Here is a 57231-nt window from a genome sequence, read left to right as displayed (position 1 = left end):
TTCGTTAGCTTTATTTACATAAGTCTGGTGATGCAAAGTGTGATGTATTTCCATGGTTTTTGCGTCAATGTGCGGCTCTAATGCATCATATGCATATTCGAGGTTCGGTAGTATAAATGCCATATTTATTTCCTTTATAATTTAGCGTTGTCCGCTAGTGAATCGTGTTGTTTTGAGCACTGATTGTGTTCATGATGGTATTTAACTTGCTGACGATATTCGTATCGTCGCCATATTGCTTTAGTAAAACGAAGCAATGGTGTTTTAGTTGTGAGAGATGCTTTAATACGAGGAGCTGATGCGAAGACTGGGTTGATGTAAAAATATGCGCGGCGCATTTGCATACGCTTTTGTAGCCTTCAACTAACAGATCGCAGGCGTTGTTGATATTTTGCTGTGCGATATTGGAATCTACTAAGTTTAAATACGACACCACCACAGCGGGAATATACTGATCCACAATCCAAGCTTCTGGCGGAGGTGAATCAGATTCGATTTCCGCCTCTATTTGTTCTAACGCAGTTAAACAATCGGCATAAAGAAGGTTAGCGTAAGAAAACTGGCAGCTATCGAAAGCTTGGTTACCTTTTGATACATGCTGTTGCCAAATTTGCATCACGTTATGAATACAGGTTTTAGTATCGGGCATCTCAAATAGTTAATTCAAATAAAAACTATTATCATTAATATTTAAATTATTTCAAGCGGTAATTTGATTTTAGCTAGGGGATATAATGGCTAAATTGGCAGTAGAAGGTGGTAATTGTCGGACTTTCACGTGTTTTGAATGCATAGTAGCGTGAGATTTGGTGGTTTGAACAGTCTCTCACGTAACGTTAGCACTTGCTCCATATTGGTATTTGCTTATGCGTATTTGTGCTGGCAATTATGGAGCAGCGCGCTTTAAAAATTGTATTGCAAGGTTTGCTTTGCATTTCGCTACAAGCGAATGGCTTTTGTCATCATCTCTTTACCTTCAGTTTCCACGTAATCTAAAAATACCTTGGCAATGGGCGAAAGCTGCTGCGATTTGGCCCAAGAGAAAGACCATTTGGATTGAATAGGTAAGGAGGATACGTTAATCACTTTCACATTATAGCTGTCGCCAAATGCTAGTGTATGAGCTGATAAAATGGCTACGCCCATGCCTGAGAGCACTGAGTGAATAATGGCTTCGTTACTGGCAATCGTCATACGAACATTAGGTTTTATTTGGTGCTTTTTAAAAAACTGCTCGGTGACGTAGCGTGTACCTGAGCCTTCTTCACGAATAATAAAGTTTTCCGCTGAAAACTCTTCTAATGAAACTTGCTTACGTTTTGCAAATGGGTGATCCGCATTGGCTATTGCCACAAGGTCGTTCGACATAAACTCAATAACTTCAAGATCCAGCTCTTGCGGCACGTAACTAAATACATAGAAATCATCTACCCCTTGCTCAAATCGCTCAATGACTTGTTGTCTGTTAGCAACGGTAAATTGAATGTCGATTCCTGGATAACGTTTACAAAACGGGCCTAATAAGTGAGGAATAAAGTATTTTGCTGTTGTGGCACAGGCGATGCGAAGTGTACCCGATTTAAGCCCTCGCAAGTTAGATAAGTGCATATCAAGCGCTTCGCATTGCTGCATTATTTGCCTACTTGTTGCCACGGTTGCCAATCCCGCATCGGTGAATTTAAGTTGCCGTCCTACTTGTTGATAAAGCGGTAAGCCAATAGCTTCACTTAATTTTTTAAGTTGCATAGAAACCGTAGGCTGAGTCAAAAATAATGATTCTGCTGCCGCTTTAATGCTGCCACCTTCATATACGGCTAATAAAATTTCAAGTTGACGAAAGGTGCCAATGTGCGCGTGTAATCGTGATGCCATACTCATTCCAAAACACTAAATTAGATAAAAATCTAATTTAAATATAGTTAATATCTATTTTTATCTAATCAAAACGGTGTGTAAACTTTTTTTGTCGCTTAATTTAATGGATGGGAAAGTAAAATGAAGAACCGAAGTTTTATATTGTCTCTCGTTACCTGTGCAATGCTGCTGGCGTTCTATGCGCTGAGCAGTCAAATTGGTCAGCCTCAGTTGGCATTTGTTATTGTTGCAGCGTTATTGTTTAGCTTTTCACTTTATTCACAGTTAGTCGCACGCAACAAGCTAGGCTTGTCTCGACCTGCCGCGGCCCACTATATGCAACGCGTGGAAGAAAAATAAACCATGATTATTGATGCCGTTGTCGCTTTTTTTATTTTGGGTATCGTTAGTCAGTTATTAGGTGCCAAAATAGCATTTCCTGACGGGCTGTATAAGTCACTGAGTATGTTTTTGATGATTGCGATTGGCTTAAAAGGGGGTCTTGCACTGCAAAAACACATCGATCCCGCGTTACTTTCAATGTCACTGGCAGTCGTTGCTTTTGGCCTTGTTTTACCGTTAATCGCATACCCTCTTTTACGCTATTTCGGACAGCTTGATAAAATTAACGCTGGGGCAATTGCCGCACATTATGGCTCGGTGAGTGTGGCCACGTATGCTGTTGCAATTGCTATTCTTGAGGCGAACAATATTTCGTATGAAGCGTACTTCCCGCTGTTTGTTGTTCTATTAGAAATGCCAGCAATTATTGTAGGCTTAGTATTAGCAAAAGGCAGCTTGAAAATCATCAACGGTGAATTTGTTAAAAAAGAGCTTGTGGCGAACCAAAGCATTCTGCTGATGCTCGGGAGCTTAATTATTGGTTATTTGGGTGGTGAAAGTGTTGCTAAATTATCGCCTTTCTTTATTGATCTTTTTTCGGGCATTCTTGCGTTGTTTTTATTCAAAATGGGGCTAATCGCAGGCAAACAGCTTGTATCGGTTAAAAAGAACAGTGTGTTCTTAATTAGTTTTGCTGTACTGATGCCAATGATTGGTGGCCTTGCGGGCATAGGGCTTGGGTTAATGCTTGGGCTAAGTAGCGGTGGTATTGCATTAATGGCAGTATTAGGCGCAAGTGCCTCTTACATTGCGGTGCCTGCTGCAATGAAACAAAGCTTGCCAGAAGCTAATGCTGGTATGTCGATTACCGCGTCGTTAGGTATTACGTTTCCATTTAACGTACTGATTGGTGTGCCATTTTTTATCACGTTTGCAGAATATCTTGCGGCAAAATAATCGTAAAATAAAAACGGCGAACCTAAGTTCGCCGTTTTTTAATTTTTACTAGTATTAACGCGTAACTTTTACACGCTTTTCAACCATCAATTTCGCTTCAATGCGACGGTTTTCACTGTGTGCTTCAGCTGTGTTTGCGTCGTTTAATAAACGCGTTTCACCGTAACCTACAGCGCTAATACGTGACTCATCAATGCCGTATGTATCAATTAACACTTGTTTAATTGCTTTGGCACGCTTTTCTGACAGTTTTAGGTTATAAACCGCGTTACCTGGGGCTGAGCTGTGGCCTTCAATTTGCACATTTTGCTCTGGGTATTTTTTCATAAAATCAGCAAAACGACGTAAGTCAGAGCTGTTTGGATCAAGTACTTCACTTGAGTTGTTATCAAACTGTACCGCTAATTTAATGCTGTCTTGCATGTTTTTAAACAGTGTACACCCTTGTGCGTCTGTTTTATCTGTCGTTGGTGTATTTGGACATCTGTCTTCGTTGTCGTTAACACCGTCGTTATCGCTATCAAGTACAATAGCGCAGCCAGTGCTGTCTACACGTACACCTTGTTTTGTATTCGGGCATTGATCGTTTGCGTTAATAACACCGTCGTTGTCGCTGTCAATTACCGGCGCTGCTTTAGGAGCTTCGGTTGCAGGCGCACTGTTACCGCCAAACTGATAAAGTAGACCAAGTTTACCGCTGTAATCTTTGTGATTTTCGCCAAAGTCATGGTAAGCCGCCACTTCTGTAATTACCTTCCATTTGTCGGCTACTGGCCAATGCATACCGACACCTAAATTACCTAGGTTATAACCTGTATCAAGTGATTCGTGTTTTAAACCTGCAAATACGTATGAATTGCCTTGGAATGGGAAGAACATCGCATCTAAACCGTAGCGATGACCGTCAATACTTTCTTGACCTGGATATGCTTCTAAGTCGATGCGTGCATATTCAAAACGACCACCCCATGAAGGCGTGAAACGTTCCCCAAGCTCTAAGCCCCAACCCCAATCAATGCGGTCTTTTGGCATTGCTTGGAATTTATCTTTGTCTGCATAGTAATATTCGGCAAAGCCACCAAGCCAGATTTCCTTATCTTCAGCAAGTGATGGCATGCTTGTTACAGCTGCCAAAATAGATAGCGCAAGAGTGTGTTTTTTCATTTAATGATCTCCGTTTTCTCATGTAAACGTCATTTAGTTTAGTAGATTGCTGCAGTGGCGAAGTAAATATGTTCGTTCTGCTTTTTTATGAACTTGCATACAAATTTTATGCCTATTATTTTTCATTTATATTTCAATGGATTAATAAGGATTCTTAGCTTTTTAATAATAACTGTGTAAAGAGTTACTCGGTAAAAAAGTCGCAATTTGTAAGTTTTACATTGCTCAGTGGTGCACAAGGCATATTGTAAATCGGTACAAGCTGGGTTTGAAAGCAAAAAACGGCACTATGTTGTGGTTTTATGATTAGATGATGGTATTACACACAATGTGTTTATAATCCGAACTACAATGGGGAGTGAGGGTTCAATAGACCCTCAATTTATAATATGGTACAGCAACATAAGAAAGCGAAAGTGTTAAATATCAGCTAATCGCTGTAGCAACTCATCGGTTTTGATTAATCCCGAAATGGCTTCACCATTTTGTAGCAAGATAGTAGGCGTTGCACTAAAGCCAAATCGCTGTGCCAGCTGTTGCTGTGTAACTAAGTTATTCTCACAGACGTTTGTAACATTACCTTGGTAGTGGCCAACTTGCATTGCTTGGTTCATGGCTTCTTGTGGATTGCGTGCACACAGAGCGGCGGCGGTTTTTTCAAATGCGCTGCTGCCGACTTTGCCTCGTGGGATCATTACATAGTCAACCGTAACGCCTTGACGATTGAGTTCCTCAATTTTTCCATGCAATTTGCGGCAAAATGGGCAATCGATATCGGTAAAAATCGTGATGACATGCTGTTCGTTACTTGCTTGATAGCTTAGTAGTGCATCTCTAGGCAAGGTTTTGATAAGTGTTACACGTTGCTGCTGCTTTACTAATTCAGTTAGATCTATTTTGCTTTCGGTGTCGATAACTTGTCCTAAATATAAATATTTACCATCGGGGCTTGCGAAAAACGTATGGTTTTGTGTTGTGACTAAGCGGAGCTCATTGTTATAGGGCTCGACGGAAAACTGTGTATTTTCACCGAGTAAATCAAACAACTTTTGTTTTACCGCTGCAAGAGTCGAGTGATTATTTTCGAGTGGTTGCACTGTTTGTGAGTGCACAAACGCAGCGCAAAAAAAGAGTGAAAGTGTGAATAATAACGCGATAATTCGATTAACTGATTGCATATAATTAGCCTATTAAAATTGGATTAGGCCAACTTACAAGGTCACCGCGTTCGACGCATTTAAAACTATCTATAATCATCTATAAATAGCTATAATTTTTTTAATATTAATGGCTTATAATTTTAAGGGTAAGGCAGATTTAAGTGCGCATAGTGCGTTGTCGTAAGCCAAAAATATCACTATGCAAGGTGCTATTTGTGAAATTAAAACTGGTTGGCTGATTTAGTTGGTGGCAAAGCGCCAAGTGTTCAGCACTTTGCTCTGTGTTGGCTTGCTGCTTGTTATTTGTCACTATTGTTGCAATAAGAGATTCTCTGTTAACTGGGTTATGCTGAGTCGTGCTTGCAGTTGCTGGTTTGTTGGTGATAATCGTCGCAATACGCTGATTGACTACTTCACTGCTGCACACGGCTAAACTTGAATTAAGCAGTGCTTTACTTTCAATTGCATAGTTGAGTGCATCATTTATTTCACTGTTTTCTAATGATATACGGCTTAATAGGTCGAGTGCTTGCGTACGATAATAATCTGAAGTTGGCGTTTGATTAATAATCTTAAACGCAAGCTGATTTGCTTGCGTGAGCTCTTTTTTGTGTAATTTCACTTCAGCGAGCAATAGTTGCGCCTCGATGGAGTCGGGGTTTTCTTGCAAACTAAAGTTAAGCCACTTTTCGGCATTCTCCAAATCACTTTTTTGAAAAGCGATTAGCGCATTTGAGTAGCTGCTCATTGCCGGCAATAAATTTGTTGTAGGCGGCGTATCGCTATGTGATACCCACATAGCACAGGTAATTGTTGATACCATTAAGGTTAGGCTAGCAGCAATGGCGCGCAAAGGCAGCTGTGCTCTTTGAACCGGCGTTACCTGTGTTACCGTAGCTTGCCAAATATAACCTTGATTAGGTTGGGTGCGAATAAGCTGTTGCTCTGGTGCCAGTTTACGCAATTCACTGATCACTTGGAAAAGGCGGTAGTCTTGCACGTCTTCACTTTGCCACAGTGCCTTAAACAATGCGTGTTTTGATATTAACTGCTCTGGCTGTGTTAAAAAAAACAGCAGTGCCTGTGCTGTTTTAGGGCGAATCGGCTTTTCTTTACCTGATTGCGTTAAGGCAAATGTTGTTGCGCAAAACGTGAAATCGAGAAATTGATAAATAGCCATAAATAGTCCTTAACAGCATCTGTTTGTTTTTTCTTTAGTGTTATAAAGATAAAGCAAGGTTAAGGCAACCGCTGCTCTATTTTTACCCGTTATTTATTTCATTAGGTACAGGGTTATTGGTAACGCCAGCACCTACTGAAACTGGGTGGCCATATTTATTTTCCGAATCGGTTCCTTTGGCGAAACCTAGGTATAACATACAACCGATAGGACCAATCACAGGGATCAGACTCAAAAACATCATCCAACCCGACTGATTACAATCGTGCCAACGCTTTATGTGAATCATTAAGGTCATCCAGGAAATCACACACAGGGTGAAAAAGAATACTAAGAAAAAAATCGCTTCAGCGTAAACGGGCAGGCTAGAATTGGATTTAAAGAAATTATTTAATGCGTTAAATAACCCTAAGCATAATACTACGTAAAGCAGCGATATACCCCAAAACATGCTTCGAGTAGCACGTCCTCGCCACGAAAAGAACAAGGTATGAATTGGTATGTTTAGATTTTTCAGAGTCCATAAATTAAGTAAAAAGCAGGGAAATAAAATATTAAATTTTAATAAATTTAATACGCTCATCGTATCGTTATAATGTTTGTATAAATAAAGTAAATCGCCCCATAATGTATATTGCGCAATTTGAATAGCAGAATAAAACACGCTCGAAAATAACGACAGCGCAGCAAAACTAATTAGCCAAGGGCGACCTGGAATATTGCGAAGCATAAAAGCAAGAATTACGATGCCACTAGCAAAGATAGGATTTGAAAGTAAGTAAGCAATTTGAAGGAAGTCTTCCACACAATAAAGCGCATGAGAGCAGTTCATTACAGTCCTTGTAGTGATTTTAAATAAAATGTGGCGTTAGGCTACGCTTTAAATAAATTTTGTCAATTAAATCAATTGTTAAATTAGTCTTGGTAATTAGATTGCAAGGTGTCTAACTGGCCTGACGAAAGCAGTGTTTGAAGCGCTGAATTCAGTTTGTCGAGCAGTACTTTGTTGCCTTTTCTGACCGCAATGGCAACGGGGGTACCGCGATAATTTGATTGCACAATTTTAACTTTAACACCGTACTGTTTAGCGAGGTACAGCCCCACTGAACGCGGCATAATAGCAGCGGTAGTTTCACCGTTGGCAAGCATTAACATCGCTTGCTCTTTTGACTCAGTTTGGATTAAACGAAAGTTATCTTTTATATGCTTTTCTTGCCATATGGTTTCGGTGAGCGAGTGTTTGTCGCCGCTAATTTTTTTTCCGTAGAGGTCACGTACAATTTCAATGTCTTTACTGTCTTCTTTTACAAACACTGTGGTGTAGCGAAAATAATAGGGTATGGTGAAATCAAAGTACTTTTCTCGCAGCGGATTGATTTCCATTCCAGTGACGCAATCAAGCTCGGCAAAACGTAAGTGGTTTACTACCTCATCCCATGTATCTGCAACTAAATACAGTTCTTGATTAACTTGCTGTAACACACGCGTCAGCACATCGTAATCAAAGCCAGTGGGTTGGTTATTCTCGATAAACTGAAAAGGCGGATAGCCTGTCGCCATACCACATTTAATATTATTCCCCGTTTGTGCAGTCGCGGTGTAGGTAAAAACTGTTAGCAAAAAAACCATAGCAAAGCGGAAAAGAAACGTAGTCATTATTTACAAGCCGGTAGTCAAAAAGGTGCAGCGCAAAGAGAACGCGAGTAAAAGGTAATTAGCGACACAAATTATAGTTTAATGCGCGCTAAAAATTAACCGCGTTTGCGTTTAAGAATTAGCGCTACATCAAAGAAATTGCATTTAATAGCGATATTGTTCAGCTTTCACACAGCTAATTGCCTTTGCCTTACGTTAACAAGGTTATTTTAGCAATAAGCTGCAGCAAACCGTTTCTTAAGCTTTTCTTAAGTATTGCCGTTTAAGGTCTAACAAATAGAACGCTCTAGGTAGTCACAGCTGAGATTAATAATGCTGACAGATCTTAAAAAACATCTAATGCCGTATTTGGTATTAACTTTGTGTGTGCTAGGTGTACTTAGCACTTTTCGTTTGGGCTTTAGCCTTTGGCAGTATCAACACTTTTCAAACCCCAACGCGTTGTTAAATTTATTAATTGGTGGATTACGCATTGATTTAAGTACGTTGGGTTATTTACTGCTTATCCCTGCACTTATCTCACCGCTTGCATTAAGTATTAAAGCGCTAAAACCAATATGGCTAGCATGTCTTAAAAGCTACTTAGTGCTAATTCTAACAATCTTGGTGTTTTTAGAAATGGCAACACCCATGTTCATAGAAGAGTATGGCTTGCGACCAAATCGTTTGTTTGTGGAATATTTGGTGTATCCAAAAGAAGTGTTTTCAATGTTGATGAGCGGGCATTCTGCCGCTGTTTTTGTAACACTTATTTTATTGGTCGCTGCAATTAAGTTAATTGTGCTGCCGCTAGCCAATTATTTTGTGTTTAAAACTACTGGGCAAACTCACGCTACAGCAAAGGTTAAACTCGTCGCTATTTTACTGTTACTTGCTGCACTTATACTGTTTGCACGTGGCACGTTGGGACACCGACCTATCAATCCCGCGTATGTGTTTTTTTCAAATGATGCGCTAGTGAATTCGCTAACGCTTAATTCCACCTATAGTGTATTCCATGCAGTTAAAGCGCTGCTAAATGAAAAAAATGCGAGCAAACTATATGGCGCGATGCCTGAGCGCGAGGTTATAAACATTGTTCGTCAAGAAACAGGCTTACCAACATCGGCTTTTACTTTACCGAATAATCCATTGTTTAAAATACAGCAACCTAGCTACCTAGGTGCGAAAAAGAATTTGGTGATCATTTTAGAAGAAAGCCTCGGCGCCCAGTATGTTAAACGTTTAAACGGCTTGCCACTGACACCTAATATCGACAGTTTGTATCAACAGGGATGGGGGTTTGACAAGCTTTATGCAACGGGCACGCGATCTGTACGTGGCATTGAGGCCGTTGTTACTGGCTTTACGCCGACGCCTGCAAGGGCGGTGGTTAAGTTAGACAAGTCACAGAAAGGTTTTTTTACACTTGCAAGTTTGTTGCAATCTGAAGGTTACAACACGCAGTTTATTTATGGCGGTGAAAGCCACTTTGACAATATGAAAAGCTTTTTTCTCGGCAATGGCTTTCAAACAATTGTGGATTTTGATGATATTGATAAGCTAAATTTTGTCGGCTCTTGGGGTGCAAGTGACCAAGATGTGTTCACACAAGCGAATACAGAGCTTAATAAGCTGGCGTTACAAGAAAAACCGTTTTTTAGCCTGATTTTCACTTCAAGCAATCATGATCCATTTGAAATTCCGAACGAGGCGATAAAACCGTTTGATTACACACCATCTCAGCTTGCTCAGTATGATGATAAAGAGCGCGCAAGACATAAAGCAATTCAATATGCAGACTTGGCCTTAGGTGAGTTTATTAATACAGCAAAAACCCAATCGTATTGGCAAAATACGCTGTTTTTGATTGTTGCTGACCACGATGCTCGCGCGTTAGGTCAGGCTCTAGTGCCGGTAAACAATTTTCATATTCCAGCGATTATTTTAAACAGTGAGTTTGATAATCAGAGCTATAAAGCCATTGCTAGCCAAATTGATTTAGCGCCAACCTTGCTGTCATTAATGGGGGTAACTAATCAATCGCCTATGATTGGGCGCGATTTAACACAAAGTACCACAACTGGCAGGGCATTAATGCAGTATGCGGATAATTTTGCCTACTACAGTAATAAAGGTATCACCATTTTGCAGCCAGGGAAAAAACCGAAAATGTTCGATTTTAATAGCGCAGATAATTATATGAGTGAAAAACCACTCGATCATAATGAGGCGAAAGTGGCGTTGGCACATGCGCTTTGGGGCAGTTTAGCATATCAAAATGGCTGGCATGCCAATTAGTTAGCGTCAAGGTAAGCTAATTGGCACACGAATCACATGCGGTGTTTTGTTTTAAAACGTAATTGCGTATTTTTCTTTGATAAGAGGAATAAGCCTTTTTGATATTGCTAAGACCTCTGGCTTGTCTTTGCGTAAATAAATTTCACCATTTTGATATGCCTGCCACTGAGCATTTTCAAATATTGCTTTGCCGTAGGTGTTGCTAAGTGATTGCGCCACACGTGTTTGTTCAGCGCTTGCAGTTAAAATCCAAGCGAGTTCTAGGTGGTTATCACCGAATACGGCTTCAATTTTGCGCGGAAAACCAAATGCCGAAAAATTAAAACAGTTAACTTGTTTTTGCGCATTAGGCTTGGTTAACAACCAGGGTTTAGTGTCTTGAATCACCAGCGGATGGCAGTGCTTTTCAAATATGGGCATAAGCGCATCAATTGACGCACCAAATTTAAGTAAGGTATTTAACGTAACTTCACTTTGCTGGTTATTGTTGATATGTGGGTTAGACCATACAAACAAATTTGGGTGAAGCGCATCCTGCCCGATTAAGGTAGCACTGTTGGTGTCTGTATTTAACCACAATAGATGATTGCTGTGTGCTCGATACGCTATGTACTCAGCATATTTGTCGCTTAAGCCGGTAATGGCATTTTCACTGATATTATTTGTGTTAATGTGCGCAACCTTACCGTCGGCGATTACAATAGCAGCCTTTCCGCCGTGTTTTACAGTGTCACATACTAAATGTTGCTCTGTGTGTTTTGCGAGTGGAAAGCGCACTGGTAAGTTAGACAAAACGCGCACGTTTGTTTGGCAATTTTCTTGCAATTTAGTTAGAGATGAATCAAATGATTCACTTATCGAAATATCAAAAATGCTGGCTGGTACGGCGCTAGCGTTCGTTGAAAAGGTAATAGCGAGTGTACAAAGTGCGAGTAAAAATTTGTTCATAGTTGTTTGTTTAGCTGTTGTTTTTAACTAAGTCGCAAATTGTTTTTAAAAGGTTGCAATATTTTTTTGACGAAACAAAAGCTTAAAAAACAAAAAGGCCAGCAAATGCTGGCCTTTTTTCGTCTGTATCATGTGTGTTAGCGTTTAACGCTTAATCTGCTTTAATAAAGCTTTTGATTGCTTGTAATGAATCAAACCCTTTGTAACCAAGAGATTTTAATTCATCGTTTACGCAAAATAGCACGGCGCTGTCTTTATTCTCTTCTTCTTCAGCCATATCTAGGCAGAATTCATAAGAATCTTTCACTGTTTCTACGCTCGCTTGTTCTTCGCTTGCCCAAACTACAGTGCTTGCTAATGCCAATACCATTAAAAAAATCTTCATATTTACCCTTTTTCAATTAACTGGATTGATATTTTAACACCGACAAATTAGGGCTATTTTTGTTTTAAGTAAAACGATAAATAATTGTCGTAAAGGTAAAATTTATTTTGCATTTATGTAGAACGTACAGAGCAACACGCGCTAGTTGAGATAGCCAAGCAACATTGTTATTAAGGCAAGAAAAAAGGTTAGCTGCGAATACTAACCTTTCTATTTTTTAAGGAGTTATCGCGTTATCACTACATTGCAGCGCGGAATATCTCTGCAATTTCTTCAGATGTAGCTTGTATTGGGTTAGTAAATCCGCAGGCATCTTTTAGCGCATTTTCAGTAAGTGTAGGAATATCGTCAGCTTTTGCGCCTAATTGCTCAATACCTGATGGAATACCAACATCACTGGCTAAGCTAACAATTGCGTCAATTGCTGCATCTGCACCTTGTTGTTCGCTTAAATTGCTCACATTAACGCCCATTGCTTTTGCAACATCGCGTAAGCGACCTGGAACCGCTTTAGCGTTAAAACGTTGTACGTGTGGTAATAAGATTGCGTTGCATACACCGTGAGGCAGATCGTAAAAACCGCCTAGTTGGTGCGCCATCGCGTGTACATAACCAAGCGATGCATTGTTAAACGCCATGCCTGCCATAAATTGCGCATAGGCCATTTGTTCACGTGCTTCAATGTTCTCGCCATTATTCACCGCTTCGCGCAAATGTGTTTGAATTAGTTCAATCGCTTTAATTGCGACAGCATCAGTGATTGGTGTTGCTGCAATTGATACATACGCTTCAATTGCATGGGTAAGCGCATCCATACCGGTTGCGGCAGTAAGCGATGCAGGTTTTGCCAGCATTAGCTCAGGATCGTTAACCGATACTAACGGCGTGGTGTGTTTATCAACAATGGCCATTTTAATGTGGCGCTCTTCATCGGTAATAATACAAAAACGCGTCATTTCTGAAGCTGTACCGGCTGTTGTATTAATTGCGATAAGCGGTAGCATTGGTTTTGCTGATTGGTCGACCCCTTCATAGTCGCCAATTTTGCCGCCATTTGCAGCAACAAGCGCAATACCTTTTGCGCAATCATGTGGCGAACCACCACCAAGTGAAATTACAAAGTCGCAATCATTGTCTTTTAAAATACTTAGGCCATCGTTTACATTGCTAACGGTAGGGTTTGGCTGGGTACCGTCAAATACCGCCGTTGCGACATCGCGCTCGTTAAGCAGCGATTGAACTTTTTTTACAACACCAATTTGGTTCAGAATTTTATCGGTTACTATCAGCCCTTTTTTAAATCCTTTTGCTTGAATATTATCAGCGGCATCTTTTAAACAACCTGCACCCATTAAGTTAACGGTAGGAATATAAAATGCAGTAGTCATAATGATTTGTCCTTTATTTAGTGAGAGTTACTTTATTGCTACGGTGATTGTCACATGCGAAACCTTTCGCCTTTTTGATTTAAAACAAATACCGCGCTTAGAACACTTAGACTTTAATCTAATGCGCTTGTCTCGGTGTTTATTTGGGACATTTAGAGTGGCTGAAAAAATAAAAAGTGCTAGAAAAAATAATCAAACCTTCATACGTTGTGACACGTTTTATTACATTTAACGATTCCATCTCGTTTACGTTTTGTTTTATCGTATTTGGCTTGTTTATTGAAATTGGGTGGCGTTTAAATAGTACACAATAATAAAAAGGGAAAACATAATAATGACAGACCATATTCAGCAAGGAACGTCACGACGCCAGTTTATAAAAAGCGCTGCGTTTGGCACGCTTGGCGCATCTTTTGCGTTAACCTCAAAAGTAAATGCAAAAGAAAGTAGCGGCCTAGTATCGAACAGTTTTGACGAAGCGCCTTTTTTACCTGTACCTAAGCATGCACCCGCGAAAGAAGGTGTATTTCAGGTGTCAAATGAACAAGGAATTTACTATTGGGATACCGGTGGCAACGGACCCGTAGTTGTTTTGGTGCATCCAGGGCGGGGCAGTGCTTATTCATGGCCGTATCAACAAGATGCATTTGCGCAAGCTGGGTTTAGAACCATCGCATATTCAAGGCGTGGCCATCAAGGCTCGCCAATTAAATCGGCCGAGCAGCCTAGTACCGATGCCGATGATTTACTTGCGCTGATTAACCATTTAAACATTGGTAAATTTCATATTGTTGGCTTAGCAGCTGGTGGTTTTACCGTTACTGATTTTGCCGTTTCATTTGCAGACAGGTTGTTAAGTATCACCATAGCATGCAGTTTGTTTGGTATGTGGGATAAGGATCTTGATACCCGTTCAGATTTTATCTTGTCGAAAGGGTTTGCCGATTTGCCGCCTGAATTTAAAGAGCTGGGTCCCTCGTATCGCTTTGCTCATCCTGAGGGCGTAAAAGCGTGGATAGCGATGGAAAAACAGGCGAAAGAGCCCGGTCTTAGAAATCGTCAGAAAGATAAGAATACCGTCACATGGCAAAAGTTACGGGATCTTAATTTACCTATATTCTTTCTAACAGGCGGTGCAGATCTGTATCAACCGCCTGCTCTGATGCGCGCTGCAGCAAGGCAATTACCGGGTTGTGAAACCTTAGTGGTGGCAGAAGCTGGACATGCATTGCAATGGGAACAGCCAGATGTCTTCAATCACGCTGTCATTTCGTTTCTAAACAAAGTAACTGTGTAACAGACAATTAATGACGAATTAAAGCGTATTGACCTTTGTGGTTTAAATTTTGTTCAAGTCAAAAAGTAACAACAAAGAACAAAACGCTTTGAGGTCAGCAGACGCAAATGATAGATGCAAATTTAACGGTTAAGGCTTTATTTTTCCGATTGATTTTTATACTATCAAAGCGCACATGCAAGTTATCAAGGAGTGATAATGAAAATTAAGCTACTAATTGTTACCCTACTTATTATGTTTGTTACTAAGGTGCATTCGTCACAGACGACCCTTGTGCAAAAGTCAGCTGAGTTTGCTAAAGCAAGCGAAGGTTTTCAGTTACATTTACGCGAAAAATTTTTCAAATCTGAGTCTATTCCGTTTCAATCTAACCAAATACACCTAGAATTTGGCAGCCAAGCCCCCTTTAAAGATTATGTGCTTGAAATAAAAAAAGGTAATAAAACTTGGTCCAGTGATCTGGTTTTATTTAACCAACAAGACAATGTGATTGATTTTAATGCGTTGTTATTTGGCTTACTCATTGATCATAGAGATATTCTTCATTTAACTGGGCAAGCCGGTTATGATTTTTACTTAGATTTGGAAAATAACCTAGGGGAAGATTTTAAACAATTTCACAACCAATACCAAAAAAGCCTAGAAAGCTATTTGAATTTTGTTGCTTACTCACGTGATTTTACGGTGTATCAAAATCGCATTATGCCGCCGTCGGATAAGTTAAAAGCGTTAGCAACAAAGGTTAAAGTTGTACCGCCTGTTGAGCATCAGCAGTTAATTAGCCAATTTATTGATGCGATTAATAACCAAAATACTGCATTTTTAATGGCGCAACACAATCCCAATGCAAGCCAACGAGAAATAGACATTTATTCGCGAGGCTTAAATGTGCTTTATGAATATTTTGATAAGATAGGTAATCCGAGCGATTTCAAAATAGTGCAATCGAGCGATCTTAAAACCTATTCAGGCCCCAAAAAAACCTTTTATGTAATCGAGCTACTCAACCATCAAGGCAGGCACAAAGTCGAGATGGAGTTTTTCTTTGCTGATATGTACGGTGAGCGATACATTGGCGAATATGACATCACCGGAGTGCATTTTAGCTAACAGCTGCAATAATACCAATTCACTTAAATAGCTGATCATCCTAGCGGGCTAAATATCATGCTAACTGCGTTAGAATTTATCAATGTAGAACAACTACATAAGAAAAATTCCGCATTGTTACCATTTCATTTATCCAGCGCTATCTGTGATCACATACTTAACAGAATTGGTATAAAATAAGCAAAATGGCCACACTATTTTGCTTATTTTTGGTTACTAAAACGCTGTTTCTAGCTCAAATTTGATTGTTCTAGGGTGACCTTGTGCCAGTAGTCTAGACCCCGTTGCCGCCCAATAAGCTTTGTCTGCAATATTTTGAACGTAAAGACTAATCGCAACATCATGATTGCGAAGATTCAATTGGTAGTTTATCCCAGCATCAAATAGTGTGTATGCGTTGGCACTTGCTGAATTAAGCGCATCAACATAGCGGCTACCCGTGTAATAGGCACCTAATGATAGACTTAAACCCTGCACACTATTTAATTGATATGTGGTAAATATTGATGCTGTTGTCTTTGGTGTGTTTTCAATTGCGTTGCCGTTTAGTTGCGCGCTGGAAGACTTTTGCTGCTCTGCATCAATATAACTTGCGGTGGAGTAAACTGACCAGCCCTCAGTTATGCCGCCTGAGGCACTTAATTCAACGCCAGCATAGTTTGCGCGGCCATCTTGCACAAAAAACTCAGTTTCGGGGTGAATAAATGCAGATGCGCGGTCAATATCAAAATAAGCGAGCGTTAGCAGTAGTTGGTCTGATGTTTCAAATTTGACACCGTATTCCCATTGTTCACTTAATGCTGCGGGCAATACTTCCCCTGCATTTTTCGCAATTCCTTGGGCGATACCGCCTTCTTCAAGCCCCTCAATGTAACTTGTATAAAACGCAAAGTTTGGCTGAGGTTTGTATATCACACTGCCTGAAAGTGTGTCTTCGGTGTCATCGTAATGAGCAAAGTCGCTGGTATTTTTATAATCGGCATAGCGATAACCTAAGGTGGTTTGCCATTGCTCATTAAAGTGCGTTTTCAGATTTAAAAAGTAACCGATATCGGTTTTTTCAATGGTGTTCTTGATACTTCTGGGCGGTGTTGGCAGCTTTGCTATATTGATAGGATGATACAAATTTTGCGCCCACTTACCTTGGCGCACACGATCAGCAATAATCGACTCATTTTCACGACGGCTTGCACCCATAACCCATTGATTATAAGTGCCCAATAACGTAAAGCTGCTGGTAAGTTTTACATCGGCGATGTTGTTTTCGTACTCAGTATTAGGAAATGTAGATAAACTGACTAACCCATCACTACCTGTTTCAATATCATAACCAAAAAAAGCAGAATAACGACGCGTTGTGTCTGCATAAGCACGCCCAAGTGACATATTAATGTGTAAATTCGGTGTGATTGCGTAGCTTAATTTTCCGAGTAGGTTATGCGCCGTTGTTTCTGCTTTAAACCATTCAGCACCGTGATTGATATCTGTATCGAGTAAAGGAGGGAGCGAGAGAGAACCATCTTGATTTGCAAGTAAATAATATTGGGTCGGCTCGGTAATGTCGCGGGCAATATACTCACCATCAAATTCAAAACGTAGTTTGTCATTAATATCAAAATGATAACCAACTGATGCGAATTGGTGCTCGCCTGATGTTCTTTCAATGCCGATTTCTTCGTCTGCCGCAACTAAGTTTACGCGCACACCGGCATCGTCAAACATCTTACTAATATCGAGTGATGCGCCATAGGTACCGTGTTGATTTGCAAACAACGACCCTGCAATTTGGTCTTGATATGCACGTTCAGTTACTAAATTTACAATTCCGGCGGGAGAGCCGAAACCGTAATACAAGCCAGCCGCTCCTTTAAGTACTTCAACGCGGTATTTGTTCTCCATTGGCGTTTGCACGTAGTTGGCAATGGGTAATATGCCATTAAGACGATAATTGGTGGTGGGATCAAGGCGAATACCACGGATGTTAAGGTTACTGTATATGGTGGTGTTGATTTGCGCGGCGCTGACGCCTGCAGTGTTTCTAATGGTGTCTGCTAAAGAGCTGGCGAGTTGTGCGTCCAATAACTCTTTTGTGATTATGTTCGTTGTTAATGCGGTATCAAGTACATTAGCGTTAAAAAAGGTGCCTGCTTGCACGTACTTAGCACTATAACTGTTAGGGCGATCTGCTGTAATTTCAATAACTTCTATTGTTCTCTTGTCATCGGATTCAGACGCATTGAGCGTGTTGAGCAGAGCACTTAATGCAAAGACTGGAAACAATAATAAATCCCATTTCATAATAGTTATCATTTAGATTTAAAGTGACGGCATGGTATCGTGTGGCGATAAAAGGTGCAAGTGTGTTTTGATATAGTGTTGCATAAATGCCAAAAGGCTTAAGCAAAACCCAATCTGAAATTAGTTTTTAGGGTCTGTTGACCTTTCAAGTTCGTTTTTGCAGCAGTTAGATTGCTAGGCCACACATCGAGCGCCGCGATAAAAGCACGCTCAAAGAGAACAAAAATAGAACAGCAAAGGTGGGCAGACCCTAGGTATTCGCGATTATAAACTTGAACCGTAAATATAGGCCTTTTATGTCAAACTCTTAGCCGCTTCTACATTGCAGTGACACAGGTGTAATTAACGTGTTATAAATCGAGGTAAGAATTTCAAGGAGGTAGCGTGCAAAGTTCACGTAAATTTAAGGATTATCTGACCGCTCGACCTAAACCCACAGGCATTGATGTGTTATGCGGCTTAAAGCATTTTGCCATCATAACGTATGCGGTGCCGGCAGAGCGATTTGCAGGCTTGTTTCCAAAGCGCTTTTTACTCGACACCATTGAATTAAAAGGCGAGCAGATGGCACTCATCTCAGTAGTGCCTTTTATTGATGTTGACTTTACCTCAGCAGTGTTTCCGTTTCCCAAATTCACTATGGGACAAACTAATTACCGTATCTATATTATCGATAGTAAAACGGGCGAGCGTTGTGTGTGGTTTTTAGGCACTATGCTTGATTCATGGACCTTAGCGGTACCGCGTTATCTGTGGAATTTGCCATGGCATGCGGGCAATATTCGGTTTGATTGTATTTTTGATGAGTCGACAGGTTTGTACCAGCAATATCGTATGGAAACACGTTCCCAATGGGCTGCGGCATCGGTTGAGTTAAGCCAATCTGATAGCGATAGTTTAAATTTCCCCGGCTTTCCCGATACAGAATCAGCGCTGGTTTATTTAACTCATCCGCTCGCGGGTTTTTATTATCGTCGTGATAAAAAGCTTGGCACGTATCGGGTATGGCATGACGAATTGCGTGTAAAACCCGGTCAGCTTAAATCTGCAAACTTTAAGCTGTTATCGGATTTAAACTTGGTAAATATCCAAGAGCAACAGTCGCCGTACAGTGTTTTAATCGAACCTATCAACGAATTTACGATTTATCTGCCGCCAACGGTGATAAACGAACTGAACTCGGGTTAATAACCTTCTAGAGCTGATATTTTTTTATAATTTTTTTTGATGTTTACAAGGAGTTGTAATGGCATTTTCAAGCCAAGAAAAGGCAGCGTTGCTTGCCGTTAAAGGGGTTGGGCCAACCGTAATAAAGCGCTTTGAAGAAATAGGCATTCACTCATTTGCTGAATTAACCCAATACAGTGTTGATGATATTGCTCAAATGGTCGCCTCAATGTTAAGAACGAGCTGTTGGAAGAATAGCCCGCAGGCTAAAATGGCCATTGCAGCAGCAATTGAACGCGCAAAGTTAACGCTTTAATCGTACGCTTTTTACAGGACGTTTTATGAATAATCTTGGTAATTTAACCTTTTTTTGCGGCAAGATGGGAGCGGGCAAGTCAACTCAAGCAAAGCTTATAGCGAAGCAAACGCACGGAGTGTTGATTTCTGAAGATGAATGGTTAAGTGCGCACTTCCCTGAGCAAATTAAGTCGTTTGATGACTATATTCATTATGCAAATCTGATAAAACCGTTTGTGAAAACGCATGTGCAGCGTATTTTAGCAACGGGTAGTCATGTGGTAATGGATTTTCCTGCAAATACCGTAAAGCAACGCGCTTGGTTACGTTCATTGAGTGATGAAATTAATGGCCAACATAAAGTTATCTATCTAGATGTGAGTAATGCAACGTGCCTTGCACAAATCGCCAAGCGCCGTATCTCAGAACCTGAGCGGTCGCACTTTGATACAGAAGCAATGTTTCATCATGTGACACAATATTTTGAGCCCCCGAAAGAGAATGAAGGACTTAACATAGTCCTAAATAAAAATGCGCAATAACATACTAAATTTAAAAGATAGTTTTACGTTAAGCTTGAAGAAAAAGAGTGTTAATTTAAGCCCTCGAGCATAGATTAACCTGACATAACACCGCTTAAGAAACACGAATAGGAAAATATATGGATTTAAACGCATTACTTATATTCGTTATTGCTTGCCTGGCAATAAATTTAATTCCCGGACCCGATGTGATTTACATCGTATCAAACACAATGAAAGGTAAAATGACAACGGGATTAAAAGCGTCAATGGGACTGGGCGTTGGTTATTTTGCACATACCTTAGCCGCATGCCTTGGTTTGTCGGCGATAATTTTAAGCTCTGCACTGGCATTTACCCTAGTTAAGGTGTTAGGAGCAGCGTATTTATGTTATCTCGGTATTAAGTCAGTTTACGCGATGTGGCGTGGTGAAAGTCAGGTCGTGCTAAACGATAAATCACGCGCTTCAGACAATGTATTTTTGCAAGGAATAATTGTAAGTGTTTTAAATCCTAAAGTAGCGCTATTTTTTCTCTCGTTCTTACCGCAATTTATCGACACATCGTCTGCTGATGTTGCGCTTCAGCTGCTGTTATTAGGGTGTGTTTTCAGTCTATTAGCAACGGCATGTAATTTACTTTACGCGGTATTGGGCAGTTGGCTGTTTAAAAGAGCAAATTCAGCGCGTTTTACCCGTGTTTTAGATGGTATTTCCGGCGTGCTACTGGTGGGCTTAGCCAGTAAAGTGCTGGTCAGTGACGCTACCAAGTAATCGTTTTAATACGTTTTACGTGCCAGCCATGCTCTATGCTGTCACGTATTCTACTCGTCACTTTAGGTTGAGATAACCCATTTTCGGTAAACGAGAGCAAGAGCGAGCAAAATTACGACTACGCCTAAACCTATGGGTAAAAAGGCACTGCGAATCGCGCGTTCGAAGGTTAAAAAGTCGGGTATACCTGCTTGCCAAAAGGTCCATTCAGATGCGATAGCGGTTGCAAGGTTTTCTCCGCCAGAGGTTAACACAATGATTGCATCGTGATTAGTTGGATTGAGGCGAAGTGCGCTGTTAATTGCAGGCTCATTTGCGCCATCATGACCGAGAATAAATTTACCATCCGGTAGCGGGGCATATAGCATTGCACCCATGCCCCAAATTGGCGCTCCTAGTTTATGACCGAGAGGTTTACTTAATGTGTTGATGGCATTTTTAGTGTGTTTATCCGTTTGCTGTAAGGCCAATACAAACTGAGTAAGATCATTAGTGCTAGCCAGTAACCCTGTTGCGGCAGGGCTTACATATTGATAAAAAGGCGCTTTGTTGCCAGCCGAATCATAAGGGTGGGCCACATTACTGTGCGTTTCGATAAATGCATAGTTGGCGCGATACATCGATAGCGGGCTGAAAACGGTTTTTGCCATAAAATCTTCAAATGACATCTTAGTCACATTCTCGATGATATGTTCTGTAATTAGGTAACCGCCGCCCGAATATTGCCACTGAGTTGCTGGTTCGAATCCGATTTCAAGTTTAACGTCACCGCGTGCGCCTTTTGGGTGGTTTAATGACTCAATTAAACTAGGCATTGGCTGGCTTTTACTAATGTCGGCAAAGCCTAAGCCATCGGTTAACCCCGAGGTATGGGACAGTAAACTGCGCAAGGTGATTTTATTATGATTGAAACTGGATGCGGGTAATTGCCATGCTGCTGTTAGGTAATTAGAAATAGGTGCATCTAAATCAATGTCGCCTTGTTGTGCCAATTGATACACACCATATGCGGTAAATAACTTGCTCATTGACGCCACAGGGAAGAGGGTATCGCCATTTACCGAATTTATTGATGGTGTGAATTGCTTTGACACAACCCGCCCATCTTCAATGATAACCATGGCAAAATTTCCTTTTGCCTCGTTTAAAAAGCGCTGTTGAACCCTGGCAATAAATGCGGCCGAATCACCTTGTTTGGCAAGCGGTGTTAACCACCAACCATTTAATGCGCCATAAAGGCAAACGCAACTCCAACTCAAAGTGAGTACAATAAAGCTTATAAGTACTTTAACTAAACGCATAACATATCCTTGTTTTGTTTCATTACCTTGTACGGCTTAAATTACTTCCAGTTCTTCTTTGTCTTTAACAAAGTAAATAGACAGTACCAGTAGTGCAGCAGGGAATAGGAATACGTTGGTGAAAGACAAAACAAGGGTCATTTGTAGAATGCTCATTAATAACATTAACACCGAGAACACTTTCAACAGTGGCGGCAAATGTTTGTTAATTAAACATACAATTGAAAATACAGCCGCGAATAATGTGTACAGCCCCAAAGAACCAAACGCTACAACCATCGCTACGATGCCTGTACTTTCTGAAAGCGTATCTTGGTTGGTTAAGGCTAAATAAATATCAAATAGCACAGTTGAGTGAAATATGGCGACGACTGCGGCCATAGCACACAGCAAAATACGAGCGGAGCGGGCATTAAAGTGAGATTTCAGGTGATTGCTTAAGCTCAAATAAACACACACTTCTAATGCGCCAATCAATACAAACAGTAAATCACGCCAATTGAATGTGAGTAGATCTTGTTTAAGAGCGGCCTCAAAGCCATCAAAGGTTTGGCCCAAAAACGTGATCCAGTAAAATGGAAATAACACTGCTAGCAAAGCAGCCGCCCCAGCGGATATAAAATTATCGCGAGAAGTCATAATACGTCCTTTTGTTATGTATCCAGATCAGTGTCTGAATGAACGTGTTCATATTGCAAAATATCGCCCGGCTGACAATTAAGCACCGAACAAATTGCCTCTAAAGTTGAGAACCGAATGGCTTTCACTTTGCCATTTTTAAGCAGCGATAAATTGGTCATTGAAATGCCGATATCTTGCGATAATTGTTTCAATGACATTTTATTTTTTGCCAGTTCTATATCTAGGTTGATTCGTATACTCATGCTTATAAATTAATCATGTAATTTATGTTTGTCAAATAAAGTTTTATGGTAAACGTAAAATTTTTAATGTTTAACGTTTGTTTGAGAGTAATATGAAAAGCACATTTTTTGCTTTGATTTGAGTTTTAAAAATGTGAAACTATTGCGATAATTTGATCAATTAACAAACAGTTGTTAGGCTGGATGAAGCATTGAGCAGTAGGGATGCATTTGTTTTTAAGTGGTACTTAATAAACTAAATAACCTCAGTTTTGGATGAGAGCGTTTTTATTGCTTTTGCGTTAATTACTCACTAACTTGTTTAAGTTGGTGTCACCTTTCTCGCAACAGTAAGTGATTTAAAAGCGCGTGTTCAGTTGCGACAAATCTCAACTGCCTACCAACGTCTAATCTAACTCTGAGGACAACAACTCAGATTTAGGAAAAGCAATGATTAAACAGTTAGTTATGGCGGCGTTACTGAGCGCCGCCGCAATCTCACCAGCGAGTTGGGCGGGCTCACAGTCGGTTGAAATCGACAGTGTGTCGGTTAACAACAAGCAAACTTGGCTCAAGGTTAAAGGTGAACTAAAAGGCTTTGGTAAAAATACGTCGTTAACCTTACGAGATGCCGACAACCTAGAGGTTGTTTTTCATTCAGAAACCGTGAAAAACAAACGCTTTAATGCGAAAGTGCAAATTGAAGATCTGATTTACGTACCGTGTAAAATTGCTGCTGTTGCAAATAACAATACCACTTTAATTGATAGCGCAGATGTGACCGATGTTTGTAGTTGCGGCGGTTACAGTGCGACATTATCGGGTTTAGTGACTGATGAACCCATTCCATATGCCAGCGTTAGTGTTACCGTAAATGGTAATAGCTTTACGACTACAGCCGATGAAAACGGCGTGTATTCGCTGACGATTTTAACCACTACACTCGAAACACTTGTGAAAATAGAATCGTCGGCCTTTGATGCGCAAACTGGCGATGAAATTAACTTCGTTAATTTGTTAGGGTCGTTTGAAAAAGTACTAGAAGATGACTCTCATAATGTTACGAACGTAACAACTGCGAGTTACGTATTAACTCTTGCGGCAAATGGCTTTCAAGAACCGACTAATATTACTGAATTACAGCAAGCTGAAACCGCAGTCGATGCATCACAGTTAATTGAATTAGCCGCGGTAATTAAATTGATTGTTGATGATGCGAATTATCAATTGCCCGATGGTTACACCAGTATAATTGAATTTGTTTCATCGCAAAGTGCGGTTGAGAGTTTTATTGAGAACACACCCGAGGTTGACCTAATCGCAGCGCAAAACGCGATTTTAGCCGACAGTGACTTAGTGGCAGGATTCGATGAAAGTGATATTCCAAGTTTTTATTACGCCATTGATACCGCCGAACCTGGATATTTATCACGCAGTGGCTCAGCACTTAAATTTAACGCGACAGGTACTGGAAGCAAGCTCAGTTTTACCTCATGGAATGGGCAAGCAATTAACGCGGGCTATTCGTGGCATGTTGCCAATGGCCGAATCGAAACAACCTATACCACCCCTATCGAGCAAGAATTACTAACTTACAATATTGAATCGCTTACTGACGATCAGGCTGAAATTGATGCATTTTATGCGGGCGGTGGCGTAGATGACCAAATTGTGTTCTATCAATCAACGCTGTCGCAAAATTACACTCGTGTTGTTGATGGTGCGTTAGTTGATGTAATTAATGTTGAAACGCGCGTTGAAAAGCGAACGCCACCGATTCAATTAACGAATGGCGATACCTTAACGCTGCAAAATAATAAAATTGAAATTAGCAGTGGTCAGCAAACTTTCCGTTCTGCGCTTGATATTGAGCCGATTGCGTTTCAAGCAGACTGTAGCAATGGCGTTGCATGTGTGCTTGGTCAGTGGGGCGGGCAATATAATTACTCGGAAGGTAAACGCGCTTATGATGATTATATTTATCCTACCACCTCGTATGCTGATGTAATTATGTTTGATTCAAATGGCGTAGCAAACGGCAAAATATCTAATATTAGCGCAAACTGGCAGGTAAATAATGCAGGTCAGTTAGTGATCCAATATCCAAATGGCGCTGTGCAAACGAGCGAAATCATTGATCAACTTGGATTAGAATACGGTGTATTTTCTCAGTTTAGTACGCCAGAAGGGGAGTTTGCTACCTATGATATTTGGGTAAAAGGGCAAACTAGCTTTGTACTCGATAGTGCTTATTTGCAGCCAACAAGTAGCGATCATTACTGGAATGGTGAAATTAATTCGTGGATCCCGGGTTCGTTTGATAGTAATGGTTTGCTTATTCCTGAACGCTTATGGGGCTGGTTGTTTACCAGTCACACAGTGCAAAATATCGATGGTGTTGCATGGCAGGGACCAGACCAAAACGGATTAAGCAGCATCAATTTTGTGCTAAGTGATGCGGTGAGTTATCAGGTGGGGGCACAGAATATTGAAATTAACCGTCTACCTTTTGCCAAACGTTATTGGTACCCCATCGCAAGTACCCTTATTAACGGCGATAGAGTGTTTTACATTGTTGAACGTGAAGAGCGTGATGCGCAATTGTGGTTTGGCGGGCAGCCGGGTTACAACACTTTTATCCCATCGCGCATTAATATTGAGCGAGAAGTAGACAGAGCAAATTACACCAATGTAGCGCGCTAAAACGTTAAGGGCGTATGCCCTTAACGCTTAATAAATTGACGTGTTAATTTACCAGTTATAGCGATAAGTGAGTTTCACCATCGCACCTTTCGCAGGAATATGGCTGGTATTAGCGTTAGAGCGTAATAATTGACTATAAAGCGGGTAATACTCGCGGTTAGTGGCGTTTTCTATACCAATATTTACAACGCTTTGGTCTAGTTCAATGCTGGCGAATAAGTCGAGTGTGGTATACGAATCTGTTTGGTGGCGGCCAAAACCGGTGTTGCCATTTAAACGATAATCGTGACCGTCTACATAGTTTAGTTGCGCTTGCAGATTGATGTTATCGAACTGATATTGGGTTGCGAATGTTGCTTTTAACGGTGCGATTCTAAAACCATTCATTTCGCGCCACTTGTCGGCGCCTTCAGGTTTTTCATCACCGTTTATTTTACTCACTAACGCCATCATGCTTAGGGCATCCGTTAGGTAATAGTTTACGTCCAGCTCGATACCTGAAATTCGTTCTTTATCGCGGCGCAAATCTAAACCAAAGCCACTACTTTTAACGCGTCCACGGTCTGACGTTGAATTAAAGAGCGCACCATTAACGGTAACGTTATCCGATTGATAGTTTAAACCAATTTCAAAGTTATCTGAGGTTACGGGTTCAAGTTCACTGCTTGCGATGTCAAAATCACTTGATGCGTAGCGAAGTAGCAGACCAATATCAGGTAATTCGTACCCTTGGTCAAATGCGATATAGGTTTTTACATTGTCGGTTAGGCTATAGTTTACGCTAGCGTTTAGCATAGTGCCGTCGTAGCTTTTGCTGCCACCATCAACAGAGTTACCTTGGCCAAGGGTTGTAAAATCATCGAACGAAACACGAATATGTTCAAAACGTGCACCGGCATCTACATCAAGACCCCAATCTGTGTGGTACTTGTATTGCGCAAATGCGGCAATGTTATTGGTATCGGTTTCTGGCATAAAGGTTTTATCTTCGAGTTTGACGAACTCTAAGCCGTTACTGTTATCAAATACTTCTGGGTCGTATGCTGTGATCGGCATTTTAGTTGACTCAAAATTACCATCTAGGCCATAAATAACGGTGTGATTGCTAATTGGCAGGCTAAATGCGCTTCTAAAACCAAGCACTTGCGCATTAAGGTAAACTTGCCCTAAATGATTCCAAGAGGCGAATGGGCGACCGTCAAACGGATAAAAGCGGGTTTCGTAGTCGCGATAATAAAGCTGGCCAGAAAACTGCTGCGACCATAAATCGTTGTCAACATAATGAAGGTTAAACATTAAGTTGTCGGCACTATTTTGTTCAGCTAATACCAGGCCTTTGCGCGGTTTTGCACTTACGCTATGTAATGGCAGCGAGTTAACACTTGGATCTGACGCGAACTCAGTGTCTTGGCTTGAATCAAACCACATTACACTGGCAAACAGCTCTGCATTTTTATCAAACTGATAACCGACCTTGCCGTGAAGGCTAAATTGAGTGCTGTCAAACAGATCACCTTGGCTTGGCTCTGGTGCAATTCTGTCACCATTTGCATCAAAATAGCCACCGGTCGATGCGATATCAAAGTCCACTGCAAACGACAGCTTATCACGTTGATCAGCAATACTTTGACCAAGTTTATAGGTGGCGGCATCGCTTGAAATTTCAGTTAAGCTAGTGCTTAATTCTGCACGTGTTTGGGTGCTTGATTGCTTAGCCGTTTTAGTGGTGATGTACATCACACCGCCGCTTGCGCCTGAACCGTAAATGGCGTTACCACCACGTACAATCTCAATTGAATAGATCAGTGATGGATCAAGATTAAATAGGTCGCGCGACACATTACGGTTAGTGCTCATTGGCACGCCATCAATCAGCACCAGTAAATTGCGCCCACGTAATGTTAAACCAAAATTCGTCATGGTTTGACTGGCAGGCGATACACCGGGCACTAGTTTGCCAATTACCTGAGCTAAGTTTGCATTCGCGGCCATTGCATTGGAAATATCGGCTGCTGAAAAATAGCTGGTTTGACGTGCAACACTGGTCAGCCCTTGTTGCATACGAGAGCCATTTACTTGCACTACTTCAATGTTATCTAATGACGCAGTTGTTGATGGTTTGCTCGTCGTTTGCGAACGTTGATTTTGCGGTGCTTTTGCTTTTAGCACCACACCTTGCGGTGATTTCCACTCAGCGTATAAATTTGATTGGTTGAGCAAATATGTAAGGCCTTGAGCCGCTGTAAATTGGCCTTTAAGCGGTGCATTTTGTTGTTCGTTTAATAGCGCATCGTTTACAAATAATTGAATGCCAGTAACGCGTGTAAATTCAGCTAAACCTTGGCGTAGCGAGGATGCATTAATATCAAATTGAACAAGCTGATTGACACTTTGCGTATTGCCAAGCACAACAGGTGAATAAATCGTAGAAAGAGAGGCTGTTGAAATAGCTAATGCAAGTGGGAGGATTTTCATTTTTAACCTTAATAGAAATAATTCTTACTATCTATAACGCGTTAAAAATGAAAAACCGTAAATTATTTTTAATAAATTATGAGATCGTTACTGGCATTGCGCATTTGCTTTAAATTTAAGCTTTCCAATAACAAAGAAAGCGCAAACTCAGGCGATTGTGTATTTACATTACCGGTTACTTTTAAATTTAGGTGTTGCTGATTAACGACGCTGATTTTGTAATCCACAAAAGGTTGTAACTGCTTAATTGCATCACCGAGCGGAGTTGCATTAAAGATCAGTTTGCCATCACGCCATGCCAGTGCCGCATTAATTTCGCTTGCGTGCATTTTCAGCCAATGTTTATTTGATAAAATTAACCCTTCACCTTGTGCAAGTTGCTGCATTTGCTTGGTTTGGGTGTTGGTAACACTAACTTTATGCTCGGTTACAACCACTTTTGCAACGCCTAACGTATTGATCAAAAAAGACGTACCTAGCGCGGTGACTTGCTTATTATTAAACTCAACGCGAAATGGTCGATTAGCGTCACTTGCGACATCAAACCAGGCATCTCCTTCAAGCAATTTGATTATGCGTTCGTTTTGGCTGTAAGCAACGGCAATTTTAGTGGCTTTTTTTAACTCAATTACCGAACCATCGCTTAAGGTTACAGGGCTTTGCTCGGCACTAAAGTACATCAATGATGGCGCTATTTTGCTGGTGTTGGGCGTTTTGACAAGCCAAATTGTCAGCGCAAATGCCACTAACGATAAAAACGCCAATGAATGACCTAAACGAGGCGCTTCATTGCTGTTGCTGTTTAGTAATATGTCGCGCTCAGCAAAATAGGTATCTTGATGTTGTTTAGACTTTTTGCACCAAGCGGCAAAAGCGCGCTGTTGCTCGTAAGTTACATTCTCAGCGCGCATTTTTGTTAACCAGCGCTTGGCTTGTACTCGAATTAACCAGCGTTTAATCATTATGCTGCGACCCTAAAATAAGCTGACGGCATTTACTTTGCAAATTAGCCAATGACTTTTCAACCCAACTTAGTGAGCGCCCTTTATCACACGCGATATTACGACAGCTATCGCCATTGATTTTAGCGCGCCAAATTAAATCTTTTATTTCGGGCTTTTGTTTATCGAGCAGTTGTTGAATTTTTTCAATGGCCAGGTGCTGGCCAACATATTGTTCTGGACAAGTATCGGCTTTAAGTGAATCCAGATCGACATCATCAACTAACTCTTTACTACTTTTGCGATAAAAATCAATAATTAAGTTGTTCAACATGGTTGTGACATAGGCATTAATATTGCCAATGCTATGCCAGTTTTCAACGAGCATAAGCTTGAGGTAAAGCTCTTGCGAAAGATCTTTTCTGGTTTCGCTACATGCTACTTTTTTGGCGAGGTGTTGCTGCATTAACGGCATGCAATGTTGATAAATTCGCTCGGCAGTATAGGGAGGCTGCATTGAAATCATTAAAACAGTCAATTTGTCGCTAATGCTAATGATAGCTATTATCAAAATCAAGCTTTATGTGGTCGGTGCACTGTGTTTATTCAATCCATTCTTTTCAATTTCATACAAAAACGTGTCGAACTTGCCTGATTAATCATCAACACAGTGAGATTAGGTATTAATTTAAATGTATGAGATTGATAATGATTATCGTTAGTGTTAATTTGTTTTCACTCTTTCATTTTGGTTTTATGTTATGAAAAATAAGCGGCCAGTTAATTTGGCAATTCATACCATGGCGTTACCGATTACGGCCTACGCATCAATTTTGCATCGAATTTGTGCAGTGATCATTTGGTTTTATTCAGTGGCTTTAATCCCTGTTATTTATTATGCGAGTCGAACGCAACAACAGTTTGACGAAGTGAAATCCTATTTTAATGATGTATTTTTTATCCAATTTTTAGTTTGGGGTGGGTTAACCGCATTGACGTATTATTGCGTTGCAAGTGTTAAACACTTTATTCAGGAATTTGGTTATTTTGAAGAGTTATCAGGTGGCATTGCGATTTCTCGCGTTACGATTGGTTTGGCGTTGGTGTTAAGCATTATTGCAGGAGGCTGGGTTTGGTTAGTTTAAACATTAATCGTCACGGTACAAAACAGTGGGTTTTTCAGCGGGTTGCTAATTTATTTATTGTGCTACTTAGTCTGTGTTTTGTTTTTGTGTTCGCTACTTTTCCTGTCGACGATTATGCATCGTTAATCGGCTTGTTAAACGCACATTGGTTTAAAGTAATCGCAAGTATAAGCCTTATTGTGTTATCGCTTAATAGCATGTTGGCAGGTTGGCAAATCGCAGGCGATTACGTAAAGGGAAGTTTCGTTAACTATTTATTCAATACATTGTGTATTGTGGTAAGTGTAATGATTGCAGCACTCGGTAACTATATTATTTGGTTTTAACCCGTGTTAAACATTACCAGTGCACAAAAGTGCATGTGAAAAATAAAGCCTGTTTAAAAACAGGCTTTATTGTATTTAAAAGTGATATTCGAAGTTTGCGCCTATGGTTCTTGGCGTAATCGTTAGCGGCGATTCGGGTGCAAACTCAGAGCTTATCAAGGTGATATCATCTGCATCAAATAAATTATCTACATATAAAGCAATGCGGCCATTATTAAACTTGTAAGCTAGTTTCACATTAGCGCGCCAATAGGCATCTACTTTTAATGCTTCAATATTATTTCGGTCTGAATAGTAACTGCTAGAGTAATTGGCATTAGCCGAAAACTGGAAGCTATTTAAGAAACGATACACAAGGTTAAGGTTAGCGGAAGCGCTGGGGGCTCTTGGTAGTTCCTTTTCAACTTTTGTATTAGTGTTGTTTTTTTTGTATTCAGATTCAAGTAAACCAACGCCACCAGATAACTCTAAGTTATCAAGGGCAAGCCAACGAAGGTTTACCTCTGCACCATAAGTATTTGCGCTATCGAGGTTTTGCACCGATACATAACCGTCGGAATGAGTTTGTAGGATCTGCATACCATCGTAATCGTTATAAAATAGATTTGAGGTTAGCTCGAGCGTGTTTTGGAAAAATCGCTGTCTGCTATACAGTTCGTAATTCCAGACGTACTCGGTGTCAAAGCTGTAAGGTTTCATTGGTGCACGAGCAGTAAACGTATTAAAGCTTAACCCTGCACCACCTGAGTTAAACCCTTTTCCTGATTTAAAACCAAATGCCTGATTTTCTTTTGGTGCAAAATTAATATCTATTTTTGGCAAAAATACATCGGTGGTTTCATCATAATCAAGTGCGAATAGGGGAACCACTCGGGTTACGGTTTCACTTTCATAACGACCGCCAAGTGTCGCTGTAAATTGCGCATTAACTTTATACACCACTTCGGCAAAAGCTGAACGAGTTGTCGTTTCTCCCGTCATGTCATTTTTACCGCGGTTGTGGGTATACACGTCATCATGTGCGGAATCAAAGTAGCGCAGCCCCGTAATTGCAGACAATGACGCATTGCTAGGGTTGTAACGTATTATCGGTTCTATAAATATTTCTTCACCATCAGTGATAAAATCAGCGCGGCGGCCTTTAGGGTCTGTAATTCGCTCATAACCAAAATCAGTGTAGTTAACACTGTTTTCAAAGATCACAGCATCGGAAATTTGATAAACGATTTGCCAATCAGCACTGGTCGAATCGGTGTCATAAACAGGACGTTCTTTTGGAAAAAAGCTGCCAACTTCGTTTTCAGATTGTGGCGCACGTGTATCCATATAATTAAACGTTAAAGTAGAGGTGAGTTCTTCGAGAGCGCTCGGTTCATAGCGTAATTTAGTGCGAATATTTGTTGTGCTTATTTCGCGAGAATCTCCAGCAGGCTGGTAACTGACGATATCGAGATGACTGTTTTTAGTTTGGCGATCGGCACTAAAACGTAATGCTAATTCATCATCAACAAGTGGTGCGTTTACCATTACTGCGGTTTGTCGGTAATCGTGGTTCGCAATTCCCACTTTGATAGCGCTGTCAAAATAATACACAGGATCATTTGATTTCATTACAATTGAACCCGCAGATGCGCTGCGCCCTTGAATATAACTCTGCGGCCCTAAATAGACTTCAATTTGTTGCATATCCCATAAGGAACGTGGGCCAAACGCGATTTCTGAATAAGTGAGAGAGCGACCATCTATGGACATGTTTAAACGAGGAGCTGTGCCTGCAAAACTCGCCAATCCACCCACTGACGGGCCAGAACCATCGATTCCGCGAACTGTTGGCAGATTGTTATCCATGCCAGAACTGACTAGGTTTGGAATGATTTCAAGTAAGTCATCGATTTCACTTACATTGGTTAGTGAATTTAATGCATTTGCATCAAATGCGTGTACGCTGGAACCCGTCTCAAAGATGGTTTGCTCTTTCTTTTCACCGAAGATAGTAATGGTTTCAATTTCGTTTGAATCGGCGCTTTGCTGTGCCTCTGCATGGAAAATAGAAGCGATAAAAATGGCTGTGAAAACGGTATTTAGCCGAAAAGGTAAAGCCTTCATGTTAATCCTTATAATGAGAAAATTTAAAACGTTACTGTAGAAACTTTTAATCAAATAAAAGTGGTAATAATTATCATTTAATGTTTTTGTTAATGTCAATTAGAACACGTTCAATCTACATTTTTAGGGCTTATTTATTGATATTAAATAAAAATTAACGATGTTCTCTGTTTTATCCAAAGGAAAAAGCGGCAGCTGTGTGTTGGCTAATGCTTTCAAAATAATATGTTATAATGTATCTTTTTGTTTTTTAAACGGACCTTAAAACCATGAAGTTAAATAATGGCGTGTGCGCCTTACCTCTTTCTCTATTGACGCTCTCCCTTTATGCCAATACTGAAAAGTCACTCGAACATATTGAAGTATTGGGCACACGTGCTCCAATGTATGATGCCCGCGATGTGAACGCCGCTGCCCTGGGCATTAAAGATCCTTTGCAGCTGCCAATTTCCATTCAGTCGTTTTCAGAACAATTTATCGATAATCAGCTTGCGCGTACGTTAAGTGAGGTACTAAGTAATGATGCGTCGGTACAAAATACCTCAATAGGTACTGTGTTTGATTTTGTCAGTTTGCGGGGCTTTCAACTGGATTGGAATAATGGCCTGCGACGTGATGGTTTATCGCTAGCGCCATACCAAGATGTAGCACTTGAAAATGTTCAACGCATTGATGTGCTAAAAGGGCCGTCGGGTGTGATTGCAGGGATTAACAATCCCGGTGGCACGGTTAATTACGTAACCAAACGACCTACCTCTGAGCAATTTATTGAGCTTGGTGCAGAACTTAACAGCAGCGATGGTCGTTATTTGTCGCTTGATATGGGCGGCCCGCTATCAGCACAAAGTGATGTGGGTTATCGTGTGAACGCAGCGATAGAAGATAATGGTGATTTTACCGGCGGTGATGACACCGAACGCTACTTTTTAAGCAGTGCATTTGATTGGCAGTTAAATGATCAGGTGCTTGTCAGACTAGATTTTGATTTTCACGACAAGTCGATTGTCTCGCAACCCCTAATTGGCTTAGTGTATGGTGAAAATGGGCAAACCTTTTTACCACCTTATGTCGACACCCAAGAGGTACTGCTAGGCCAACCGTGGGCGTTGTACGAGACAGAAACTTATAATATTGGCGCGCGTGTGGATTACTGGTTAAATGATAATTGGCAATGGGTTAATCAGGTGGCGCTAAGCAACAATGATCGCTTTACCATTTTCCCTGATATTTATGCCACATCACCTGAAGGGGAGGTACTGAGTGCCGCTATTTTAGTCACGCCAAATGAGTCGTTTAAAGCACGCTCTGGGCACAGTTTTTTAAGTGGCGAAGTAGAAACCGGTTTTATAAATTATGAGCTGGTGGTTGGCGTAAGTTACCGTGATTTAGAGTCTATTTCGGGTCGTTGGTTCGAACTTGAAAATCCAGTTGCAAGCCTGTTTGAGCCTGTTTATACAGCGCGCCCTGAGTTTCCAGAGATCCCAGATGCGAATCTAGAAAAATCGCGCGAACGTGCGGTATTTATCACAGATATTGTGCACTTTAGCGATCATGTGTATGCAACCTTAGGAGTGAGGCATTTAACCTATCAGCGTGATAAAACAGCCCCAGGCGAGCAACGAGTACGCACACACGATGATAGTTATACCACACCAACGCTGGGTATTAATTATAGCCCAAATGATGCGCTGGCATTTTACGGTATGTATACCGAAGGCGCAGGCGCAGGCGAAGGCGGCATTGCGGTGATTGGCAGTGGCGCTGAAAACGAAGGCCAGTACCTCGGTGCGCAAGAAAGTGAGCAAATGGAAGTGGGCGTAAAGTATCGCTTCAACAAGGCCACATTTAGCGCTGCGATTTATCAAATCGAAAAGTCATTGGAGTATCATAATCGCGCTACCAATTACTTTGTGCAAGATGGTGTGCAACGTCACCGCGGTATTGAGTTAAACGCCAATGGTGAAATTATCGAGAACCTATCGTTAGTATTCTCAACCAGCTTTATGGATGCAGAAATTAGAGAGCTAGCGGGGCAAGCATAGATCAATGGTAATCAGCCACATAATGTGCCAAAAACGCAAGGCAACCTATTTGTTGATTATAACTTTGCTTCGCTAAAAGGCTTGTCTGGGTTAAGCGCCAATATTGGTGTTTTTTACGTGGGTGAGCGCCAACAAAACTTACAAAACAGCTTATCACTGCCAAGCTATACGCGCGTTGATACGGGCGTTGATACGGGCGTGCGTTATGACTTTAGCGACCTTAATTTAATGCTACGCTTTAAAGTTGAAAACCTATTTGATAAAGAATATTGGGTATCGGCTGGGGCAAAGGGCATGGATTGGGGCGTAGCGCCGGGTAACGGACGCCTTGTGTCGTTATCTGCTAATTATACGTTTTAAGCTTTTTAAGGTGCTGGCGTTGCTAGCACCTTTTTTTAGGGTTTTGCCTCAGTATATTTGGTGTGTAGGTAGTATTTTTGAAGCGCCCAACATTCGGTGGTTTATCAAAGGTTGGATATAATTTGTAATGCGTTACTGCATTATTAGTTGTTTGCGAATAGTATAGTGGTCAAAACAAGTTGGATAGGTATCGCAAATGGATATGCCACTTTCCGTATTTTTAGAATCCAAAGGCATTAGTGCAGCAAAAGCGGCTTTACTTGCTAAAGAATTAAAGCCCGTAATCTTTAAATCAAACACGCCGTTATTATCCCAAGGTGAGCATTGGCAAGATTTTTATGTTATCTCACACGGACTTGTGCGCCTGTACTACCTCGACTCCGAGGGTAAAGAATCAAATAAAGGTTTTTTTGGCGAAGGTGACATATTGGCACCAATTGCGCCGTCGGCAATAACAGGCCCATCGAGTTTTTATGTTGAAACTCTGACTGAGGTACATGGTTACCATATAGCTTACGCAAAAGTGGTTGAACTATTAAAAGATTGCAATATTAGTCAGTACTTATTTCATCACTTAACAGCGCAATTGCTAGAAGACAAAATAGAGCGCGAATTAATGTTTTTGCAGCAAGACGCGAAAAAACGCTACGCTTATTTTTCCAAAAAATACCCAACACTTTGTCAACAAATACCGCTTAAACACATCGCTTCGTATCTTGGTATGACAGACGTTACCTTATCTCGTGTAAAAAACAAAAATTAATGCCTTATCAAATGTTAAGGCAAACGCAGGTTAATCAAATCACACTATTGCTACATTTACTTTATAGGAATAGTCATGAAAAATTTACTCAACTGCCAAATAGTCATCTGCTGCTTGTATTTTAGTTGCCATGTATTAGCAAAAGAACAGGTAAACACAAGCGCGTTAGTACTGATTGAATACCAAAATGAATGGGTATCGCCAAAAGGCACACTAAGAAACTTATTGGTTAAAGATAAAAAGGCATTTGCACAGGCTATTAGCCAATCTCAGCAATTATTAGCAAAAGCACGTCAGCATCAAATGCATATTGTACACGTTACATTAAAACCAGATGCTAACTATCAAATTTTTGGCAACGCGCAATTTGGGTTACGTGCCGCCATTAAAAAAGCCAAAACATGGCAAGGTGATATGGCAAATATTCACCCTAATTTTCAGCCAAAAGCAGGTGAGTTTGTTATTTCAGAACGCTCAGGTGCATCGGCGTTCGCTGGTAGCAATTTAGATAGTTACCTAAGAAATAATAACATTACATCACTGTACCTTGCTGGCTTTGCTACGCATGTGTGTGTTGAATCTACCCTCAGAGAAGCGCACGACAAAGGTTATACAACGTATGTTGTAACCGACGCAACAGGGGCATTTACTCAGCAACAGCAAAATTATTTTGAAGACGAGATTTTGCATCACTTTGGGAAAGGAATTTTAGTTGAGGCATTCGACGCACTTTAGCACTAAATAGTGCGGCATTACACGCAACCTAGTGTTGTGTGTAATGCCTCTTATGTTATCAGCTTCATGATTATATTAAGGCCGTTAATGTACGTTAGTCGCTTGTGGTAAATGGAATCACTTTTCCGCTAAAAATAGTTTCATCATAAATCTCGAATGTTCCTTGCCAGTTTGGGGTTTCTAACACCGCTTGTTGCCATTCTATTTTTGCACCAAGCTCAGATAATGCAGCAACAGATTGCCCATGTTTTATATTATTAAATGTCCAAGGTTTTAAGTGGCTTATCAATTTAGTGATGATTTGGATATTTGCCCTTCCTTTTGATATCTCATCTAACAGCGCAATTTCTTTTAAGTTACCATTTGCCAATAGCACAAACTTTTGTAAACAGCCTGTGAGCAAGGCAGACTTATTATCTACATCTACAAAAGATACCATTACATCTTTGTTTTTTATCAGAAACTGATCGTAATTAGCATCGTTTTCAAAGCAGGGAAGATTATTGAGGTTTTTGATTTCAATTGGTTCACCTATGTTAAAACTATTTAACCTACTAAAAGTTGTTTCACCATCATGATGAATAGAACTAAAAGTTACGTCAGAAAATATGTTTTGTAATTCGCTTTTTTGTTTATCTGAAAGGTTATCTTTAATATTGATGCTGGATGAAGCTAGGTTAATTTTAAAGTCCATCGCTTCTAGTTCTAGTTGATTTGCTAAAGACATTGGTAATAAATTGCTATGATATTGATAATTAACCAGCTGATTGTCTTCAAATAAGAATAGGTGATTCCTCCCAATTAATGTCATTTTTACTGAATTATTAATTGGCCATACTAAGGTAAACCTTCCTAATTTAGTGATGGTATCATCGTAACTATCACCAACAGCTATACCAAAAATAGCGCTTTTTGATATTTGACCATCAAACTTTATGCGTTCAATCTGTTTTGGTATTTGCGCCTCAAATGTATGCTCAGTAGTGAATTTTATTGCAGGAAATGTATTTTCAGACAAAAGTGTACTCAGTAAGCGAAGGTTATCTTCGTTAATTTCATAGGTTTTATCTGAGCAATTTGCAATCGGTTTGACAACGACGGTACCGATTAATTTCCTTGTTTCAATGTCACTTTTAAAAATTACACTTTGTTCAATCAAGCCATTTGGGTATTTGTTTAATTGTTTTTTTATAAGAGTAAAAAGTTTTTTTCTTACTGCATTTAGTTGTTCTTGCTCGTCTTTACTTCGATTGTAATTGACCGAGGTTTTGAACTCCTTTCCTTCAGCATCTAAGTCAGCAGTGCATTCACTTGCTCTGCTATATAGAGTATTGGCGTAGCTTACTTGGCAAAGTATAAATAACAAACATATAAAAATACCTTTCATTTTATTTTCCCATTTTACTTTATCTCATTAATATTAAAGGACTTAGTGTCTTAATAGAAGGTATATCCAATGAATATGTTAAGCGGCATAATATTAAATACAACCGGAATCTGTAAATCTTATAGCAAGGGTAGAGCTCATAAAATAAAATGCACACTTAAAACGTGACTAAACGTTCAGAATGAAAATTCTTTCCATTCATTTCAAACCTTTATTAACTACAAATTTTTATCTTCACGATAATAATTTTTTGATTTTCTTCTTTGAAAAATTTAACTATTTTTCACTTGCGAGCGCATCAATAGTTGATGCGGGCAAGGTTTAATTTAATAACATGTTGAGATTAAAAATATGGCAGCTGAAATTAGATTAGGTGGTCGAAAATTTTATGACGATGAACACTTTCCTGGTGGCATCGATAGGGCTGGCTTTTTCACTATTCCTGAGGCAAATTTTTTAATTAATTATGGCTATACGTTAAACGGCTTGTATTGTGGCGAATTGGCACCGAGTAACGAGGCGGAGCAAAACTTTGTTGATAACATCAATGTGGATGCTGAGTCTGGGTTATACGAGGTGCGCTTATGGCGCAAGTACTTAAAAGCGCTATATAAAGTGAGCCACAGAGCGAGTGCAAATAGTTCTCGCAATGAAGTAACACGGTCGTATGAGAGTTTCGATGAAGCATGAGCAAAATCAAGGTAGTTATCTTGAGAAGAATAAAGCACACAAGAAAGCAAAAAAGGAAAAACCGAAAGCTAAATTAAGTCACAAATCTAAACGCAAAAAATTTGATGACGATGATGACTGGAGTGACGAGTAGCACTCACGCCTTTATCTACACAAAAACCATAGGGCTTGTTTAATTTTGATGATAGTTCAAATAGGAAAAACTAGCCCTAATGGTATGTAAAAGCCCAGTTATTTACTCTAGCAAGTCCTTAGCTTCGTGTTATTTATCTAACCTAACTAAATCAAGAATGGCAGACGCAAAGGTGTCAAATTCGGTCGTGAGAGAAAAAATCAACATCTCCCCCATTAATTGCAAAAATAACTTTCTACAGCTAACGAATGTTACCTCTCAAAGTTTGTGGTAATTATCCCCATACAATAGACTTTGTGAAATCAGTTAATCTGACTTTTTAGTAGATGAACCTTGGCAGTTTTTCTTATCTGAAAAATACTGATGTATGTTGTTTAAAATTAGAGAAAAACAGGCAATTGCAATAATAAGAAATGGGATAAAAATTAATAATAATTGTGATTGATAACCCGCAATAGCAATTACAGTACAAATAGTGCCAATTGCAAACTCAATAGAAAGAGTTTCGATATCTAAAGTATATGAAGAGCTCGTTGTTTTGGCTGAATACATATTTACTTTTAATCCCAATCTATTCTCCTTTAAAAATGGGGTTCTGCTTTGCATTTTGTATGCTCATAATAGTTTTATCAACAACCGTTATTGGCTCATTACTGTCGGATACATAATTAAATTCAGAGGGTTACTTCCGCTTTGTGCCAAAAGCGGACAGTCGTAACGCCGCGTTAAGAGGCAATAAAATTGTTGGCTAAAATTAGCGACGAAGGAGCAAAAGCCAACTGTTTTTGTCCTACTTTAACGACTTGTTAGAGCTTTTTATTGCTAAACAAGTTTTTGTATTCATTAACTATACGGTCAGAAAAAACACTATTGTTTAATATGTCCATAGCCACATTAATACAAATATTTTGAAGTATAAAGGCTTCCAATTTATATGCGCTTTGCTTACCTGGATCCCATCCGTCTTTACGTTTCGTATTGTGGTGATGAAGAAAGCCGCGAAGTTTGACAATCTTTTTTATGAATTCTGATGATGTCAAAGAGTACTCTGCAATGTACTTAGCCCTTAGTTCCGACGGTAAAGAGTAAACATATTTAGGGTCTCTAAGTATTTTATTTATAAATACCTCTAGTTTTGAGGAGGAAACCATTTCTCGTTCAATAGCTGTGTTCTTAGTTTTTCCATTACCGTAATGCGATTCAAGCATGAAGTAAAAATCATAAAATGCTTCGATATATTCTTCTCGCTTAATGTCGTTTGTTCCTCTTCTGTAGAAGGATAAAACTACATCGTGATTTTTATCTTTAACGGCGGTTATTATTGGTCTAACTAACAAATCAAATCCTATTGGTTCAATTTCATCAGGAGTAAATTTGTGCCTACCGGCTTGGAAGTTATTTAATTGAATTAGCTCTTTTTCCAATTCATTTTCAGGAATCCACTCTATTTCATGCCCTGAAATATCTATTGATTCTACACCCCATAAGCTCCACATACCTTCTATTTGGCGCATGATTGTTTCTAATTCTTCCCATCTAGGATGAACTATGTTTATGCTGAAATTTACACCGGGTATTTCACTTTCCTTAACTTGAGGAATGTCATGGTGTGAAACAGGAAACGAAACAACTATATAGTCAATTAGGTTATCTTTTAAAACAAACTCGAACCGATAATCATCTATTTCAAAATCTGTGTTTTGATTCGGTTTAACTTGACCATTTAATTTAAATTTATATTGGCAACGCATCCATGCTCCAGAAAGCTCTAACGCCCGCCTAAGAGACGGAAAATGCCTGGCTAAAATTAGCGAAGAATGAGCGCAAGCCAAGCGTTTTGCGTCCATTTTTTAAGGCGCTTGTTAGGTTGTATTCTTTAATGGGTGATTAGGCAACAACGCATACTCAATATCTGGAGATTCGTTGAACTCTATTTGAACATCACCTCCACGGTCTTTTGTGCGATAAAAACTAAAGTGTCCTTTTGGACCAAAACAAACAGTATCATTTTTATTGAACAATTCTAACTCTTTGATTAATTCGCCAACTGTGATCTTAGACATATAATATTCCCTCATCTTTACTTTGAAGTTAAGTGATAAACCTTATGAAAACCTAACGCCTTAATAAACGTCGAAAAATAGCAGGCTAAACTAAGCGAAGAATGAGCGCAAGCCTGCTGTTTTGCGTCCATTGTTTGATTAACTTGTTAGGTGCGCTATTGCATACACGTTATTTCCTCGGACTTATATGTACCGTTTTGCTGTTTAAAATGAATTTCAAACTCCGCACCACAAATACCTTCTGCGATATAACTTTTACAGTAGAATAAATCACCATTATCAGCTTTGTGCCAATTTTTAATGTCTGCTTTAAAATCTGTGTTTAACAAAGCTGGTAACTCAAGTGGTTTTTCCCAAGCTTTCAGATCGAAACTACAGCCATTTGGTTTTGTTGCGCACCCTGATAAAAGTACAAAAATTAAAACTAAACTCCGCATTTCCAAGTGCACCTAACATGTTTATAGCGAGCGAATCGCGCGTTTTTCTACCACAGCGTCGCTCGTTTTTCTGAATGACTCATTTGTAACAAACTTCTTAACTATTTGCCAATACTAACAAAATGCAGTGGTTATAGCTTTTATCTCAGGACAAAAACGAGCGATTGGGTCGTGTTCCGGACTATGCAAGCAATATCCTTTGACGAAATAGAAAAGTAACTTTGAAAGAGCGCTATTCGCTCATTTCTGAACTCTAATAAGGCTGCCGCTAAGATTCCTTTGCGTTTATATTAAACCCGAATCAATTTTGAATGATAAACCGAATGTCTTAAGTGAAGTTGTTTTATTAATTATTAAATTTCGCTTATCGCTACTTTTTGACTTAGATATCAATAAACTCACGAGATAGCTATAAATGACTACAGCTATCTCAGTAGTTATTTAACTATGTTTGGTAATCGATTGGGATTGCTTGGGTGACAACCTGATTGCGTGCATCAACAATCACCGCGTGATTACGTGCTACTTTAATCCAATCGCTTTTTTCATTTGTAAGCGGTTCACTCGTTAAAGGCTCTGAGCTAATGATTACCGTATTTTGCGCTGAATTTCCGTTTAAACTAAAGTCTTTGCCTGCTGCAATTGCCAATTTACCTTGACTATAAAACAATGAAGCGGGTTGGCTTTCGCGGTCGGTTGCAAAACGCGTGGCGACCATAGATGTGCCATCACTCACTGCTAAGTTAATAAATGCATTGGTGTTTGCATCTGCTTCGCGTCTTATTTGAATAATTTTCTCAATGACACGATATAGCGCCTGAGTTAGATCATCTGTCGACAAATTATCAGCAAATTCAATGGTGTCGAGAAAGAGGGCAAAAATGCACTCTGAATCGGTGTTTCCCTTCACTAAATCAAACGCACGATTTGATAATTGATTAAGTAAATTGCGCCTAAATTTTGCGAATTGGTCGAGGCGGCCATTATGCATAAAGGTGTATTTTTGATAATTGAATGGGTGGCAATTTGCTTGCGAGACAGGCATACCAACAGATGCGTCACGAACATGGGCAAAAAAGCACTGGCTGCGCACTTTGCTCGCAATTTGTTGCAAGTTTTGATTGCTCCACGCAGGCTCAATGATGACAAATCGCGCAGGAAAAGGATCGTTGTGAGTTGGGTACCAACTTAAGCCAAATCCATCGCCATTGAGCGGCTTTTTACGCTTTTTCGCGTCTTTACTTTGTTCAATAAGCGAATTCGTTGGCGAAATAACAATATCGTTTAAAGTGACTTCTTCACCTTTATACGCAATAAAACGACACATAAATTTATCCAAAAAAATTTTTTACACTATAGGCGATTTTTAAAAATTTCATACAAAAATATGCACGGTTAACCACTGATTATCTGTTATTTACAGTAAACGTGAAGGGAAAAGGCCAAAAGATTATTTTTACGGTGTTTAAGGGCATTAAAATATGGTGTTTAAAACTCAGTTTATACAAATTTTTTTCACTTGTATTTACTAAAGTGGCTGGTTAGTTTGTGTCTAACTTATTCTTTTTATAGTGTGTTTTATGCGATTTATTTCTTCCTTTGCAATTTGTTTAACGTTATCGAGTTTCGCTTCAGTTGCTGGCGATTTTTACCCCAATAACGCGCAGCATGCGGTTAGTTTGAGCTTTGACGATGCGCGCCGCTCCCAAGCTGATGTTGGGCTGCCAATTTTAGATAAACATAACGTTAAGGGCACGTTTTACTTGATGCCAGTGCAAATGAAAGGCAAAGAAGCCAAGTGGCAAGCCGCCGCTAAAGCGGGGCATGAAATTGCGAATCACAGTGCTAGCCATTTATGTACGGGCAATTTTCGCTGGTTACGGGAAAAGAACAAAGGGCTAGAACAAGTCGATTTGCCATTTATCGAAAAAGATATTGAAACAGCGCAACAGCAAATTGAGCAAATTACAGGTGTGGCGCCTGTGGGTTATGCCTATCCGTGTGGTCATAAATTTGTGGGCCGCGGTGAATCGGTAAAAAGCTATGTGCCGCTGATTGCTGAGTCATTTGAATACGGCAGAACGTGGAATGATGAAACGGCAAATGACCCGCATTATTATGACACAGCACAAATCCGCGCGTTTGATATCGATAATAAATCGTTTGAAGAAATCAAGGCGATTATCGAGCGAGCTAGATTTGATGATGCGTGGATAGTACTTGCCGGTCACGAAGTTGGTGATAGAGCGCTTTACACTATCGATAGCAAGGCATTAGATCAGTTAATTGTATATTTAAAAGATCCTAAAAACGGCTTTTGGTTAGCACCTGTTGCTGAGGTAAATCAGTATATTCAGCAAAAACGTACTCGGTAATTGTTACGTTAAACCTAATAGCGCTTGAGTCCTCTTTTCAAGCGCATAACGTAACCTTTTTTAATCGATAGTAAATGCGTTTTTTTCTTGTTAAAGTTCTAAAAAAATTAGTAAAAAGAGGTCTTTAGGTAATTACTTTAAGCTCTTTTGCTGATGACCTGTAGTTTTTAGTGAGACAAGGATAAATATGGATATTGAAGTTTTCCGACCTAAACAGTTCCAAGATATGGCGCGAGATTACAAACTATTTGCCGATGGTAAACAAGTTGCTGTGATTAAACGAGGTAAAACTCAAACCGTGTCGCTGCCTGCGAATACCCAAGTTATTCAAGCAAAAATCGATTGGTGTAGCAGTGCTGAGGTGAAAGTAAGTGAATTAAGTGGCACAAAAATCACTGTTAAAAACACATTTGCTAACAATATTATTGAAGCAATGTTTTTCGCTTGGTATTACATTTCATTCGGTAAAAACAAGTATTTAACCATCGAAAGCAGCAAATAATTCGTTGAGTAAAAAATCATTTTTCAAATAACAATTGTTTTGCTGCTGTGAGCATTGCCATAACAAAGTGCAATAAGGCAGCAGATGCGCGGTAGTAAGGTGATTTATGAAATTTGAAACCCTTAATAGCAGTTATTGTAAGCAGTTACTCGACTTTGAACTAGAAAATAAAGCGTGGTTTGAATCATTTATTGCACCAAGAGATGCCGATTTTTATTCCAATGTTGGCGTTTCAAAACATATTGCTGTGCTTGAGGCAACAATGCGTTCGAAAAGCGGTTATTCTACGGTATTGATACAAAACGACGCAATTGTGGCGCGCGCAAATTTAAAAGATATAACAGGTGACACAGCATACATTGGTTATCGCGTAGCAAAAAACATGACCTCGCAAGGTATCGCCAGTTTATGTGTAGCGCAGCTAATTAAGGTTGCTGCGCAGCAATTTAGTTTAACAACACTGCGTGCACAGGTACTCAATAATAACCCCGCGTCAGAGCGCGTATTGCACAAGTTTGCTTTTCAAGCTGCAAGTACGCAACCCGATTTTTTACGCTTGAACGGACAAAGTTTGGCGTGCACTGAGTTTAGTTTGCGCCTTAGCGAATTAAATCAGCAGGCGTTACAGGCAAAATCTTCCCTAGTTAGCAGCAAGGTTGGTTGTTAAATGCCGTTTACAACACGGCTTTTTCGTTGGCAACGTGGGCGTCAAAATAGTGGCTACGATAAAATGCTGTTATGTGGGGCCGTGTGGCCAATTAAATTTGATGTTTATCTACTGAAATTCCCAACCGGCAGTGAAATACCCGCGCATACCGACAAAGTTGCGTCGGGTAAACATTATCGATTGAATATCGTGCTTAAAAAAGCACAACAAGGTGGTGAGTTTATATGTGCATCACCGATTTACGACAGTGAGCGTATTAAATTTTTCCGCCCTGATGCATGTGAACATCGAGTTTCTAAAGTAATTAAAGGTAATCGTTACATATTAAGTATTGGTTGGATAAGAAATAAGTAGTGCTCACGTGAGCCTAATAAAAAATATACTAAAACATGTTATTTAGGGAACTTACATGAAAATTTTTGCTGGGTTATGGGCACTTGCGATGAGTGTTACGACAATTGCGCAAGAGCTGAAACCAACAAAATCAGGATTATTTGATGTTGGTGGATTTAAGCTGTATTTGACCTGTTATGAAAACGATAAACCGACACTCATCATTGAACAAGGTTTTGGTCGTTCAGGCTCTGATGGTGTTTGGCTCGACAATGTAAAACGCTTACACAGTGATTTTAGTATTTGTTTGTACGACCGTGCAGGGTTAGGTAAAAGTGAAAAAGGCCCAGTACCGTTTACTGTTGATGATATGGCGACACACCTTAACGCGCTGCTGCACAATGCCAATGTTAAACCACCATACTATTTTGCTGGTGGCTCCTACGCCTCTTACATTATCACAGCGTTTAATAACCAGTATGCAGACAAAGTGGAAGGTGCGGTATTTATCGACCCTCCGCCATTTGGTTACTTTTATACAATGGCAACACGCTGGCCGAAAAATTTTAAAACAGACGATGAAAACTTAGCGCGTTACTATCAATTTGAGCAAAGTGTGCGTGATCCAATGTATAAAAAAGTGCCGGAAAATGTCGACCATATCGCAAGCTATCAATCGCTGGTTAAGTCAGACGGTTTTGCAAATAAACCGATTATCGTGTTACGCGCTAAGGCACCGGATGAACGCTACGATCCGCCTTTTGTACCAGATGAAATTGCGCTAAAAATGGATACGCTTTACGCAGGCGCTGAACACGACTTTTTGAGGCTTTCAAGTCAAAGCGCAATCGTGTACTCAAAGTCAAACAAGCATCACCTTCATATCGCCGATGCCGACCTTGTAGTCAAAAGTATTAAGCAGCTACTTGAGTAATTATTGTTTTATGCGGTTAAACACAAAAGGGATGAGTCGTGTTTAAGAAAATAACATTTGAAACAGCAACACAGAGTGATGCCAGTAGTCTGGCGACATTAGTGCTTGATGTATCACAACAATCGATTTTGCCGTATTTAGAATCCAACGGGCAAAACGCGTATGTTGCTAGCATTCAATCAGACATTAATACTGTGCTCAATCGCAGTGAGTATCAAAGCGTTAAAGCGTCGATTTACAATAAGCTTATTGGTTTTGCTGCAATGCGAGAGGGCAATTACATAATACCAATTCACTTAAGTAGCTGATCATCCTAGCGGACTAAATATCATGCTAACTGCGTTAGAATTTATCAATGTAGAACAACTACATAAGAAAAATTCCGCCTTGTTATCATTTCATTTATCCAGCGCTATCCCTGATCTCATACTTAACAGAATTGGTATAACGCACTTGTTTGTCGATAATCAGTATCAGGCAACGGGCGTAGGTAAAGCATTACTTGCACGGCTAATGGCAACGTCACACGCAGACGAAGTAAGTTTAAAAGCATCGTTAAATGCGGTTTCTTTTTATGAGTCTCAAGGTTTTGTGGCAACAGGCTCTCAAATGAGTGTAAATGGAATTCGTTTTGTGCCAATGGTTTGGCAAAATACGCATAGCAAATAACGCTTTTTAAAAACGACATTAGAAAGTGTAAATAAATGGAACTGAAATAACACAGGAAGGTGGTTTATGTTTGAAAAAGTGGCAGTTTATTCAGGGCTTATTGCAACGGTCTGGATTGTGTTAGGTGTGTTTATTGCTGGGCGATATTATGCGGGTTACAACCATGCTAAGCAGTTCTGCAGTGAGCTTGGTGCTGCGGGTTGTCCAACAGAAAAATTGTCACCCCGTATCAATAATTACCCATTGGGTTTACTTTTTTGCTTTTTTGGCTGGTATTTAATCCAGTTACCAAACGTATCTTTGCTAGTCACGGGTGCTGGCTGGTGTGTTATTGCACATGGCCTCGCGACTTGGGTTGCGGGTTATTTCCCGATGGATGCTGACCCTTTTACTGAAAATCCTTCGTTTAACTGCAAAATACACACAGTTGCAGGCATTGTGATGTTGTTGTCGTTACTTGTGGCGCCAATACTGGTGGCACTTAGCCCAACCAGTGATGTCATTTCGCAGCATTTTAAGGTGTTTTCTTGGATTATGGTGGTCGCGGCTGTTGTATTTTTGCTGACTATGACGCGTGCAATTAATCAGCAAACAAACCCCGGCATTCATCAGCGTTTATCTTATGGTGCACAATTAATTTGGTTAACTGGGTTGTCGTTGGTTTTAGCCTAGAACGTGATTGTTTTCCCCTTAACTTTATGGAAATTAGAAAGGATGTAATGCTATTGAACAAGATTAAAATTGAAACCGAACGCTTAATATTAAAAGCATTGTCAGATGACGATGCCAACTCACTATTTACTATTTTTTCCGACCCGATTGTTATGAAATACTGGAACACCGAAGCTTGGCGAGAGGTGTCTCAGGCACATGAATTTATAACCAGTAGCACACGAGCAATGAGTGAAAACAGTTCATTAACGTTAGGTGTTTTTTTGAAAGACAGCAATACATTGATTGGTAAGATCATGCTATTTAGTATCGACAACGAATCTAAACGCGCAGAAATAGGTTTCGGTATAAGTCGTGACTTTTGGGGAAAAGGCATAGTAGCAGAAGCTGCAAATGCGCTGATTGATTATGCTTTCAATAAGTTGAATTTAAGGAGAATTGAAGCTGAAATTGACCCTGACAACAATGCATCAGCAAAAGCGCTAACGCGTTTAGGCTTTGTGCAAGAAGGCTTGTTAAGACAGCGTTGGGAAATTAATGGGGTAATTTCAGACTCAGCGATGTATGGCTTACTTGCCAAGGATAAATCGTACTCATAAACATAACTTAAAAAAGGCGCTTAATGCGCCTTTTTTAACCTTGATTTAGTGTCTTTCGATATAGCTCGAATGGACTTATTGCATCACTGTTTTGCAAGTAGGTTATGGAAAAATTATCGAGTAATTGTGCATTGATGTTGTCGTAACTCGCGAGATAGTTAAACCCATAGGCGCTTGCTTGATATCGGTCGGTTAAAATCACGATATGCGATATTTTCGCCACATACATAGCCATATAACAAAGGGCGCATGGTTCACCCGAGGCAATTAATGTGCTGCCCTCAAGACTCAAGCGGCGACATTTTTTCGTTGCGGCTCGAATGGCTTGAATTTCCGCGTGAGCCGTGCAGTCGTGACATTGTGATTCTTGATTCACACCGGTACTTAATATTTCACCTTTGTCATCAAGAATCATGGCAGAAAAAGGTAATCCAGCTTGTGCCACGTTTTTCTCTGCGAGCGAAATTATGGCACTTATGTGATTTTGATTAAACTGCGCTGGCATGCTGTATTTCCTGTCGTTGCGTGCTTAGAGTCTTTGCCAATTTGGCTGCATCGTGATGCGCTTTAGCAACAGAATCTTGGTGTCTTTTATCATTGAATTCTTGATACTCAGAGGCAATTTCAAACATTGCTTGTACCCCTAAATATTTCGATAAGGTCTGAATATGTGGTGTGAGATGTGAGTGCGCTTCGTTTACTTCGCCTTTACCAAAACCAAACTCGCCACACGAGGTGATCAGTACTAAGGTTTTTCCACTTAGTAAAGGTCTTAGAGGTTGATCGCCACGGGCTAAATCAAAATCAAACGTTTTATTGATGCGAATGATTTGGTCGAACCATGCTTTTAACTGTGCTGGCATGCCGTAATTGTACATAGGTGTTGACATTAAAATGATATCGGCGCGCGTTAGTTCATCAATTAGGGTATCTGACAGTTGTAATTGTTGGTGTTGCGCTGCACTTCTTTTGTCACTTGGCGTAAACACGGCGCCAATCCAATCTTGGGAAATAAAATGAGGTGGATTTACACCTACATCACGGTAAATATATTCATCTATCTGATTGCTTTCTCGCCAGCTGTCTAAAAATGTTTTAGCAATGTTTTTAGACAGTGAGTTGTGTGCGGGATTATCGTTATCTATCGCTCTAACGCTTGAATCTATGTGTAGTATTGTGGTCATGATGTTTCCTTTATTAAAAATGTGTGTTGAATAATGCGTTTCTAGGTGGCTTTGGACAAACGATTTGATATCATTTATAGGTGAGTAAAACTTATTTATAGAAAGGGTGGAATTAGGCGTTGCAAGTATCGTTACAAGCGTTAAAAGCATTTGATGCGGCGGCGCGTCATGGCAGTTTTAAACTAGCAGCAAGTGAGCTTGCATTAACGCCAACTGCAATTTCGCATCATGTAAGTAAGCTAGAAGCGCGTTTAAATACCCAATTATTTGTGCGTAAAACGCGGAAAATAGAATTGACCGAATTAGGAAAACGCTTAGCACAAGCAACCAATTCCGGTTTTCAAACAATTGCACAGGCGTTAGATGAAATCACGCATATTGGTAAGTTGGTTAATGTGAACACGACATCGTCATTTGCTGCCTCGGTGTTGTTACCGTCGCTCGCAGAGTTTAACGCAAAGCATGGTGATATTGAGGTTGCGATTTCAACGGGAGAGAGCGTTGAGTATAATCAATATGCTGTGGCTATTCGTTTAGGCGATAAACGCATGGTGAATAGCCAAGATATTTTGCAGTGCGATGTATTTAATATGTATCGCGCAAAATCGGCAGGCGAGCAAAACAACTTAGCGTCGTTAAGTCATATTTATACCTGTAAATGGAAAAATCCCGATTTGCCGCCTGTGCCATTAACTGAGTGGTGTAACCAAAATGGCATAACGCAAGCGTTAGCCTTAACCCAGTACGATCAAGAGCTTTTTGCTTTGCAACAGGCCATTGCTCATGGCGGGTACGTGTTTTGCTCACAAACATTAGCCAAAAGTTATGTGGCACGCGGAGAATTGTGTGAGCTAACTACTTTGCCTGTTGCGTCTGATCTCTGTTATTACATTCCTAATAAAAGCGCGTTGGCGACGCTTCCCGCTCGCTTGTTTTGTGAGTGGTTAAGTAACCTGATCTCGGCATAACAAATTACTTTTACGCTGCCATTTTTGGTTATTAGCGCGTTAGTTAATTATTTAACGTACGCTTTTGTAGGGTCGTTTAATTGCGCTTAGTAACTTTTTAGCCAGTTAATGCACTGTTTGTGTTAACCTTTGTCGATATTAAGCTTGGCTCTGTTTCTCTTCATGACTAGTTTCAGAGTCAATAGTCTCAATTGTAATGGTTGAAATAATGGATTATCATACTCTGCCCAAATTGGTCAGACGCTTGCTAAAAATAACGGCACATGGCAATACTACGTTGCCATCAAGACGTCAAATGACCTCCAAATTGTTTGCATTGGTTGCGCTTGTGCCTGGTATTGCGAGTGTGGTGATGGCAATTGCATTGCATCAAACAAGCGGACTCGCTTTTATCGTTTCGGCCATATTCTTTTGTGGCATTTCATTGCTGCTATTCGGCCGAAAGCGATTACTAGAGTTTGATAGCGCCACCCAACAAGTTTATTTATCAACATCACTTTGGCATTTTTTTCAAAAACGAAGTGCGATAACACCTTTTAGTGCGCTGACATGCGAATTAACCAGCCTTGGAACGAAAGGCCCGTATCAAATAACCGTGGCAGAGCAAAACTACGTATTCGATGACTATCAAGATGCCTACGCTTTGTTGGCGTTTTTTTCTTTGCACTATAAGTTGCCTGTAACAGAAAACATCTCAAATTGGCCTAGCAAAACACCGCTTAGTTTTGACAATATGCAGGCTTTTGATATTACGCCACTCGACCAAACTGAAACTCTTAATGATAAAAACGATGTGTATATTGAAATATGGGATCGTAAATCAATCATTAGGTTGTCACTGCCCTTTTTCTTTTTTACCGTGCTCGGCGCATTGGTTAAGTATGGTGTGCTTTAATGTACTTTAACAAATTATCTAATGATGAAGCGGTTTATCGCGTTACAGGTATTGCTAAGTTATTGTTACGATTGCTGAGTTTAGTGATTTTACTTGTTGGTATTGTAAGTGTTTTAGGTTCTGATTCCGTTAGGTCATTACCAATTTGGGTATCAGGCTTTTTTTGTTGGCTGGGCTGGCTTGGCGTGTTTGGCGGCTATGTTTGCCGTATGAATTTAAGCTCACAAACCATTCAGCTTAAGGCAAGTAACCTATACACCGTTTTTGACCGTATTTATCATCTCACAGACGTAAAGGGCTTTAGAGCAATGACTGCTCAAGCCGCAACTCAGAGGTACCGTGTTTATATGGTTTTAAACGATGGTACTCATGTTGCGGTTGCAAATCCAAAAGAGCGAGGTCTAGCGTTAAACGTGTGTAAAAATATGGCAGAGTTTACTGGTAAACCTTATGAAAATAATTTGCCAGAGTTATAAAGTTTATTGATGCTATGTGTTATACCTAAATAGGCTTGGGTTTAATTTTTGTAGTACCTAATGGGGTTTGACTGTGCGCTTTGTTTTTTTGCTGATAATTACATTTTCAACGTTATTGAGAGCAGATCCCATTGATGAAAAGCTGCAAGAAGCCAAGGATTATTTAACAGTTAAACCCTCAAAAAGTTATGAAATTTTAACTAAATTACAGCAAACTACTGGGAAAACAACACAACAACAAATTGACTTAAATATACTGATAGCGCGAGCTGCATTACCGTTAGATAAATTAGACGAGCTTTATTTGGCGGTAGAAGACTTGTTTGAGCATCATAACCATCCGTATTTTACTGAGAATATCACCACAGTAACGAGTGCACTTGGCATTTGGCTGCGAAAAAATAATTATTTGGAAGATGCTCAGTTGAGCTTTGAATGTTCGTATCAGCATGCTAAAAATGACCGATTAAAATTAATATTAAACAACAGTTTGGCGTTGGTAGTTCGTGAGGTTAACAACTTAGAACGCGCTAAATCCCTGTTTGAATACTCGTTTAAGCTTGCGAAGGCAAGCCGCAATGTAAATATGATGGGGATGACAAGCCACAATTTAGGTTTAATAGCGTTAGAGCAGGGCAAAATTAGTGTTGCAGAGCAGCGCTTTAGAGACGCACTTGAATACTATACCTCAATCAATAAACGTGCGGGTAATATTAACACTGGCACGTATCTGCTACTGACGTTTGTAATTCAAGAGCAGCTTACTAATTTTCAACGTTTGTATGCGCCTATTTCAAGAAAAGCAGAGGCATTTCCAAACGAACGGTCACATGCGTTACTCGCTTGGGTTCATGCTCGTTATTTAGAGTTAAAAGGGCAAAAAACGTCAGCAGCCGAGCGTACTCAATTGTTACAAAAGTTTGCTTATATTGTGGACTATCGCGAGCAAGTGGTTGTTGAAAAATACCTTGCTCAGCCGATGGGGATTTTGCTTGCAGTTGAAGCACCAAAAGTGCAATCATCGCGTTTTGACGCCCCCTGGTTTGCTTATGTGAAAAGTTGCGACTTTAGTCAGAAAACAAGCTAAAAGCAGCAGATAGCAAAGCCTATTAAACACGTCAAAAACATTTAGCTGAACCGTATTTTTGTTATTTAACATCGCATTAGTTAATTGCAGTAACTTTGCCGTTGATACGTTTGCTCAAATAGTCGCCACTTAGCGCAAAAAACTTCTTATTTCTCTGATGTTTGACTATATTTAATTGAGTATAAAAACAAAAGAGTCGCTACATCTATGCATCACCTCTCAATTAAAACAAAACTAATAGCGTTTATCTCAATAACTTTGGCTTTACTGGTTATTACTTTGGTTGCTATTAGTTGGTCTCAATTAAACACTAATAATGATACGCAAAGCGCTAAAGTACAGGACGTATTGCTTGCAGAAATAAACGATAAATTAATGGCTAAAACGCAATTTTATGCCACGGAGATTGCGGGCTACATCAATACAGAATACAAAATTCCATTAACTTTGTCGGGTGGCTTGGCCAATACTGCAGAAAATTCTCCGTTATCACGTGATAGTGTTTATCAAATGACACGCGGTGCCCTTGCTAAAAACCCCGATATTTCGTCCATTTATGCGCAGTTTGAAGCAAATGGTTATGATCAACGTGATAGTGAATTTACCACTGGATTTACACACTCGGTGCCAGGAGCCGGTACGCTAGAAATTTACATTACACGTGAAAACGATGGCAGCTTATTGCAACACCAAGTTGAAGATGCTGCTGAAAAATACTTACAGGCAAAAAATGAATTCGGTTTTCGAGAAAGTGAATGGTACTTGTGTGCCATGGATACGCGCAAACCATGTATTATGGAACCATATCTCTATGAGATTGAGCCCGGCAAATCTGAACTGATGACGTCACTGACAGTGCCAATCATCAGCAATAATAAATTTATTGGTTTGGTAGGCAGTGATATTAATTTACCTAAATTCCAATCACTTACCGAAAGCATTTCGCGAAGCCTTTACAATGGGCAAGCCAAAGTGACTATTTTAAGTGATATTGGTTTAGTTGTGGGTTCAAGTCACTATAAAAAGCTGGCGCGCCCGTTAAGCGAGTCACTGACCAATGGCGATGCGACAAACATTATGGCAATACGCAAGCGCCAAGATAACATTGAGATTGGTGAGAATTTGGTTTTTTCTATGCCAATCAATATTAAAGCGGCTAATACTACTTGGAGCTTAATTTTAGAATTACCTAAAAATGTCGCATTGGCAAACGCGGTAGCACTTGCACAAAGCCAGGCTAAAGCAACGGCGTCAGTAGGCCGCACCATGATGTTTATTGGTATTTTGGTGTCGGTAATTGCAATTGCGATTTCAATCGTCATTTTACGCACTATTATCCAGCCAATTACCGATATAAAACAGCGCATTGAAAACTTAGCCAGCAGTGAAGGGGATTTAACCGTGAACTTAACGGTTACGCAACACGAAGAACTAATTTCTCTGGCGGCTGGTTTTAATATGTTTACGCAAAAGCTGCGTACTATGGTTGATGGCTTAAAAGAGTTGGCGGATAACTCGTTTAGTCAATCGGCAAATACATCACAGGCTGCGCAGGAAATAAAAGCCAAAGTAAATATGCAACATATGGAAATTGATAGTGTTGTTACGGCGATTAATGAATTAAGTGCGACCGCCAGTGAAGTCGCCCGCTCATCAGAAAGTGCTGCGATGACCACAAACAATACCAATTTAAAGGTAAAAGAGAGCGAACAGGGCATTGTGGCTGCATCTCACTCGGTTGAAACCATGACCGAATATGTAAGCAGTGCAAAAGAATCAATTGTTGCCGTTGCTCAGCGCAGCAATGATATTACGCATATTCTTGATGTGATCCGCTCGATTGCAGAACAAACCAACTTGCTAGCATTAAATGCGGCAATTGAAGCTGCGCGTGCAGGTGAGCAAGGTCGAGGCTTTGCGGTTGTTGCTGATGAGGTTCGCTCGCTCGCGTCGAAAACACAAGAATCAACCAATGAAATTAGCCAATTGATCGATAACCTACAAAGTGAGGTTGGCACATCTGAATCAATTATCGAAAAATCAGTATCGCAAGCTAGCGATGCGATGGCGCACTGTGCTAAAGCCGCGTCGCAAATGGGTGAAATGGTTGATGAGCTTGCCCTTATTTCAAATGAGGTAACGCAAATCGCTACAGCCGCGGAAGAGCAAAGTGCAGTAACCGAAGATTTAAGTGTCAATATGACGGGTATTTCAGATGCCGCAGCAGAACTGTCACAGCTGGCCGATACCGTTGAACAAGCGGCGCAACAACTAACACATTTAGTTGAAGAGAAACACAAACAATTGGGTCAACTAAAAACCTAACACGCTTTGGTGTTTGAGTGAAAAGGCGCAAGTAACTAGATTTGCGCCTTTTTTATTTTTAACTCTGTACACGCTTTATCCCCTGCTTTTACCAAATATCACTTAAATTTACCGCTAAACACAAAGCCAATTTTCAGTTGATGGATCTGCCTATACTAAACCCATCAACACAACAGGATTAAGACCATGACAACAGCAGATAACACAACATTCGATTTTGACGTTTCACACCTTGTAGAGGGTGGTATCGCAATTTTTGCATTAGGCGCAACCATTGGCACATTAGTGGGTGCAGGTATGGCAAGTGCGGTAGTTATCGGCTCAGTTGCAGCATTAGCGACATACTTAATTCGTCATAAATAATATTTATAATTTTACAGTTACAGTATCTCAACCATAAAAGCACTTGCCTTCAACCAGCAAGTGTTTTTTTATGCGTCTAACGCGTAAATAAGTGCCTGCAAAGGAGTTGCTTGTAGCGCGGTTGGGCAGTAAAGAATATGATGGTTCTCAAAGCCTAATGCCGCATAAAGTGGTAACGTAGCGATACCTTTTTGCGTGATTTGGCTAACTTCTGGGGTTTTAATTAAGCGGATAACTTGACGCTCGCCATATTGTGCGATGCTTGGAATGTAAGGGCGAAGCTGCTTAATTAAGGTATCGAGTAACCATTCGTTTATATCGCCGCCTAAAATAATCGTTTGGCTATTAAAAATAGACTCTATTGTATGAATCGCGATGCGCATTGGTTCTTCCGCACGATTAACCCAACTTTCAAGAAGCTTATTATCAGCAGTTAAATTCGCTAAGAAATCATCGTGCTTTTGATTATCAATATTGAGCGCCGCTTTTAATGAATTAAGCGATGAAAAGTCATTTAAACGGCCTAGTTCGCCAGTATCGTTATCCGTTTCGGGAGTAACAAATATATCGCCTAACGCACCTGTTAGGCCGTTTTGACCTAGCAAAATGTCGCGGTTATAAACAACGGATGATTCAACTCGATTACCTATATGTACATAAACGAAACTTTGCAGCGTTTGAGCTTCACCAAACAGCATTTGGTATGCGGCACACGCCGATGCGGTGCTTTCTAACGCAACAGGTAAGTTTAGGCTTTCGGCAAGGGCGACTTGGGTTTCTTTTGCTACTTTGTGCGCATCTAATGCAAAGTTATTGCTATCTTGCATGGCAAGACCTACGGCAAGCACCTTGCTGCTATCGATATTTTCAATATTAACTAAGGTGTTAACTAAATAAGTGGCTTTACTCACCAGCTCATTAGGTGAAAATAGCGTAGTTAAGCTATTGATGCAGTCACCATTGAGTTTAAACATACCCACAAACAACTCATTTTCCATAATGCGAATGGCAATCGAATACGCCGCTTTCTCATTAAAACAGAGCATTTTTGAGGGTTTACCGGCACCTTCGGCTTTTTTTATGCCAACTTCAGACACCAGATCATGCTCCAATAAGGTTTCAACCATATTGGTAATTGTTTGTTTGGTCAGATTAGTATTTCGAGCGATCTCAACGCGGGAGATTGGACCCAAAGCAACAATTTGGGACAGGGCTAAGCGTAAATTAAGCGCTTTATTTTGCTTTGCGTTTGATCCTTTCAAAAGAAATGTCCTGCTTTTATCCCAAAATTCAGAAGTTTAAACGATGATATATTGAGTAATGATGGATGTGCAATTATAAACTGGTATTTTTCGCCAGAATTAATTAGTCAAAACATTTGACATAATTAACCATTTGCATAAATATAACAAAATCCATTGTATAAAAAGAATTCAAAAATGAAAGAGCAAGGACAGCCAATTTGGCGAAATATTAGGAAATTACAAAAACTAATCCCAATAACCGCGGGATTACTCATCTCTTTCGCCATGCCAACTCACGCCGATGAACAAAATATCGATTGGCAACAGGCAAAACAAGCAAAATCAATTACGATAAGCAAAGAACAAGCCCAAAAGATTAAACAAAAATCGCTTACAGCTGCTATGGCTTGGCATGGTGCAAGCCCTTGGATAAGCGCAGTATCTCGTGGTGCGAGCGATACTTTTGAAGCGCTTGGCATTAAAGTGGTTGCCAGTACTGATGCACAGTTTGATCCGGCCAAGCAAGTTGCTGATCTTGAAAATATCACCGCGTTAAAACCTAACATTTTGTTATCACTCAGTGTTGATGGCACAAGCACTAAGCAAAGTTACCAAAAAGCCATCAATGCAGGTACAGAGTTAGTACTGTTGAGTAACCCAATACCAGGCTTTCGCCATGGCAAAGAGTATG

Annotated in this window: 60 protein-coding genes and 1 pseudogene (2 of these 61 cut by a window edge); 33 read left to right on the top strand and 28 right to left on the bottom strand. The window is 40.1% G+C overall.

Annotation, left to right across the window (positions count from 1 at the left end):
• From PSPO_RS19900 to PSPO_RS19890, 3 genes are all read right to left on the bottom strand, one after another.
• Positions 1-123 carry the 5' end (the start) of a superoxide dismutase gene (locus PSPO_RS19900; protein ID WP_010558772.1) on the bottom strand. 486 nt of this gene lie to the left of the window's left edge, so 123 of the gene's 609 nt are visible here — the first part of the coding sequence; the start codon lies at positions 121-123; its stop codon lies off the left edge, out of view.
• A 31-nt stretch (positions 124-154) separates the two neighbouring features.
• Complete coding sequence (locus PSPO_RS19895; protein ID WP_010558773.1) at positions 155-649, bottom strand: hypothetical protein; 495 nt, start codon at positions 647-649, stop codon at positions 155-157.
• Positions 650-939: 290 nt separating this feature from the next.
• Entirely contained in the window at positions 940-1872 is a 933-nt protein-coding gene (locus PSPO_RS19890) for a LysR family transcriptional regulator (RefSeq protein ID WP_010558774.1), read from the bottom strand.
• Positions 1873-1995: 123 nt separating this feature from the next.
• Between PSPO_RS19890 and PSPO_RS21615 the strand changes: the two genes are divergently transcribed.
• Positions 1996-2214, top strand: a complete 219-nt coding sequence (locus PSPO_RS21615; protein WP_010558775.1) for a hypothetical protein — start codon at positions 1996-1998, stop codon at positions 2212-2214.
• A 3-nt stretch (positions 2215-2217) separates the two neighbouring features.
• Positions 2218-3153: a sodium-dependent bicarbonate transport family permease gene (locus PSPO_RS19885; protein WP_010558776.1), complete on the top strand. Its 936-nt coding sequence runs from the start codon at positions 2218-2220 to the stop codon at positions 3151-3153.
• A gap of 54 nt (positions 3154-3207) precedes the next feature.
• Here PSPO_RS19885 and PSPO_RS19880 read toward each other — a convergent pair whose 3' ends face one another.
• The 5 genes from PSPO_RS19880 to PSPO_RS19860 all read right to left on the bottom strand — a co-directional run bounded on the left by PSPO_RS19880 (position 3208) and on the right by PSPO_RS19860 (position 8313).
• Positions 3208-4317: an OmpA family protein gene (locus PSPO_RS19880; RefSeq protein WP_010558777.1), complete on the bottom strand. Its 1110-nt coding sequence runs from the start codon at positions 4315-4317 to the stop codon at positions 3208-3210.
• 419 nt (positions 4318-4736) lie between these two features.
• Positions 4737-5495: a DsbC family protein gene (locus tag PSPO_RS19875; RefSeq protein WP_010558778.1), complete on the bottom strand. Its 759-nt coding sequence runs from the start codon at positions 5493-5495 to the stop codon at positions 4737-4739.
• 139 nt (positions 5496-5634) lie between these two features.
• The gene (locus PSPO_RS19870) at positions 5635-6657 is read right to left on the bottom strand and encodes a winged helix-turn-helix domain-containing protein (RefSeq protein WP_010558779.1); all 1023 of its coding nucleotides are present in this window, start codon (positions 6655-6657) and stop codon (positions 5635-5637) included.
• 82 nt (positions 6658-6739) lie between these two features.
• A complete protein-coding gene (locus tag PSPO_RS19865; RefSeq protein ID WP_010558780.1) occupies positions 6740-7489 on the bottom strand; it encodes a DUF805 domain-containing protein in 750 nt (249 codons plus the stop codon).
• Positions 7490-7572: 83 nt separating this feature from the next.
• On the bottom strand, positions 7573-8313 hold the full coding sequence (locus PSPO_RS19860) for a transporter substrate-binding domain-containing protein (RefSeq protein ID WP_010558781.1): 741 nt from the start codon (positions 8311-8313) through the stop codon (positions 7573-7575).
• Positions 8314-8625: 312 nt separating this feature from the next.
• On the opposite strand from PSPO_RS19860, the gene PSPO_RS19855 reads away from it, so the two are divergent.
• Positions 8626-10593, top strand: a complete 1968-nt coding sequence (locus PSPO_RS19855; RefSeq protein WP_010558782.1) for an LTA synthase family protein — start codon at positions 8626-8628, stop codon at positions 10591-10593.
• A 51-nt stretch (positions 10594-10644) separates the two neighbouring features.
• Here PSPO_RS19855 and PSPO_RS19850 read toward each other — a convergent pair whose 3' ends face one another.
• The 3 genes from PSPO_RS19850 to yiaY form a co-directional block, all read right to left on the bottom strand.
• The gene (locus PSPO_RS19850; protein ID WP_010558783.1) at positions 10645-11541 is read right to left on the bottom strand and encodes a hypothetical protein; all 897 of its coding nucleotides are present in this window, start codon (positions 11539-11541) and stop codon (positions 10645-10647) included.
• A 151-nt stretch (positions 11542-11692) separates the two neighbouring features.
• The gene (locus PSPO_RS19845; protein WP_010558784.1) at positions 11693-11926 is read right to left on the bottom strand and encodes a phage tail tube assembly chaperone; all 234 of its coding nucleotides are present in this window, start codon (positions 11924-11926) and stop codon (positions 11693-11695) included.
• A gap of 239 nt (positions 11927-12165) precedes the next feature.
• Positions 12166-13314 (bottom strand): L-threonine dehydrogenase, encoded by a 1149-nt coding sequence (gene yiaY, locus PSPO_RS19840; protein ID WP_010558785.1) that lies wholly within the window; start codon positions 13312-13314, stop codon positions 12166-12168.
• 334 nt (positions 13315-13648) lie between these two features.
• Between yiaY and PSPO_RS19835 the strand changes: the two genes are divergently transcribed.
• Together PSPO_RS19835 and PSPO_RS19830 are read left to right on the top strand one after the other, a co-directional pair.
• Positions 13649-14611 (top strand): alpha/beta fold hydrolase, encoded by a 963-nt coding sequence (locus tag PSPO_RS19835; RefSeq protein ID WP_010558786.1) that lies wholly within the window; start codon positions 13649-13651, stop codon positions 14609-14611.
• 198 nt (positions 14612-14809) lie between these two features.
• Positions 14810-15721 carry a hypothetical protein gene (locus tag PSPO_RS19830; protein WP_010558787.1) on the top strand — a complete coding sequence of 304 codons (912 nt, stop codon included), beginning with the start codon at positions 14810-14812 and terminating at the stop codon, positions 15719-15721.
• A 216-nt stretch (positions 15722-15937) separates the two neighbouring features.
• Here the strand turns inward: PSPO_RS19830 and PSPO_RS19825 are convergent, their stop codons facing one another.
• A complete protein-coding gene (locus PSPO_RS19825; RefSeq protein WP_010558788.1) occupies positions 15938-18019 on the bottom strand; it encodes a TonB-dependent siderophore receptor in 2082 nt (693 codons plus the stop codon).
• Positions 18020-18403: 384 nt separating this feature from the next.
• Here PSPO_RS19825 and PSPO_RS19820 point away from each other — a divergent pair, with 384 nt between their 5' ends.
• The 4 genes from PSPO_RS19820 to PSPO_RS19805 all read left to right on the top strand — a co-directional run bounded on the left by PSPO_RS19820 (position 18404) and on the right by PSPO_RS19805 (position 20777).
• The gene (locus PSPO_RS19820) at positions 18404-19207 is read left to right on the top strand and encodes a DUF2071 domain-containing protein (protein ID WP_010558789.1); all 804 of its coding nucleotides are present in this window, start codon (positions 18404-18406) and stop codon (positions 19205-19207) included.
• Positions 19208-19265: 58 nt separating this feature from the next.
• The gene (locus tag PSPO_RS19815; RefSeq protein ID WP_010558790.1) at positions 19266-19502 is read left to right on the top strand and encodes a helix-hairpin-helix domain-containing protein; all 237 of its coding nucleotides are present in this window, start codon (positions 19266-19268) and stop codon (positions 19500-19502) included.
• 25 nt (positions 19503-19527) lie between these two features.
• Positions 19528-20025: a P-loop nucleotide/nucleoside kinase family protein gene (locus PSPO_RS19810; protein WP_010558791.1), complete on the top strand. Its 498-nt coding sequence runs from the start codon at positions 19528-19530 to the stop codon at positions 20023-20025.
• A 119-nt stretch (positions 20026-20144) separates the two neighbouring features.
• Entirely contained in the window at positions 20145-20777 is a 633-nt protein-coding gene (locus tag PSPO_RS19805) for a LysE family translocator (RefSeq protein WP_010558792.1), read from the top strand.
• 62 nt (positions 20778-20839) lie between these two features.
• Here PSPO_RS19805 and PSPO_RS19800 read toward each other — a convergent pair whose 3' ends face one another.
• The 3 genes from PSPO_RS19800 to PSPO_RS19790 are packed head-to-tail and all read right to left on the bottom strand — an operon-like array spanning position 20840 to position 22962.
• A complete protein-coding gene (locus PSPO_RS19800; RefSeq protein ID WP_010558793.1) occupies positions 20840-22078 on the bottom strand; it encodes a serine hydrolase domain-containing protein in 1239 nt (412 codons plus the stop codon).
• Between the two features lie 36 nt (positions 22079-22114).
• Positions 22115-22717 (bottom strand): hypothetical protein, encoded by a 603-nt coding sequence (locus PSPO_RS19795; RefSeq protein WP_010558794.1) that lies wholly within the window; start codon positions 22715-22717, stop codon positions 22115-22117.
• A 14-nt stretch (positions 22718-22731) separates the two neighbouring features.
• Positions 22732-22962 (bottom strand): helix-turn-helix domain-containing protein, encoded by a 231-nt coding sequence (locus PSPO_RS19790; RefSeq protein WP_010558795.1) that lies wholly within the window; start codon positions 22960-22962, stop codon positions 22732-22734.
• Between the two features lie 429 nt (positions 22963-23391).
• Between PSPO_RS19790 and PSPO_RS19785 the strand changes: the two genes are divergently transcribed.
• A complete protein-coding gene (locus PSPO_RS19785; RefSeq protein ID WP_010558796.1) occupies positions 23392-25644 on the top strand; it encodes a carboxypeptidase-like regulatory domain-containing protein in 2253 nt (750 codons plus the stop codon).
• A 48-nt stretch (positions 25645-25692) separates the two neighbouring features.
• Here PSPO_RS19785 and PSPO_RS19780 read toward each other — a convergent pair whose 3' ends face one another.
• From PSPO_RS19780 to PSPO_RS19770, 3 genes are all read right to left on the bottom strand, one after another.
• Entirely contained in the window at positions 25693-28119 is a 2427-nt protein-coding gene (locus PSPO_RS19780) for a TonB-dependent receptor (protein WP_010558797.1), read from the bottom strand.
• 68 nt (positions 28120-28187) lie between these two features.
• Positions 28188-29081: a FecR family protein gene (locus PSPO_RS19775; protein WP_010558798.1), complete on the bottom strand. Its 894-nt coding sequence runs from the start codon at positions 29079-29081 to the stop codon at positions 28188-28190.
• The gene (locus PSPO_RS19770) at positions 29074-29577 is read right to left on the bottom strand and encodes an RNA polymerase sigma factor (RefSeq protein WP_010558799.1); all 504 of its coding nucleotides are present in this window, start codon (positions 29575-29577) and stop codon (positions 29074-29076) included. The genes PSPO_RS19775 and PSPO_RS19770 overlap by 8 nt, the downstream gene beginning before the upstream one ends.
• A 244-nt stretch (positions 29578-29821) precedes the next feature.
• Here PSPO_RS19770 and sdhC point away from each other — a divergent pair, with 244 nt between their 5' ends.
• Together sdhC and sdhD are read left to right on the top strand one after the other, a co-directional pair.
• Complete coding sequence (gene sdhC, locus PSPO_RS19765; protein WP_010558800.1) at positions 29822-30205, top strand: succinate dehydrogenase, cytochrome b556 subunit; 384 nt, start codon at positions 29822-29824, stop codon at positions 30203-30205.
• A complete protein-coding gene (sdhD, locus tag PSPO_RS19760) occupies positions 30193-30531 on the top strand; it encodes a succinate dehydrogenase, hydrophobic membrane anchor protein (protein WP_010558801.1) in 339 nt (112 codons plus the stop codon). Before sdhC ends, sdhD begins: the two co-directional genes overlap by 13 nt.
• 75 nt (positions 30532-30606) lie before the next feature.
• Here sdhD and PSPO_RS19755 read toward each other — a convergent pair whose 3' ends face one another.
• Positions 30607-32637, bottom strand: coding sequence for a TonB-dependent receptor (locus tag PSPO_RS19755; RefSeq protein WP_010558802.1), 2031 nt, complete (start codon positions 32635-32637; stop codon positions 30607-30609).
• Between the two features lie 269 nt (positions 32638-32906).
• Between PSPO_RS19755 and PSPO_RS19750 the strand changes: the two are divergent.
• From PSPO_RS19750 to PSPO_RS19740, 3 genes and pseudogenes are all read left to right on the top strand, one after another.
• Positions 32907-35039: pseudogene (locus PSPO_RS19750) on the top strand (TonB-dependent siderophore receptor).
• A gap of 196 nt (positions 35040-35235) precedes the next feature.
• Positions 35236-35802 (top strand): Crp/Fnr family transcriptional regulator, encoded by a 567-nt coding sequence (locus PSPO_RS19745; RefSeq protein ID WP_010558805.1) that lies wholly within the window; start codon positions 35236-35238, stop codon positions 35800-35802.
• Positions 35803-35877: 75 nt separating this feature from the next.
• Positions 35878-36537 carry a cysteine hydrolase family protein gene (locus tag PSPO_RS19740; protein WP_010558806.1) on the top strand — a complete coding sequence of 220 codons (660 nt, stop codon included), beginning with the start codon at positions 35878-35880 and terminating at the stop codon, positions 36535-36537.
• A gap of 94 nt (positions 36538-36631) precedes the next feature.
• Here PSPO_RS19740 and PSPO_RS19735 read toward each other — a convergent pair whose 3' ends face one another.
• Positions 36632-37924 carry a hypothetical protein gene (locus PSPO_RS19735; protein WP_010558807.1) on the bottom strand — a complete coding sequence of 431 codons (1293 nt, stop codon included), beginning with the start codon at positions 37922-37924 and terminating at the stop codon, positions 36632-36634.
• Positions 37925-38275: 351 nt separating this feature from the next.
• Here PSPO_RS19735 and maoP point away from each other — a divergent pair, with 351 nt between their 5' ends.
• Positions 38276-38614 (top strand): DUF413 domain-containing protein, encoded by a 339-nt coding sequence (gene maoP / locus PSPO_RS19730; RefSeq protein ID WP_010558808.1) that lies wholly within the window; start codon positions 38276-38278, stop codon positions 38612-38614.
• On the top strand, positions 38604-38747 hold the full coding sequence (locus PSPO_RS21740) for a hypothetical protein (RefSeq protein ID WP_158523473.1): 144 nt from the start codon (positions 38604-38606) through the stop codon (positions 38745-38747). The genes maoP and PSPO_RS21740 overlap by 11 nt, the downstream gene beginning before the upstream one ends.
• A 306-nt stretch (positions 38748-39053) precedes the next feature.
• Here PSPO_RS21740 and PSPO_RS19725 read toward each other — a convergent pair whose 3' ends face one another.
• From PSPO_RS19725 to PSPO_RS19705, 5 genes are all read right to left on the bottom strand, one after another.
• Positions 39054-39353 carry a hypothetical protein gene (locus tag PSPO_RS19725; protein WP_148665301.1) on the bottom strand — a complete coding sequence of 100 codons (300 nt, stop codon included), beginning with the start codon at positions 39351-39353 and terminating at the stop codon, positions 39054-39056.
• Positions 39354-39553: 200 nt separating this feature from the next.
• A complete protein-coding gene (locus tag PSPO_RS19720; RefSeq protein ID WP_096035310.1) occupies positions 39554-40594 on the bottom strand; it encodes a cyclin family protein in 1041 nt (346 codons plus the stop codon).
• Positions 40595-40609: 15 nt separating this feature from the next.
• A complete protein-coding gene (locus PSPO_RS19715; protein WP_010558811.1) occupies positions 40610-40810 on the bottom strand; it encodes a hypothetical protein in 201 nt (66 codons plus the stop codon).
• Positions 40811-40965: 155 nt separating this feature from the next.
• Entirely contained in the window at positions 40966-41247 is a 282-nt protein-coding gene (locus PSPO_RS19710; RefSeq protein WP_010558812.1) for a hypothetical protein, read from the bottom strand.
• A gap of 445 nt (positions 41248-41692) precedes the next feature.
• A complete protein-coding gene (locus tag PSPO_RS19705; protein ID WP_010558813.1) occupies positions 41693-42574 on the bottom strand; it encodes a class II glutamine amidotransferase in 882 nt (293 codons plus the stop codon).
• Positions 42575-42827: 253 nt separating this feature from the next.
• Between PSPO_RS19705 and PSPO_RS19700 the strand changes: the two genes are divergently transcribed.
• The 9 genes from PSPO_RS19700 (at position 42828) to PSPO_RS19660 (ending at position 47998) form a co-directional block, all read left to right on the top strand.
• Positions 42828-43622 (top strand): polysaccharide deacetylase family protein, encoded by a 795-nt coding sequence (locus PSPO_RS19700; protein WP_010558814.1) that lies wholly within the window; start codon positions 42828-42830, stop codon positions 43620-43622.
• Positions 43623-43809: 187 nt separating this feature from the next.
• A complete protein-coding gene (locus PSPO_RS19695; protein WP_010558815.1) occupies positions 43810-44124 on the top strand; it encodes a hypothetical protein in 315 nt (104 codons plus the stop codon).
• A 106-nt stretch (positions 44125-44230) separates the two neighbouring features.
• On the top strand, positions 44231-44791 hold the full coding sequence (locus PSPO_RS19690) for a GNAT family N-acetyltransferase (RefSeq protein ID WP_010558816.1): 561 nt from the start codon (positions 44231-44233) through the stop codon (positions 44789-44791).
• Positions 44792-45145 carry a 2OG-Fe(II) oxygenase family protein gene (locus PSPO_RS19685; RefSeq protein ID WP_010558817.1) on the top strand — a complete coding sequence of 118 codons (354 nt, stop codon included), beginning with the start codon at positions 44792-44794 and terminating at the stop codon, positions 45143-45145.
• Positions 45146-45200: 55 nt separating this feature from the next.
• Positions 45201-46058: an alpha/beta fold hydrolase gene (locus PSPO_RS19680; RefSeq protein ID WP_010558818.1), complete on the top strand. Its 858-nt coding sequence runs from the start codon at positions 45201-45203 to the stop codon at positions 46056-46058.
• A 38-nt stretch (positions 46059-46096) separates the two neighbouring features.
• Positions 46097-46366 carry a hypothetical protein gene (locus tag PSPO_RS19675; protein ID WP_096035309.1) on the top strand — a complete coding sequence of 90 codons (270 nt, stop codon included), beginning with the start codon at positions 46097-46099 and terminating at the stop codon, positions 46364-46366.
• A 22-nt stretch (positions 46367-46388) separates the two neighbouring features.
• Positions 46389-46727: a GNAT family N-acetyltransferase gene (locus PSPO_RS19670; protein WP_096035308.1), complete on the top strand. Its 339-nt coding sequence runs from the start codon at positions 46389-46391 to the stop codon at positions 46725-46727.
• A gap of 66 nt (positions 46728-46793) precedes the next feature.
• Positions 46794-47399, top strand: a complete 606-nt coding sequence (locus PSPO_RS19665) for a DUF998 domain-containing protein (RefSeq protein WP_010558819.1) — start codon at positions 46794-46796, stop codon at positions 47397-47399.
• A 47-nt stretch (positions 47400-47446) separates the two neighbouring features.
• On the top strand, positions 47447-47998 hold the full coding sequence (locus tag PSPO_RS19660) for a GNAT family N-acetyltransferase (protein WP_010558820.1): 552 nt from the start codon (positions 47447-47449) through the stop codon (positions 47996-47998).
• 34 nt (positions 47999-48032) lie between these two features.
• Here the strand turns inward: PSPO_RS19660 and PSPO_RS19655 are convergent, their stop codons facing one another.
• Positions 48033-48503, bottom strand: a complete 471-nt coding sequence (locus PSPO_RS19655; RefSeq protein WP_010558821.1) for a nucleoside deaminase — start codon at positions 48501-48503, stop codon at positions 48033-48035.
• Complete coding sequence (locus tag PSPO_RS19650) at positions 48487-49182, bottom strand: FMN-dependent NADH-azoreductase (protein ID WP_010558822.1); 696 nt, start codon at positions 49180-49182, stop codon at positions 48487-48489. Before PSPO_RS19650 ends, PSPO_RS19655 begins: the two co-directional genes overlap by 17 nt.
• Positions 49183-49301: 119 nt before the next feature.
• On the opposite strand from PSPO_RS19650, the gene PSPO_RS19645 reads away from it, so the two are divergent.
• The 6 genes from PSPO_RS19645 to PSPO_RS21735 all read left to right on the top strand — a co-directional run bounded on the left by PSPO_RS19645 (position 49302) and on the right by PSPO_RS21735 (position 55296).
• Positions 49302-50150, top strand: a complete 849-nt coding sequence (locus PSPO_RS19645; protein WP_010558823.1) for a LysR family transcriptional regulator — start codon at positions 49302-49304, stop codon at positions 50148-50150.
• A gap of 208 nt (positions 50151-50358) precedes the next feature.
• Positions 50359-51045 (top strand): hypothetical protein, encoded by a 687-nt coding sequence (locus tag PSPO_RS19640; protein WP_040641345.1) that lies wholly within the window; start codon positions 50359-50361, stop codon positions 51043-51045.
• Positions 51045-51521 carry a hypothetical protein gene (locus PSPO_RS19635; RefSeq protein WP_010558825.1) on the top strand — a complete coding sequence of 159 codons (477 nt, stop codon included), beginning with the start codon at positions 51045-51047 and terminating at the stop codon, positions 51519-51521. Before PSPO_RS19640 ends, PSPO_RS19635 begins: the two co-directional genes overlap by 1 nt.
• Positions 51522-51594: 73 nt before the next feature.
• On the top strand, positions 51595-52608 hold the full coding sequence (locus tag PSPO_RS19630; protein ID WP_010558826.1) for a hypothetical protein: 1014 nt from the start codon (positions 51595-51597) through the stop codon (positions 52606-52608).
• A gap of 207 nt (positions 52609-52815) precedes the next feature.
• Positions 52816-54933, top strand: a complete 2118-nt coding sequence (locus tag PSPO_RS19625) for a methyl-accepting chemotaxis protein (RefSeq protein WP_010558827.1) — start codon at positions 52816-52818, stop codon at positions 54931-54933.
• A gap of 186 nt (positions 54934-55119) precedes the next feature.
• Positions 55120-55296: a hypothetical protein gene (locus PSPO_RS21735; RefSeq protein ID WP_157813591.1), complete on the top strand. Its 177-nt coding sequence runs from the start codon at positions 55120-55122 to the stop codon at positions 55294-55296.
• Positions 55297-55364: 68 nt separating this feature from the next.
• On the opposite strand, the gene PSPO_RS19620 is transcribed toward PSPO_RS21735, so the two are convergent.
• Positions 55365-56558: an ROK family transcriptional regulator gene (locus tag PSPO_RS19620; RefSeq protein WP_010558828.1), complete on the bottom strand. Its 1194-nt coding sequence runs from the start codon at positions 56556-56558 to the stop codon at positions 55365-55367.
• A 177-nt stretch (positions 56559-56735) separates the two neighbouring features.
• Here PSPO_RS19620 and PSPO_RS19615 point away from each other — a divergent pair, with 177 nt between their 5' ends.
• On the top strand, positions 56736-57231 hold the start of the coding sequence (locus PSPO_RS19615; RefSeq protein WP_010558829.1) for a substrate-binding domain-containing protein. It continues 599 nt past the right edge of the window; the window shows 496 of its 1095 coding nt (coding positions 1-496); the start codon lies at positions 56736-56738; its stop codon lies beyond the right edge, outside the window.

The organism is Pseudoalteromonas spongiae UST010723-006 (assembly GCF_000238255.3).
GTDB lineage: Bacteria > Pseudomonadota > Gammaproteobacteria > Enterobacterales > Alteromonadaceae > Pseudoalteromonas > Pseudoalteromonas spongiae.
Note: the sequence above shows the minus strand (reverse complement) of the source record. Positions and strands in the feature narration are given on the sequence as shown.

Bases quoted from the DNA above. Each gene is read 5' to 3' on its own strand.
- PSPO_RS19725 (WP_148665301.1), bottom strand. From the start codon at position 39,353: ATGCAAAGCAGAACCCCATTTTTAAAGGAGAATAGATTGGGATTAAAA.
- PSPO_RS19830 (WP_010558787.1), top strand. From the start codon at position 14,810: ATGAAAATTAAGCTACTAATTGTTACCCTACTTATTATGTTTGTTACT.
- PSPO_RS19810 (WP_010558791.1), top strand. From the start codon at position 19,528: ATGAATAATCTTGGTAATTTAACCTTTTTTTGCGGCAAGATGGGAGCG.
- sdhC (WP_010558800.1), top strand. From the start codon at position 29,822: ATGAAAAATAAGCGGCCAGTTAATTTGGCAATTCATACCATGGCGTTA.
- PSPO_RS19685 (WP_010558817.1), top strand. From the start codon at position 44,792: ATGCCGTTTACAACACGGCTTTTTCGTTGGCAACGTGGGCGTCAAAAT.
- PSPO_RS19705 (WP_010558813.1), bottom strand. From the start codon at position 42,574: ATGTGTCGTTTTATTGCGTATAAAGGTGAAGAAGTCACTTTAAACGAT.
- PSPO_RS19845 (WP_010558784.1), bottom strand. From the start codon at position 11,926: ATGAAGATTTTTTTAATGGTATTGGCATTAGCAAGCACTGTAGTTTGG.
- PSPO_RS19655 (WP_010558821.1), bottom strand. From the start codon at position 48,503: ATGCCAGCGCAGTTTAATCAAAATCACATAAGTGCCATAATTTCGCTC.
- PSPO_RS19710 (WP_010558812.1), bottom strand. From the start codon at position 41,247: ATGCGGAGTTTAGTTTTAATTTTTGTACTTTTATCAGGGTGCGCAACA.
- PSPO_RS19895 (WP_010558773.1), bottom strand. From the start codon at position 649: ATGCCCGATACTAAAACCTGTATTCATAACGTGATGCAAATTTGGCAA.
- PSPO_RS19875 (WP_010558778.1), bottom strand. From the start codon at position 5,495: ATGCAATCAGTTAATCGAATTATCGCGTTATTATTCACACTTTCACTC.
- PSPO_RS19835 (WP_010558786.1), top strand. From the start codon at position 13,649: ATGACAGACCATATTCAGCAAGGAACGTCACGACGCCAGTTTATAAAA.
- PSPO_RS19865 (WP_010558780.1), bottom strand. From the start codon at position 7,489: ATGAACTGCTCTCATGCGCTTTATTGTGTGGAAGACTTCCTTCAAATT.
- maoP (WP_010558808.1), top strand. From the start codon at position 38,276: ATGGCAGCTGAAATTAGATTAGGTGGTCGAAAATTTTATGACGATGAA.
- PSPO_RS19625 (WP_010558827.1), top strand. From the start codon at position 52,816: ATGCATCACCTCTCAATTAAAACAAAACTAATAGCGTTTATCTCAATA.
- PSPO_RS21615 (WP_010558775.1), top strand. From the start codon at position 1,996: ATGAAGAACCGAAGTTTTATATTGTCTCTCGTTACCTGTGCAATGCTG.
- PSPO_RS19665 (WP_010558819.1), top strand. From the start codon at position 46,794: ATGTTTGAAAAAGTGGCAGTTTATTCAGGGCTTATTGCAACGGTCTGG.
- PSPO_RS19775 (WP_010558798.1), bottom strand. From the start codon at position 29,081: ATGATTAAACGCTGGTTAATTCGAGTACAAGCCAAGCGCTGGTTAACA.
- PSPO_RS19740 (WP_010558806.1), top strand. From the start codon at position 35,878: ATGAAAAATTTACTCAACTGCCAAATAGTCATCTGCTGCTTGTATTTT.
- PSPO_RS19680 (WP_010558818.1), top strand. From the start codon at position 45,201: ATGAAAATTTTTGCTGGGTTATGGGCACTTGCGATGAGTGTTACGACA.
- PSPO_RS19635 (WP_010558825.1), top strand. From the start codon at position 51,045: ATGTACTTTAACAAATTATCTAATGATGAAGCGGTTTATCGCGTTACA.
- PSPO_RS19870 (WP_010558779.1), bottom strand. From the start codon at position 6,657: ATGGCTATTTATCAATTTCTCGATTTCACGTTTTGCGCAACAACATTT.
- PSPO_RS19640 (WP_040641345.1), top strand. From the start codon at position 50,359: ATGGATTATCATACTCTGCCCAAATTGGTCAGACGCTTGCTAAAAATA.
- PSPO_RS19720 (WP_096035310.1), bottom strand. From the start codon at position 40,594: ATGGACGCAAAACGCTTGGCTTGCGCTCATTCTTCGCTAATTTTAGCC.
- PSPO_RS19670 (WP_096035308.1), top strand. From the start codon at position 46,389: ATGCTAACTGCGTTAGAATTTATCAATGTAGAACAACTACATAAGAAA.
- PSPO_RS19735 (WP_010558807.1), bottom strand. From the start codon at position 37,924: ATGAAAGGTATTTTTATATGTTTGTTATTTATACTTTGCCAAGTAAGC.
- PSPO_RS19745 (WP_010558805.1), top strand. From the start codon at position 35,236: ATGGATATGCCACTTTCCGTATTTTTAGAATCCAAAGGCATTAGTGCA.
- PSPO_RS19850 (WP_010558783.1), bottom strand. From the start codon at position 11,541: ATGAACAAATTTTTACTCGCACTTTGTACACTCGCTATTACCTTTTCA.
- PSPO_RS19700 (WP_010558814.1), top strand. From the start codon at position 42,828: ATGCGATTTATTTCTTCCTTTGCAATTTGTTTAACGTTATCGAGTTTC.
- PSPO_RS19795 (WP_010558794.1), bottom strand. From the start codon at position 22,717: ATGACTTCTCGCGATAATTTTATATCCGCTGGGGCGGCTGCTTTGCTA.
- PSPO_RS19790 (WP_010558795.1), bottom strand. From the start codon at position 22,962: ATGAGTATACGAATCAACCTAGATATAGAACTGGCAAAAAATAAAATG.
- PSPO_RS19805 (WP_010558792.1), top strand. From the start codon at position 20,145: ATGGATTTAAACGCATTACTTATATTCGTTATTGCTTGCCTGGCAATA.
- PSPO_RS19815 (WP_010558790.1), top strand. From the start codon at position 19,266: ATGGCATTTTCAAGCCAAGAAAAGGCAGCGTTGCTTGCCGTTAAAGGG.
- PSPO_RS19855 (WP_010558782.1), top strand. From the start codon at position 8,626: ATGCTGACAGATCTTAAAAAACATCTAATGCCGTATTTGGTATTAACT.
- yiaY (WP_010558785.1), bottom strand. From the start codon at position 13,314: ATGACTACTGCATTTTATATTCCTACCGTTAACTTAATGGGTGCAGGT.
- PSPO_RS19755 (WP_010558802.1), bottom strand. From the start codon at position 32,637: ATGAAGGCTTTACCTTTTCGGCTAAATACCGTTTTCACAGCCATTTTT.
- PSPO_RS21740 (WP_158523473.1), top strand. From the start codon at position 38,604: ATGAAGCATGAGCAAAATCAAGGTAGTTATCTTGAGAAGAATAAAGCA.
- PSPO_RS19715 (WP_010558811.1), bottom strand. From the start codon at position 40,810: ATGTCTAAGATCACAGTTGGCGAATTAATCAAAGAGTTAGAATTGTTC.
- PSPO_RS19695 (WP_010558815.1), top strand. From the start codon at position 43,810: ATGGATATTGAAGTTTTCCGACCTAAACAGTTCCAAGATATGGCGCGA.
- PSPO_RS19880 (WP_010558777.1), bottom strand. From the start codon at position 4,317: ATGAAAAAACACACTCTTGCGCTATCTATTTTGGCAGCTGTAACAAGC.
- PSPO_RS19860 (WP_010558781.1), bottom strand. From the start codon at position 8,313: ATGACTACGTTTCTTTTCCGCTTTGCTATGGTTTTTTTGCTAACAGTT.
- PSPO_RS21735 (WP_157813591.1), top strand. From the start codon at position 55,120: ATGACAACAGCAGATAACACAACATTCGATTTTGACGTTTCACACCTT.
- PSPO_RS19770 (WP_010558799.1), bottom strand. From the start codon at position 29,577: ATGCAGCCTCCCTATACTGCCGAGCGAATTTATCAACATTGCATGCCG.
- PSPO_RS19650 (WP_010558822.1), bottom strand. From the start codon at position 49,182: ATGACCACAATACTACACATAGATTCAAGCGTTAGAGCGATAGATAAC.
- PSPO_RS19800 (WP_010558793.1), bottom strand. From the start codon at position 22,078: ATGCGTTTAGTTAAAGTACTTATAAGCTTTATTGTACTCACTTTGAGT.
- PSPO_RS19690 (WP_010558816.1), top strand. From the start codon at position 44,231: ATGAAATTTGAAACCCTTAATAGCAGTTATTGTAAGCAGTTACTCGAC.
- PSPO_RS19660 (WP_010558820.1), top strand. From the start codon at position 47,447: ATGCTATTGAACAAGATTAAAATTGAAACCGAACGCTTAATATTAAAA.
- PSPO_RS19885 (WP_010558776.1), top strand. From the start codon at position 2,218: ATGATTATTGATGCCGTTGTCGCTTTTTTTATTTTGGGTATCGTTAGT.
- PSPO_RS19785 (WP_010558796.1), top strand. From the start codon at position 23,392: ATGATTAAACAGTTAGTTATGGCGGCGTTACTGAGCGCCGCCGCAATC.
- PSPO_RS19780 (WP_010558797.1), bottom strand. From the start codon at position 28,119: ATGAAAATCCTCCCACTTGCATTAGCTATTTCAACAGCCTCTCTTTCT.
- PSPO_RS19890 (WP_010558774.1), bottom strand. From the start codon at position 1,872: ATGGCATCACGATTACACGCGCACATTGGCACCTTTCGTCAACTTGAA.
- PSPO_RS19825 (WP_010558788.1), bottom strand. From the start codon at position 18,019: ATGAAATGGGATTTATTATTGTTTCCAGTCTTTGCATTAAGTGCTCTG.